Raw genomic sequence first — 56,532 nt, forward strand, 5'->3', positions numbered from 1 at the left:
AACAGGCAGGCGCCGATGACAGCATTGAGCTGTTGCGAGACGCCGACTCCGTTGAGGAGTGCGATGGAAATTCGCTGCATCACTTCACCTGTTTTGTTCTTTTTAAGTGTGAGTGCGTGTTACTGCTGGAGCCGACTATAAACCCGACCAGCAAATAATCTCAATATATAATTTTACATCCCATATTTTGGGATCTAACCCGCAAAACGCGTACAGAGCTTTCCTGCGACATCGACCCGCAACGACAGCACGGCGCCGTCCAACGGATGGTTGAGCGGGCTGTGGGCGCTGGTGATGTACAGGGTCTTCAGATCTTCGCCGCCGAATACGCAACTGGTGGGTCGGCTGATCGGCAAATCAATCTTGCGATCGACTTTGCCTTCAGGCGTCAGGCGCAACAGGCAACTGCCGTCCCAACGCGCGTTCCACACATAGCCTTCACTATCCATCGCCGAACCGTCCGGACCGCCCTGTTGATCGGGGCCGTACCAGATGTAAGCGGTGTCGAGATTGCCGTCGGTGTGAACGAAATAGCGATAAAGCGTGCTGTCGAGGCTGTCACCGAACAGCAGCGTGCTGCCGTCGTCGCTCCAAAGCAGCGTGTTGGGAATCCCCAAACCGCGCAGCAGCGGCGTGACGCGTTTATCCGGATCAATACGGAACAGTCCACCCGAGCGGCGGATGATCGGCAGGTCTTCGCCCTGCTCGCCGATGTTGTTTTGCATGGTGCTGAGCCATAACCGGCCCAGGGCATCACAGCGAGCTTCGTTGGCGCGGTTGCCGGGTTGCGGATCAGCAACGCAGAACAGGGTCAGGCGCGGGTCGAGTCCCGGAGAATCGAGATCGAGGCGATAGACGCCACTGCTCAGAGTCACCAGCGCATCACCGCTGGCACAAGGAATGAACGCCGACACATGCTCGGGCATTTGCCAGATCTGCACGTTCTGGCCGATCAGGCGCAGGGCTTGCTTGCCAGCAATATCGACCCAGTACAGCGCCTGCGTCGGTGCGTCCCAGAACGGGCCTTCGCCGAGTTTGGCGCGGTGTTGGGTCAGTGCGGTCCAGGTCATGGCGATCCTTCTTTGTTGTTTTTAGTGTGTGGGTATTTAGCCGGCTTTTTTGTCAGCCATGACTTTGGGGTAAAAGCGTTTGATCGCCAGGTCCGCATTGTCGATCAGCGTCATGCAGGCCCATACGCCCCGCGCGGAATCGCGAGCGGCGATGGCGTCGGCCATGTCTTTGTGGATCGGCAAGGTGCGACGCAGTTCATCGGGGTCGGCGGCGGAGACTTCGAACGACACCGCAAGCAGGGCGCCTAGGGCCGGGACCATTTGTTCGATGAACTGATTGTGGCTGGCAGCGAGAATGCATTCGTGGAACGTCTGGTCGGCGCGGTTGTAATCCTTGCTGCTGTCGACCGCCCGCTCCAGCGCGTTATAGGCCAGTTGCACCGCCTCGATCTGCTCGAGGGTCGCTCGCTCGCAAGCCCAGCGCACGGCCATGGGTTCGATGGTGCGGCGCAAATCAAGCAGGTCATCAACGAAGTTTTCCGGCAGGCCGTTGCGCGACAGCCAACCGACAACTTGCGGATCGAACAGATTCCAGCGCCGCACCGGCAAGACGCGAGTACCGACTTTCGGCCCGACTTCAAGCATGCCTTTGGCGACGAGGGTTTTGATGGCTTCACGGATGACCGTGCGGCTAACCCCGAGCTGTTCGCCCAGATCGGCCTCGACCTTGATGGTCTGCCCAGGTTTCACCTGGCCAGCGGCGATCCAACTGCCGAGCCAGTCGACCGTTGACGCATGAAAGCTGCTGGACATGAACACCTCAAAGCGGATCGCGATGGGTGTCCACGCTAATCATCATACGATTGGGTGTCAACGACAAAAAAGATCGCAGCCTTCGGCAGCTCCTACAGGAGATTGCATTCCAAATGTAGGAGCTGCCGAAGGCTGCGATCTTTTAGGGCTCCAAGCCGATGCGGAAGAACTCACCGCTGCTCCAAACCCCAAGCCAGCGCTGGCCATCGATTTCGCGACTGACCGCTAACTCCACCAATTGGTAGAACACATTGCGGTGGATCAGCGCTTCGAGGTTGGTGCGCACATGCACGTATGGCGCAGGCTCTTGCGTGGCGGGATCAATCTCGACGCGGATCGGATGCTCGGACCCCGCCTCGGCGGTTTCGTCGACGTTGGTGGTAAAACGCAGCACCTGCGCCTCGCCCTCGCCTTCAACCTCCACGGCAATCGCTACAAACGGCGCGTCGTCGACTTTGATCCCGACCTTTTCGACCGGGGTAATCAGGAAATAATCATCGCCGTCGCGGCGGATGATCGTGGAGAACAACTTGACCATCGGCTTGCGCCCGATCGGCGTGCCCAGGTAATACCAGGTGCCGTCTCGGGCGATGCGCATGTCGATGTCGCCGCAGAAGTCCGGATTCCACAAGTGCACCGGCGGCAGGCCTTTGGTTTTGGGGATCTGTCCCAACAGGTCATTGGCTTTTTGCGGGCCACTCATGGCGTACTCCTTGGCTTATTGGTCGCCGACCCCCAACAGGCTGCGTGCATATTGAGCAAGCGGAGGGCCGATCAGGTCTTCGGGTTTGTTGTCGTGGAACGTCAGTAAACCGCCACGACTCTTGATACGTGCAGTATCAATCAAATACTGGGTGCTGGTCTCGATCAACATGATCTGAATCACGCCGCCATCGATGCCCAGGCGATCCACGTACTCCTGATCGAGCCATTCATCGGAGTTACCAATGCGGTCGTCGGCCTTGGCGAAACGCGTGTACAGCAGGTAATGAGCACCCGCATCGCGGGCTTCACCCATTGCCTGATCAAGGCCTTCGGGCGCGCGCGCGCGACGGACCATCGGGAAATACTCGACAAAACCCTTGAAGGCTTCCTCTGCCACTACGTTCGGTCGCGGATACGAACCACCCGGTGGTGCAAAGGCGCCCTGAGCGATGTAGATGAACGAGTCCGGCTGAATGCGGAAGTTGTTCACGCGGCGGCTGTCGCTGTGATCCAGCAGCCCCGCGTCGCTCATGTGGTAGCGAGTGCCTTCGGCCATATCGCTGACATTCATGCAGCCGCCAAGCGCCAAAACGGCCAGCAGCAAAACCAGGCTACGCATCCTCATCCTCCAGAAGCCGGTGACGGAAAACCGGCGAATGGCCGTTGAATGCAGCTTTTGCGCCAGCTCGAGGGTATGGCGAATGCGGTTCTTCAGCCGCCGATGATTTTCATGACCGTCGCGCCGCCAGAGAACGCCACTTCCTGCTTGTCACCCAAGGCTTTGACCAGCAGCCTTTGCAGCGCCGGCAGCGCTTGATGACGTGGTTTATCCAGCAGATCGCCGACGTAATGGCGATTGCTCGACGACAGGCAACCGTGCAACCAACCGGTCGACGACAAGCGCAACCGCGAGCAAGTCCGGCAAAACGGCACGCTTTCGTTGGCAATCACGCCGAAGTTACCCAACCCGGGAATAGAGTAACGCACCGCCGTGGCGTCCACGGGCGCATCGGTTTGCGCGTACTCATAACGTTCGCCAATGAGCTCCAGCAACTGTTGCAGACTGACAAACTGTTGCAGGAAGGCATTGGAGTCTTTGGCCAGGTGGCCCATGCGCATCAGCTCGATGAAACGCAGTTCAAATCCACGCTCAAGACAGTAATCAAGCAGCGGCATCACCTGATCGAGATTCTGCCCGCGCAACGGCACCATGTTGACCTTGATCTTCATTCCGGCCGCTGCGGCCTGATCCATGCCGTCGAGCACTGTGGCCAGGTCGCCGCCACGGGCAATACTGCGAAACGCGCTGGCGTCGAGAGTATCGAGGGAAACATTGATCCGGCGCAGACCCGCGTCTACCAGCAGCGGGAGCTTTTTGGCGAGCAGTTGACCATTGGTGGTCAGGCTGATGTCGTCCAGCCCCATCTTGCCGACGGCGGTCATGAACGATTCGAGTTTGGGGCTGACCAGCGGCTCGCCACCGGTAATACGCAGGCGCTCGATGCCTGCGGCTTCGATCAGATAGGCCACGCCGCGTGCCATGGCTTCGGCCGACAGTTCATCCTGCGCAGCGACCAGCCGCTTGCCGTTGGGCACGCAGTAGGTACAGGCGTAATTGCAGGCTGAGGTCAGACTGATCCGCAAATTGCGAAAACGCCTGCCTTGACGGTCAACGATCATGATCACTCCGGCGATTGAAAATCGAGCCGCTAAAACTTGACTCACAAATCAAGTTTTAGCAAGCCCTATGCCTGAGTATATTCCTGCGGTACTGCGCCATGTAGCGAAATCATGGCGCAATAAGGGAAGTGAATGGCTCAGCTGCTCGGCGTTTCCGGGTCGCGCTTGCGCTTGTTGCCCATGCGCACACCGATATCCATCAGGAACTGGAAGAAACCTTCCTGATCTTCCAGCACATTGCTCCAGAACGGCGAGTGATACAGCGCCACTGCGCCGTGCACCAACGCCCAGGAAGCGCAATAGTGGAAATACGGCGGCACATCTTCCAGCTTGCCTTCGCTGATGCGGCCCTTGATCAGCAAGGTGAGGCGTTCGAAATTCGAGGCACGGATCTTGTGCAGCTCCTCGACCATCTCCGGCACCTGATTGCCCTTGACCACCTTTTCTTCGAGGCGATCAAACAGGCGATAACGCTGAGGGTCACGCATGCGGAATTCGAAGTAGGCGCGGGACAGCGCTTCCTTGTCCTTATCGACATCGGCGGAATGCAGCAGCTCGTTCAAATCGCGCTCGTAATCGAGCATCAGGCGCAAATAGATCTCGGCCTTGGACTTGAAGTGCTTGTAAATCGTGCCTTTGCCGATACCCACGGCATCAGCAATCATCTCCACGGTGACACTGTCTTCACCTTGGTCGAGGAACAGCTTGAGCGCGGTATCGAGAATTTCTTGCTCGCGGCGACGAAACTCACGGACCTTACGAGGTTCTTTGTGCATAAGAAAAGGTCTGAAGGGTCAAAATTCGAAGCCGCGTATTATGCCTAACTTGCGCAAAAATGCACGGATCATCCGACCATATCTGTGTTTCTTGTTCGTTTTGGGAACGTTTTGGGTGCAATGAGAACTCAACTGAAGCGAACGTATTCCAAATTTGTTTAAAAACCCCGACCGGCTAACTGGACTGCACGCCAGACTGATCAATACTTGAACTGTCGGGCGGCATCTCCCCCAAGTGCCGCGCCGATAAAGGTACCAAAGGACCGCGTGCCTTTGTTTTACTCCTAATGGTCTTAACCCGGATTCACCCCCCAGAACCCGGGTTTTTTTTGCCTGCGATTCAGCCTTTTACATGGGCCAACGGGAACAACCGCTTGAAGTTCTCGGTGGTCTGCTCGGCAAAACGCTCATAGTTTTCACCGCGCAGCATCGCCAGAAACTCGGCCACTTCGCGCACATACTGCGGCAGGTTCGGTTTGCCGCGATAAGGGATCGGCGCCAGATACGGCGAATCGGTCTCCACCAGCAGGCGATCCGCAGGGACTTTGCTCGCCACATCGCGCAAGGCGTCGGCATTGCGGAACGTGACAATGCCCGACAGCGAAATGTAATAACCCATGTCCAGCGCTGCTTTGGCCATGTCCCAGTCTTCGGTGAAGCAATGCAGTACGCCGGCCTGGGGCAACGCCGCTTCACGCAGCAGCTCAAGGGTATCGGCGCGGGCGCCACGGGTATGGATGATCACCGGTTTGCCGGTCTGCTGCGCCGCTTGCAGGTGCAGGCGGAACGACGCCTGTTGCAGCTCGGCGGCTTCCGGCTCGTAGTGATAGTCCAGACCGGTTTCGCCGATCGCCACCACTTTCGGGTGATTGAGTTCGTGCAGCAACCAGTCCAGCGCTGGCGCCGCGCCGGGCTGCACATCCAACGGATGCACGCCGACCGAACAGTCGACGTCTTCGTATCGGTCGGCCAGGGCTTTGACGTCAGCGGCGTTGTCGGCGCTGACGCCGATGCACAGGAAGTGCCCTACCCCGCGTTCGCGGGCGGCATCGAGTGCAGCATCCAGCGAGCCGTCATGGACGGCGAGGTCGAGGCGATCAAGGTGACAATGGGAATCTACGAGCATAAAAGAGACTGCAACTTACATCGTATGAGTGGGACGGTCGGACTTGAGGGCTCCGGCCAGATGGGTTTCGATGCGACTGCGCGCGGTGTTGTCGCCATCGTTGAACTGCACGCCGACACCCGCCGCGCGGTTGCCTTGCGCACCTTTGGGGGTAATCCAGGCGACTTTACCGGCCACCGGAATCTTCTCCGCCTCATCCATCAGGTTCAGCAACATGAACACCTCATCGCCCAACTTGTAGCTTTTGTTGGTCGGGATGAACAGACCACCGTTCTTGATGAACGGCATGTAGGCCGCGTAAAGCACTGACTTGTCCTTGATGGTCAGGGACAAAATGCCGTTGCGCGGCCCCGGGCTGACGGGTTCATTCATGTTGACCTCCACTGCTGATGTTCAGAGTCTAGGTACACATTCTTATCTTTGGCCAGGCAATCCTGCCCATTGCACCAACAACGCTTCCAGCAGCAACGCCGGATTAAGGTTGGCCTTGCTCATGACTTTCTGCCGTTGAGCGAGAATCCAGTCCTGAATATCGAGCACTTTACCCTGCGCACTTTTCTGCGCGAGATACTGCACCACCTTGCGCATGTCGGTCAGACCGAGCCCGGCTTCATCCTGAGTCAGTTGATAACGCAGGATCAAGCTCGACCAATCGCAGAACCAGTCGAACAGCCGCAGCATCGGAATGCTTTTCCACTCTTCGGCCAGTTGCGTCGGCGATTGCTGCTGCTTGAGCAGCTTCTTCACCCCTTCAACTACCTGCGCACGCTGTTCGCGAACGCCTTGGGACTGAAGGCTGACCGCCGCCAGTGGCGAACCGGCTGCCAACGTCAACAGCTCGACACGCTCCTCTGCCGAACATTCCGGCAGCGCCTGCGCCAGCCATTGCAGGCTCATGGCCTCGCCCGGCAGCGGACAGGCCTGCTGCACGCAACGGCTCTTGATCGTCGGCAACAAACGGCTCGGCTGGTGACTGACCAGCAACAGCACGGTATCGCCGGAAGGCTCTTCAAGACTTTTGAGCAAGGCGTTGGCGGCGTTGATGTTCATCGACTCCACCGGCTCGATCAATACGACCTTGCGACCGCCCAGTTGCGCGGTCTGCACCACGAAACTAACCAGATCGCGCACCTGATCGACCTTGATTGCCTTGTCGGCTTCTTCCGGCTCGAGGATGTAATTGTCCGGATGGCTCCCGGCCCTGAGCAACAGACAGGATTTGCATTCGCCGCACGCTTCGGGCGTGGGCCGCTGGCACAGCAGACTGGCCATCAACCGCTCCGCCAATGCCCGTTTGCCGATCCCGGCCGGGCCATGCATCAGATAGGCATGTGCGTGCTGCTTACGTCCGGCCAGTTGCTGCCAGAGGCTGTCTTGCCATGGGTAGGCCTCAGCCACGGGCCAGCTCCAGCAAGTTCGGGAGCAACGTATCCAGCGATTGCTGAACCTTGACCAATGGCTGACCGGCGTCGATCCGCACATAGCGCGCAGGATCGGCTTCAGCCCGCTTCAGGAATGCGCTACGCACCGCTTCAAAAAATGCCCGGCCTTCCAGCTCGAAACGATCGAGACGACCACGAGCGCTGGCGCGAGCCAGACCGATTTCTACCGGCAGGTCGAAAATCAGGGTCAGGTCCGGGCGCAGATCACCTTGTACAAAGGTTTCCAGCGCGGCGATCCGCTCCAGCGACAAACCGCGGCCGCCGCCCTGATAGGCGTAAGTGGAATCAGTGAAACGATCGCACAACACCACCGCACCGCGTGCCAGTGCCGGGCGGATCACTTCAGCCAGATGCTGAGCGCGCGCGGCGAATACCAGCAACAGCTCAGTGTCCGGGTTCATGACTTCGTCGGCCGGGGCCAGCAGCACGTCGCGAATCCGCTCGGCCAACGGTGTTCCGCCGGGCTCGCGGGTCAGCACCACTTCGATACCGGCGGCGCGCAGGCGCTCGGCGAGGTATTCGCGGTTGGTGCTTTTACCGGCGCCTTCCGGCCCTTCCAGGGTAATAAACAAGCCAGTCACAGGCAGTCCTTAATCAAAGTCATTGCGTGTTTTGTGGTGCTGCTGCTTCCGGTGCAGGTTCCTGGGGAGGAACCGATGGCAGCGACTCTGGCGCAGTATCCGGTGATGCCGCTGGAATCGCTTCCTCTGTGGCCGGAGCCGCTTCAGGCGTCGTCACTGGCGCCGGGCTTGAGCGGTAATCCGCACGTCGCTTGAGCTGGAACTCTCGCACCGCGCTGTTATGGGCATCGAGGTCGTCAGAGAACACATGGCTGCCGTCGCCACGAGCTACAAAATAGAGACTGCTACCTTCCACCGGGTTCAGTGCCGCATGAATCGCTTCGCGCCCGACCATCGCAATCGGCGTCGGCGGCAAGCCAGGAATCACATAGGTGTTATACGGCGTCGGCTCCTTGAGATGAGCGCGGGTCAACTTGCCGGTGTAGCGATCACCCAACCCGTAGATCACGGTGGGATCGGTCTGCAACTGCATACCAAGCGCCATCCGGCGCACGAAAACCCCGGCAATCTCACCGCGTTCTTGCGGCACACCGGTTTCTTTCTCGACCAGCGAGGCCATGATCAGCGCTTGATAGGGTTCCTTGTAAGGCGCATCGACGGAGCGCTTTTCCCACTCCTTGGCCAGCACTTCATCAAGACGATCAAAAGCCTTTTTCAGCAGTTCGGTATCAGAAACTCCGCGTACGAAGCGGTAGGTATCAGGGAAGAAACGACCTTCCGGGAACAAGCCCTTGTGGCCAATCTTCGCCATCACGTCACTGTCGCTCAAACCATTGAGGGTCTGCTCGATCTTTTCATCTTTCGCCAAAGCGGCGCGCACCTGATGAAAATTCCAGCCTTCGACCAAGGTCAGGCTGTACTGCACCACGTCGCCACGCTTCCACGAATCGATCAGTCCATTGACGGTCATGCCGGGTTGCATGCGGTATTCACCGGTGTGGATCGGCGTACCGGCAAGATTGAAACGCCAATAGACCCGAAGCCAGAAAGCGTCCTTGATGACGCCATCGGTTTCAAGTTCGAGGAAAGTACGGGTCGGTGTAGATCCTTTCGGCACATCCAGCAGTTCTTCCTGCGTGATGTTCAGAGGCTGTTCCAGTGCGGAGTGAATCTTCCAGGCGCTGGCGCCCAACAACAGCCCTGCCAGAACCAGTCCGGTTTCCAGCAGCAGCAAAAGTTTACGTCTCACGAATCAGGCATCCAGTAGGGCGCGGGAAATGGTTTGCAGTTTACGGGTGAGCGGGCCAACCGGCCAGCTCAGTGCAGCGTAGGCACGTACCGGCCAGACGCCATACACGCTGTTGCAGACAAACACTTCATCGGCCCATTGCAGTTGATCAAGGCTGATGTCGGCGATTTGAGTGGGGATGGCCAATGACTCGGCCTGAAACAATATTTCTGCGCGCATCACACCAGCGACACCGCAACGCTTCAGATCCGGCGTGACCAATACACCGTCACGCACCAGAAACAGATTGCTGAAAACACCTTCAATGACCCGACCAGCCTGATCGAGCATCAAGCCTTCGGCGTGTTCGCTGTCTTGCCATTCGGCGCGAGCGAGCACTTGTTCCAGTCGATTGAGGTGTTTGAGTCCAGCCAGCAAAGGTTGTTTGGACAATCGCGTGCTGCACGGAAACAGGCGAACGCCCTGTTCGGCATGGACGGCGGGATAAGCGGCGGGTGGGTTGCCTTGCAGAATGCGTCGGCCCGGCGCCGCGGGATCGGGCGCATAACCGCGCAAACCGTCGCCACGGGTGAGGATGAGCTTGAGCACGCCCTCGCTCATCGCTGCCGCGTAGCTCAGCAGCTCCTGGCGAATCAGTTCGATATCGGCCGCAATGGCCAGACGCGTGCAGCCGTCGGCCAATCGCATCAGGTGTCGATCCAGCAATAACGGTTGGCCGCCACGCACGGCGATGGTCTCGAACAGACCATCGCCGTAAGCCAGGCCGCGATCTTTCAGCGACAGAGCGTCAGCCGGTTGACCGTCGACCCAGCTGTCCATCAGCCCGCGAACCGACGGAACGCCAAGGTGCCGTTGGTGCCGCCAAAACCGAAGGAGTTGGAGAGCACGACATCGATGTCCATGTTGCGCGCGGTGTGCGGCACAAAATCGAGATCACAGCCCTCATCAGGCTCTTCGAGGTTGATGGTCGGTGGTGCCACCTGACTGTTGATCGCCAGTACGCTGAAGATCGCCTCGACTGCGCCCGCCGCACCCAACAGGTGACCGGTCATGGACTTGGTCGAACTGACCGCCAGCTTGTAGGCGTGATCGCCAAACACCGACTTGATCGCGTTGGCTTCGGCGAGGTCGCCGGCCGAGGTCGAAGTGCCGTGCGCGTTGATGTATTGCACTTGATCGGCGTTGATTTTTGCATCGCGCAGCGCATTGGTGATGCAGCGAGCCGCACCGGCGCCATCGGCGGGGGGCGAAGTCATGTGGAACGCATCGCCGCTGGTGCCAAAACCGATCAGCTCGGCGTAGATGGTCGCGCCGCGCGCCTTGGCGTGCTCGAGTTCTTCGAGCACCAGAGCACCGGCACCGTCGGACAACACAAAGCCGTCACGGCCCTTGTCCCACGGACGACTGGCGCGAGTTGGCTCGTCGTTGCGGGTCGACAGCGCACGGGACGCGCCGAAGCCACCCATACCCAGACCGCACGCGGCCATTTCGGCGCCGCCGGCGATCATCACGTCAGCTTCGTCGTACATGATGTTGCGCGCTGCCATGCCGATGCAGTGCGTACCAGTGGTACACGCTGTGGCGATGGCGTAGTTAGGCCCCTGTGCACCCAGATGGATGGACAGGAAACCGGAAATCATATTGATGATCGAGCCTGGCACGAAGAATGGAGAAATTCGACGCGGGCCCGTCTCATGCAGAGTACGGCTGGTTTCTTCGATGTTGGTCAGGCCGCCTATCCCCGAACCCATGGCCACGCCAATGCGTTCACGGTTGGCGTCAGTGACTTCCAGACCGGCATTGCGTACGGCTTGAAAGCCCGCCGCGAGACCGTACTGAATGAACAGATCGAGCTTGCGCGCTTCCTTGACCGACAGGTATTCCTCGACATTGAAGCCCTTCACCGAGCCGCCAAAGCGGGTGGAATAGGCAGAAAGGTCGGTGTGTTCGATCAGACCAATGCCACTGCGGCCAGCCAGAATGCCCTGCCAACTGCTCGGCACATCCGTGCCCAGTGGCGACAACATACCCATACCGGTGACTACGACGCGTCTACGCGACACAGCACTCTCCTTTTTCAAATGACGATTTTGCATCAGGCCTAAAGAAAAAACCGCACGCCATGATGGCAGTGCGGTTTTTCCATGACAGCAAGCAACGATTACAAGCTATTAAGCCTGGTGGTTAGTAACGTAATCGATTGCAGCTTGTACAGTAGTGATCTTCTCAGCTTCTTCGTCAGGGATTTCGGTCTCGAATTCCTCTTCCAGAGCCATCACCAGCTCAACGGTGTCAAGGGAGTCGGCACCCAGGTCTTCTACGAAGGAAGCGGTGTTGACCACTTCTTCTTCTTTAACACCCAGTTGCTCGGCAACGATTTTCTTGACGCGCTCTTCGATGGTGCTCATACCTTGTTTTCACTCCTAATGGACAAATTCAGGCAGCTGGCCAGTGGGTAAGTGTATAGAAAGACTTTTCAGCTTTTCAACTGAAAGCTTCACTCCTCAAACCCTGCGACCCTCTGCCTATAAATAGATTGCAGCTTTATAACGGATTTTAGACAGCTCGTATGACATTTTTTTGAAGCAATCCGTCACATTTTACTTACATGTACATCCCACCGTTCACCGGGATTGTAGCCCCAGTAACGTATGCCGCACCGTCGGATGCAAGAAAAGCGACCACAGACGCGATCTCTTGAGCTTGTCCCAGACGACCCAGCGGAATCTGCGTCTGCAAGGCTTCACGCTGTGCTTCAGGCAGCTCGCGGGTCATATCGGTGTCGATAAACCCTGGGGTTACCGAGTTGACCGTAATCGAACGCGAACCGACTTCACGCGCCATTGCACGGCTGAAACCTTCCAGACCGGCCTTGGCGGCTGCATAGTTTACTTGGCCTGCGTTGCCCATGGCACCCACCACCGAGCCAATACTGATAATTCGACCCCAACGCGCCTTGGTCATGCCGCGCAGAACGCCCTTGGACAGGCGATATAGACTGTTCAGGTTGGTATCGATCACGTCGTACCATTCATCGTCTTTCATGCGCATCATCAGGTTATCGCGGGTGATACCGGCATTATTGACCAGAATCGCCGGCGCACCGAACTGTTCCTGAATGCTCGCGATCACTTTGCTGACCGACTCGTCACTGGTCACGTTCAGTTCCAGACCGGTGCCCTGAATGCCGTGCTCTTTCAGAGTGGCGGCAATCGCCTCGGCACCCTTGGCAGAGGTCGCGGTGCCAACAACGATGGCGCCCTGACGACCCAGTTCCAGTGCGATAGCCTGGCCGATACCGCGGCTTGCACCGGTTACCAGTGCAACTTTACCTTGCAGACTCATGCAAGCTTCTCCTGATTCAGGCTTGCGCTGCGCGAGCGGCAGCGAAAGCGTCTGGGGTATTGAGGTTGGAAGTCGCAACGCCTTCGGCGCAACGTTTGTTCAGACCGGCCAGTACTTTGCCCGGACCGCATTCGACCAGATTGGTCGCGCCCTTCGCGGCCAGAGTCTGTACCGACTCGACCCAGCGAACCGGCTTGTACAGTTGTTCGAGCAGATCACGCTTGAGGGTTTCCAGATCGGCCGGCACTTGCGCGCTGACGTTCTGCACCACCGGGATCTGCGGCACCTGCCAGTCGATGGCGGCGATGGATTCGGCAAAGCGCTCGGCAGCCGGACGCATCAGTTCGCAGTGCGACGGCACGCTCACCGGCAGCGGCATGGCGCGCTTGGCGCCACGGGCCTTGCAACCTTCGATGGCACGCTCAACGGCAGCCTTGGCACCGGCAATCACGACCTGGCCAGGCGAGTTGAAGTTGACGGCACTGACCACTTCGCCTTGTGCCGCTTCGGTGCAGGCAGCCAGCACATCGGCATCTTCCAGACCGAGGATGGCAGCCATGCCGCCCTGCCCGGCCGGAACAGCTTCCTGCATCAGTTGACCACGGCGCTCGACGAGTTTCACCGCGTCAGCCAGTGTCAGACTGCCAGCAGCAACCAGGGCGCTGTATTCACCCAGGCTGTGACCGGCAACAAAGGCCGGACGCGCACCACCTTCAGCCAGCCACAGACGCCACAGGGCGATCGAGGCGGTCAGAATGGCCGGTTGGGTTTTATCGGTTTGATTGAGCAGCTCTTCCGGCCCCTGCTGGGTCAGTGCCCACAGGTCATAGCCCAGAGCATCGGATGCTTCTTTGAAAGTTTCGAGGATCAACGGATGTTGCGCGCCCAGCTCGGCCAGCATGCCGAGGGACTGCGAACCCTGTCCTGGAAAGACGAATGCGAGGGAAGCAGACATGTAACAAGCCCCTAATGATCTTGTCGTCGGAGAATGACGCCCCGCTTGGGGACGCAAGAAACTGACAGTTGGATGGCCCTTTGAACCGGGCGGTCACATTTAAGCATTGTCCGACGAAAACGCCTAAGACAACAAATCCTCCAGACGACCGTGGAGGCGCTCGGGAAGATTCTCCTGAATCTCGATCAGGGCACGGGAAATCGCACTCTGAAAGCCCTGAACCCCAGCCGAACCGTGACTTTTCACCACGATACCCTGCAAGCCGAGGAAGCTTGCGCCATTATGTCGCGCCGGCGCCAGATCAGCCTGCAACCGCTTCATCAGCGGCAACGCCAGGGCACCGACAGCGCGGGAGGCAAGATTCTTTTTGAACAGCGCCTCGATGCGCGCAGCAATCATCGTCGCCAGGCCTTCACTGGACTTGAGCAGGATATTCCCGACAAATCCATCGCAGACCACGACGTCCGCTTCGCCACGATACAACCCGTCACCTTCGACGAAACCGATGTAATTGATGCCTCGGGCAGCCTGCAGCAGAGTAGCAGCCAGCTTGACCTGCTGATTGCCTTTGATGTCCTCGGTGCCGATATTCAGCAACGCCACGCGTGGACGGGCAATGCCGAGCGTCTGCGCGGCCACCGAACCCATCACCGCAAACTGCAAAAGGTGCTCTGCACTGCAATCTACGTTGGCGCCCAGGTCGAGTAACTGGCAATAACCTTTCTGCGTGGGGATAGCAGCAACCATCGCCGGCCGGTCGATGCCGGGCAACGTCTTGAGTACAAATCGCGACAGAGCCATCAGCGCACCGGTATTGCCGGCACTGACGCAGGCCTGAGCCTTGCCATCACGCACCAGCTCAAGGGCGACACGCATCGACGAATCGGGCTTGCCACGCAAGGCCTGAGTCGGCTTTTCGTCCATGGTGATGACCTCGGACGCCGGAAAAATCGTCAGGCGCGCGCGATCGGCAGCCGATTGGCCGTTGATCAATTCTTCAAGAAGGGAGGGTTGACCGACGAGGGTCAGGTGCAGCGAGGGCGTAGCAGACAGGCAAGCAAGGCTGGCCTGAACAATGCTGCGGGGACCGAAGTCCCCGCCCATTGCGTCAATCGCGATGACTTGAGCGGACAAGTGATTACTCGTCAGCGCCCTTGTCGATCACTTTACGGCCACGGTATACGCCTTCTGGCGATACGTGGTGACGCAGGTGAACTTCACCAGTGGTTTTTTCTACAGACAGGGTGCTAGCCTCGAGAGCGTCGTGCGAACGGCGCATGTCACGGGCAGAGCGGGATTTTTTGTTCTGCTGAACAGCCATAATTGATTAACTCCTAAACGTTTGGGTCACGCTTTAACTGCGCCAATACACTGAACGGGTTGGACCGCGTTACCTCGTCCTCGCTCGGTTCGGGCTCATCTGCTCCCGCCGGCTGCTGGCATTCTTCCGGATGATGAGCAGGCACAATGGGCAAAGCGAGCAAAAGCTCTTCCTCGACCAGTGACTGCAGATCCAATGGATCTTCGCCCAGTTCCAGCACGTCATAACCTTTCGGTAACGACTGGGTATTCGCACCCTCCTTCACTACAGCGTAACTGCATTCGCTGTGGATCGGCAGGGTGACCAGCTCAAGACAACGCTGGCAAACCATTTTGACTTCGGTGTCGATAAAGCTGTGGATTACCACAGATTTACGTTCATCTCGTTCAAAAACGAATTTCGCCTGCACCGTACCGACATTGTCGGAAAGCGGGTCGCAGAGTCTCTTCAAATCGGCCAGCAGCAGTTCACCTTGAAGGGTGGTGCCACGGTCAGCCAATTTGCGCGGGTCAACGTGAGGTGGAATCGGGTCATTCAACATAGGCGCAGCATTATAGGGATGCACCCACCCATGTCAAAGGAAATTGTGCCCTGTCCGTCACTTGCGTGCCTCCGCTAGAATCCGCACCTGCCTCAGGAGACGCGAATGCTGCCTTTATTACTCGCTTCAAGCTCGACTTATCGCCGCGAATTACTCGCCCGCCTGCACCTGCCGTTCGTCTGCAGTTCGCCAGACATTGATGAAAGTCACCACCCCGGCGAATCGGCAATCGACCTGGTCAAACGCCTCGCCGAACAAAAAGCCCGCGCACTTGCCGACAGCCATCCCGCTCATCTGATTATCGGCTCAGACCAGGTGGCCGTCCTCGGCGCTCAGATCATCGGCAAGCCGCACACCTTCGAGAAGGCCCGCGAACAGCTGTTGGCTGCCAGCGGCGCCAGCGTGACCTTCTTGACCAGCCTGGCCCTTCTCAATAGCCAGACCGGCCAATGTCAGGTCGATTGCGTGCCATTCACCGTACACATGCGCCAACTCGACATGGCTCGCATCGAGCGCTACCTGCGCATCGAACAGCCTTACGACTGCGCAGGCAGCTTCAAGGCCGAAGGCCTCGGCGTGAGCCTGTTCCAGTCCACTGAAGGCCCGGACGCCACCAGCCTGATCGGCCTGCCGCTGATTCGCCTGATCGACATGCTGCTGGTCGAGGGCGTGCAAATCCCATGACCACAAAAAACCGGCCATCAAGGCCGGTTTTTTTATGCATCGACAACTCAGCGCAACGAAGGCCCCTGGAAACCCATCCACATCGCCAACTGCTCAGCCACGCTGGCACCAAGCTTCTTCGAGAAACGGTCGAACGGTGATTCCTGAACAGTGAAATCCACCAGTTCTTTCTCGCCGATCACGTCACGCGCCACGGAACTGGCATTACCCAAGCCATCAATCAGCCCAAGCGGCAGTGCTTGCTCGCCCGACCAGACCAGCCCTGAGAATAGCTCCGGATGCTCTTTGTCCTTCAGACGGTCGCCACGCCCTTGCTTGACGCTATTGATGAACTGCTTGTGCGTAGTGTCCAGCACGCTTTGCCAGAACGCAGTTTCTTCAGGCTTCTGTGGCTGGAACGGATCAAGGAACGACTTGTGCTCGCCGGACGTATACGTACGACGCTCGACACCGAGCTTCTCCATGGTCCCGACAAAGCCATAACCCGCCGCCGTCACACCAATGGAGCCAACCAGACTCGCTTTGTCGGCATAGATCTGATCCGCCGCGCTGGCGATGTAATACGCACCCGACGCGCCGAGATCGGAGATCACCGCATACAACTTGGTATCCGGATGCAGCGCTCGCAGGCGTTTGATCTCGTCATACACATAACCCGACTGCACCGGACTGCCGCCCGGGCTGTTGATCCGCAGGATGACACCCTTGACCTTCTTGTCTTCGAATGCAGCACGCAGGCTACCGACAATATTGTCGGCACTGGCCGGCTCCTTGTCGGCGATCACGCCAGTGACATCGATCAAAGCGATGTAGTTGGTGCCGCGTGTGGCGCTCTTTTCCATGTCCATCAGCGGCGTGAACAGGATCAACGCAACAAACAGATAAACAAACGTCAGCAGCTTGAAGAAAATCCCCCAACGCCGCGAGCGCCGCTGCTCCTGCACACCTGCCAGAAGGGTCTTCTCCAACAGCTTCCAGCTTTTCTCGTCACCGCCGTCGGCACTTGCCTTGGCCGGTGCTTTCCATTCGTCGGTCATGCCATCCACCCCAGCAAAAACGTATTAAGCCTGCTGCGCCAGCCAGGCATGCAATTCAGAAAAACGGTCGATCGACAGGCGCGGCTCGAACTGTTGCAACGATTCGATCGATTGCGCGCCATAACTGACAGCCACCGAATCCATCCCCGCGTTACGCGCCATCAGCAGATCGAAGGACGAATCCCCGACCATCAGCGCCTGGTCCGCACGCACACCGCAATGAGCAAGTATCTGCTCCAGCATCAGAGGGTGCGGCTTGCTCGCAGTTTCATCGGCCGCGCGGGTAATGTCGAAATACTCTTCCCAGCCATTGGCCTTGAGCACCCGATCCAGTCCGCGCCGATTCTTGCCGGTCGCGACAGCCAGGTGATAACCCTGCTCACGAAAGGACGTCATCGATTCGACGACCCCCTCAAACAACGGCGAAGGCACGGCTTCCGCTGCAATGTAGTGATCAGCGTAATACTCGCGAAACAAGGTCATTTCGGCGTCGCTGATCTCGGGGTACAAGGTGCGGATCGCCTCGGGCAGACCAAGACCGATGATGCCTTTGACGGCAAAATCATCACGCAACTCGAAACCGGAGCGCCCGGACGCCGAATGCATCGCCTCGACGATCCGATGAATGGAATCGGCCAGCGTGCCGTCCCAATCGAAAATCAGCAGCTTGTAATCAGATGGGCGCACTCAATCGCTCCACGGTCTTGGCCCACATTTCATCGACCGGCGCCTGCAAGGTCAGCTTGCCGCCATCGGGCAGCGGCACGGTCAGCATGTAAGCATGCAGAAACAGGCGCTTGCCGCCCAGATCGCGGATTTCCTTGGTGAAATCCTCGTCGCCATACTTGCTGTCGCCAGCAATGCAATGGCCGGCATGCAAAGTGTGCACGCGAATCTGATGGGTGCGACCGGTAACCGGCTTGGCCTCGACCATGGTCGCGAAATCACCGAAGCGGCGCAGCACCTTGAACATCGTCAGGGCTTCTTTGCCTTCTTCATTGACTTCAACCATGCGCTCGCCGGAACGCAAGTTGCTCTTGAGCAATGGCGCGCTGACTTTCTTGATCGAGGTCGCCCAGTTGCCACGAACCAGCGCCATGTAGCGCTTGTCGATGCCATCACCGCGTAACTGCTCGTGCAAATGACGAAGCATGCTGCGCTTCTTGGCGATCATCAGCAGGCCGGAGGTGTCGCGATCGAGACGGTGAACCAGTTCCAGCTCCTTGGCATCCGGACGCAACTGACGAAAGGCTTCGATTACGCCGAAATTCAATCCGCTGCCGCCGTGAACCGCAATGCCGGCGGGCTTGTTGATCACGATCAGCGCTTTGTCTTCGTAGACAATCGAGGCTTCCAGGCGCTGCAAAAGGCCTTGGGCCAGAGGCACCGGCTCGTCACGCTCCGGCACACGAACTGGCGGCACACGCACGATATCGCCGGCCTGCAGCTTGTATTCGGGCTTGATCCGACCTTTGTTCACACGCACTTCGCCCTTGCGCAAAATGCGGTAAATCAAGGTCTTGGGCACGCCTTTGAGCCGGGCGAGGAGGAAATTGTCGATTCGTTGGCCGGCATACTCCGGCGAGACTTCAAGCAGTTGAACGCCTGGAGTCGAAGGGGCAGTAGTTGTCATGGCGCGGATGATAACAATTTTTATGGAATTGAAGCACTTAATCATTGCTGCTATAGTCGCGAACGCCGCCAAAAGCGGCCTGGACAGCGGCACCACGGTCAAAAACCGGCCCTGACCAACGCAATTCACCAGGACGCGAGGCCGTCCTACGGGGCTTTCGCTACGTAACGGTGGAGTTTGCAGTTGTAACAAGCGCAGGTGACATGAGGCCTGAATCACACCGCCGAGCAGAGTTTTAACTCGCCTGGCAGGCAAACATTCAAGGCCAGTTCACAAAGTGCAGTCAACTGCGAATGACCTCGAGCGAACGCTTCGGAAACACTGCCTAAATTAGCCATGATGCGTGACCTCCCCTTTCGGAGCTCACGGTAAATGCCAACCCGCTGCGGATTCTGCGCGCGGCAGCACCCGAATTATCAGGGATACGTGTAGGGTGGAGATGCACAACCGCTGGACTGTGTAGCAATAGGCTTTATCAAGACGCTTCATCTCGTCCACAGCCGCTGGTTGATTCCTCCTCCTGACTGAGTGCTTAAGTAGCCACAGCAAGCAGGACGCGTACGTCGCGGTATCGGCCCAATTGGTCGCACATCGCTGGACACGGGAATGGCCAACCACTCCCGACGCACCTGACACCGACCGTGAGAAGTCGTGTGTGCCGAACGCCGTTTCCGGCAGCCCGGAAACCGACGGTACTACATGAAAAGAATGCTGATTAACGCAACTCAACCCGAAGAGTTGCGTGTTGCACTGGTAGATGGCCAGCGCCTCTACGACCTGGACATCGAATCCGGTGCACGCGAGCAGAAGAAGGCCAACATCTATAAAGGCCGCATCACTCGCATCGAACCAAGCCTTGAGGCTGCCTTTGTCGATTTCGGCTCCGAGCGCCACGGCTTCCTGCCACTCAAAGAAATCTCCCGCGAATACTTCAAGAAAGCTCCTGAAGGCCGCGTCAACATCAAGGACGTCCTGAGCGAAGGCCAGGAAGTCATCGTTCAGGTCGAAAAAGAAGAACGTGGCAACAAGGGCGCAGCCCTGACCACCTTCATCAGCCTGGCCGGTCGCTACCTCGTACTGATGCCGAACAACCCGCGTGCCGGCGGTATCTCCCGTCGCATCGAAGGCGAAGAGCGCAACGAACTGCGTGAAGCGCTGAACGGCCTGGTTGCACCAGCCGACATGGGTCTGATCGTGCGTACTGCCGGCCTGGGCCGCAGCAGCGAAGAAATGCAGTGGGACCTCGACTACCTGCTGCAACTGTGGACCGCCATCAAAGAAGCCTCGCTGGATCGCTCCGCGCCATTCCTGATCTATCAGGAAAGCAACGTGATCATCCGCGCCATCCGTGATTACCTGCGCCAGGACATCGGCGAAGTGCTGATCGACAGCGTTGAAGCCCAGGACGAAGCCCTGACGTTCATCCGCCAGGTGATGCCGCAGTACGCCAGCAAGATCAAGCTGTACGAAGACAGCGTTCCGCTGTTCAACCGCTTCCAGATCGAAAGCCAGATCGAGACCGCTTTCCAGCGCGTCGTTGAACTGCCTTCCGGCGGCTCCATCGTTATCGATCCGACCGAAGCCCTGGTGTCCATCGACATCAACTCGGCGCGCGCCACCAAAGGCAGCGACATCGAAGAAACCGCCCTGCAGACCAACCTTGAAGCCGCCGAAGAAATCGCCCGTCAGTTGCGCCTGCGCGACATCGGCGGCCTGATCGTCATCGACTTCATCGACATGACCCCTGCCAAGAACCAGCGCGCCGTGGAAGAGAAAGTCCGCGAATGCCTGGAAGCCGACCGCGCTCGCGTGCAGATCGGCCGCATCTCGCGCTTCGGCCTGCTGGAAATGTCCCGTCAGCGCCTGCGTCCATCGCTGGGCGAAAGCAGCGGCATCGTCTGCCCGCGTTGCAACGGCACCGGCATCATCCGTGACGTCGAATCGCTGTCGCTGGCGATCCTGCGCCTGATCGAAGAAGAAGCCCTGAAAGACCGCACCGCTGAAGTTCGCGCACAAGTGCCGATCCCGGTGGCCGCGTTCCTGCTCAACGAAAAACGCAACTCGATCACCAAGATCGAACTGCGCACCCGTGCCCGTATCATCATCCTGCCGAACGATCACCTCGAAACGCCGCACTTCGAAGTTCAGCGCCTGCGTGACGACAGCCCGGAAGCCGCGACCAACCAGTCCAGCTACGAAATCGCTGCTGCCGCTGCCGAAGTCGAAGAAGTCCAGCCAGCCGCTGCGACCCGCACCCTGGTTCGCCAGGAAGCCGCGGTCAAGACTGCTCCGGCACGCGCCAATGCTCCGGTTCCGACCGAAGCTGCCGCCCCTGCCGCACCAGCGCCTGCGCCAGTTGCCGTACCAGAGCCTAGCCTGTTCAAAGGCCTGGTGAAGTCGCTGGTCAGCCTGTTCGCTACTAAAGAAGAGCCTGCCGCTCCGGTTGTGGTTGAAAAACCGGCTACCGAACGTCCGGCCCGCAACGAAGAGCGTCGCAACGGTCGTCAGCAGAGCCGCAACCGTAACGGTCGCCGCGATGAAGAACGCAAGCCGCGCGAAGAACGTGCACCGCGTGAAGAGCGCGCCCCACGCGAGCCGCGTGAAGAGCGTCAGCCACGTGAAGCCCGTGAAGTCCGCGAGCCGCGTGAAGCCCGCACTGAAGCCCCAGCCGCCCGCGAAGAACGCGCACCACGCGCCCCTCGTGAAGAACGTGCACCGCGCGCTCCACGCGAAGACCGCAAGCCACGTGGCGAGCGTGAAGAACGCGTGCGTGAACTGCGCGAGCCTCTGGACGCCGCTCCCGTTGCTGCGGCCGCTGCCGACGTGACCGCTGAAGAGCGTCCGGCCCGTCAGCCACGTGAAGAACGCGCTCCGCGCCCACCGCGTGAAGAGCGTCAACCGCGCGCCGAACAGGCCGCTGCTGCCGTCGCTGAAGAAGAAGTGATCAGCAACGAAGAGCAACTGCCGGAAGACGGTTCGGAGAACGCCGAAGGCGATCGCCCACGTCGTCGCTCCCGCGGCCAGCGTCGTCGCAGCAACCGTCGTGAGCGTCAGCGTGATGCCAACGGCAACGTGATCGAAGGTTCGGAAGAGTCCGAGTCCGGCGAAAACGCTGAAGCGCCGGACACTGCCGATCTGGCTGCCGGCCTGGTTGTAACCGCCGCTGTCGCCAGCACTGTGATCAGCGCTCCGGCCGAAGCACAGGCTCACGAGCAAGCCGAACGCGCCACCGCCGCTACTCTGGAAACCGCTCCAGTCGAAGCACCGGTTGTTGAAGTAACGACTCCGGTAGAAGTGACTGTTGCTCCGGAAGTCGAAGTAGCACCGGTTCGCGAAGCTCAGCCGCAGTTCGAAGCTTTTGCTGAACCTGCTGCTGAACCTGCAGTAGTCGCCGAAGCGCCAGTCGTTGTTGCAGAGCCGGTTGTCGAAACCGTCGCTGAAACCGTGACCGAAACCGTGCGTGAAGTTCGCGAAGAGCAGACCGCATTCAACTGGGTTGCCGAGCCTGCCGCCGCTGAAACACCAGCGCCTGCATTCGAAGCGCCAGTGGTTGAAGAAGCCAAGGCTACCGAACCTGCTCCAGCGCCAGTCGTTGAAGCACCGGTCGTCGAAGCGCCAGTGGTTGCCGAAGCACCTGCTCCGGTCGTTGAAGCGGCTCCGGTCAGCGCTCTGGCGCCAAACGGTCGCGCGCCAAACGACCCACGTGAAGTGCGTCGTCGCAAGCGTGAAGAAGAGCGTCTGGCGAAGGAAGCCGAACTGGCCGCCGCTGCTGCTCCGGTTGTTGCCGAGCCAGTGGTTGCTGAAGTGGTCGAGGCAGCGCCTGCACTGGCTGCTGAAGAAGCCGTGGTTGAATCGGTGATCGCTGAAGCACCACGCTCCGTTCAGGACGCGGTCGAGCACAACGAAGAGGCCCAGGAAAAAGAACACGAGCCTAAACCTCTCGTCTGATTCCTTAAGCCAATAAAAAGCCCCGCCTGATGATTCAGGCGGGGCTTTTTTATGCCTTTTGATCTTGCTGTTACTTGAACACCAACGCCTCAGGCACATCGATATCCCACAACACCCCTGGATCATCCACCGCCACTTCCACCACCCTTCCCTGCTTCAACAAAGGCCTGGCCCCGCGATCACCGGACAACGCCAACAACTCCAGACCAAACGAACGACCAAACCCCACTGGATGCCCAAATTCGCCATCCTGCACCGGCACGCTCACCGCATCGTCAGCCATCGCCGCGACCACCCGCTCGATGCTCGACGGCAAGATAAACGGCATATCTCCCAACACGATCAACCAGCCATCCACATCCGGGCAAGCCGCCACACCCGCAGCAATACTGTCGCCCATGCCAGTCGATTCAATCGAAACCACATCACAGCCATAGGCCTGCGCCATGCGCATTGCCTGCGGTCGAGCCTCAGTGGTCACCAGCACGCGCTTGTCGAGGCTAGCTGGCAGGTTCACCAACACCTGCTCGATCACCGAGCGCACAGCGCCATCACGCCCGGTGCAACCGGCCAGCAATTTGTCCTTGTCCGCACCCGCCACTTGGCGAAAGCGACTGCCCTCGCCCGCCGCCAGCACAATCACACCGATGGATCGACTCATGCGCCCTCCAGTGACTTCTTCTGCTTCAATTCAACGCCGTTCTTGATCGCGACAATTTCCGCCAAAAGGGACAAAGCGATTTCCGCCGGCGAATGACTGCCGATATGCAAACCGATCGGCCCGTGCAACCGAGCGATGGCCTGTTCCGACAAACCTAGCTGAGCCAGATTCTCCCGACGCTTCTGACTATTGACCCGCGAACCCAGCGCGCCGACATAAAAGGCCGGCGAATCGAGGGCGGTCAGCAAGGCCATGTCATCCAGGCGCGGATCGTGAGTCAGCGCGACAATTGCCGTGCGCTCATCGGTCTGAATGCTCAATACCGCGTCATCCGGCATCCCTGGGACGAAACGACCGTGATGCTCTTCCCAACCGTAGACGAATTCGGTGCGCGGATCACAAATCAGCACTTCGAAATCCAGCAACCGCGCCATGTCCGCCACGTACCGCGACAGCTGTCCGGCGCCGATCAACAGCAGACGCCAGCGCGGGCCATAAATGGCGCGCAGGACCTTGCCGTCGAACACCAAAGAATCTGACTTGCTGGCACCAGTCAAAACCACTTCACCGGTTTCAATGTCCAGCTCACGGGCAACAATTTCATGGGCTTCGCAACGCGCGAGCAGTTCGGCAACCCATGATGGATCACCGACACGCTCCTCGGTCAGACGCAGCGTACCGCCGCAAGGCAGGCCAAACCGCGCCGCCTCTTCGCGGGTGACGCCGTAGGTGATCAATTGCACCGGTGGCCCATCGGTAGCGATGCGCCCGTCGTGCAGGCGGGCGATCAAGTCATCCTCGACACACCCGCCCGACACCGAGCCGATCACCACGCCATCCTCGCGCAATGCCAGCATGGCGCCGGGTGACCGGGGCGCGGTGCCCCAGGTCTGCACCACGCTGAACAGCACCACCCGCTGCCCGGCGCGGCGCCATTCGAGCACGCTGCGCAGGACGTTGAGGTCGACGCTGTCCATTACGCCTGCGCCTTCTGCCAGCCCTGCAACTGATAACGCACTGGCAGGTTGCGGATGCGTTGGCCGGTGGCCGCGAAAATCGCATTGCACAGCGCCGGCGCAATCGGCGGCACACCCGGTTCACCGACACCACCCAACGGTACGTCGCCCGGTGGCGTCACCAGATGCACCGCGACTTCCTTCGGCGCCAGCGACATGCGCGCGACCTCGTACATATGGAAGTTGTCCTGCTGCACCTTGCCGTCCTTGAAGCTGATCTCACCCAGCACCGCGTTACCAAGGCCCATGACGCAGGCGCCCTCGAACTGCGAACGGATGCGCTCAGGGTTGATCTGCGGCCCGCAATCGACGGCGATGTCAGCCTTGTGCACGATCAGCGTGCCATCGTCCTTGACCTCGACTTCGATTACCGCCGCCACATAGGTGACGAAGCTGTAGTGCACCGCCAGCCCCAGGCCACGACCCTTGGGTAACTTGCGACCCCAACCGGCAGCCTTGGCCGCGGTTTCCAGTACGGTGCGCATGCGCCCGGTGTCGATCGGATAGCGCTCAGGGGATTCGCCGTAGTTCCACTCTTCGCTCAAGGTGCGCGGATCGATCTGTCGATCCGGGCCAAGCAACTTGACCTGGTACTTGAGCGGATCAACACCGGCCTTGTGCGCCAGTTCATCGACAAAGCTCTGGATCGCGAACCCGTGGGGAATGTTCGACACCGAGCGATACCAGCCGACCCGCGTATGCACCGTGGCTTCGGGGTTTTCCAGGCGCACGTTGGGAATGGCATAGGCCATGTTGGTGAAACCCATGCCCAGTTCGAACGCCGCTTCATGGTTCATACCGGGAGCGAACAGCGCAGTGATGCTCGGCGCCACGGTGCGATGCAGCCAGCCGGACGGCATGCCGTCCTTGCCAACACCGGCCTTCAGATATTCGGCGGACACGGTGTGTAAATACGAGTTGTGGATATCGTCCTCGCGCGTCCATTGCACCCGCACAGCTTTGCCAGGGAATTCTTTGGCGAGAATCGCGGCTTCAACGACGAAGTCCGGTTTTGACTTACGACCAAAACCACCGCCCAGCAGCGTCACATTGAACGTGACGTTATCGAACGGCAGGCCGAGGCGCTCTGCGATTCGCTCGCGAGTCACCTGCGGCGCCTGACTCGGTGCCCAGGCTTCGCAGACACCGTCCTTGAAACGGGCGATGGCAACCATCGGCTCCATCGGCGCCTGCGCCAGGTGCGGCAAATAATAAGAAGCTTCGAGGGTGCTGGCGGCGCCGCTTAGAGCTTTGTCGATATCACCGGTATTGCGCACCACTTTACCGGGCTTCAGCGAAGCGGCTTCCAGCTCTTTACGATAGGCAATCGAGTCGTAACTGGCGTTCGGGCCATCGTCCCACTCGATTTTCAGCGCTTCGCGGCCCTTGATGGCCGCCCAGGTGTTACTGGCGATAACTGCCACACCGCCCAATGGCTGAAACTCTGAAGGTAGCGGGCGGCTTTCGATCTGAATGACTTTAAGCACACCGGGGACTTTCAGCGCAGCGCTGTCATCGACCGATTTGACCTTGCCGCCGTAAACCGCCGGACGGGCGATGGTCGCATACAGCATGCCGTCGAAATGCACGTCGGCGCCGTAAACCGCGCGGCCATTGACGATGTCGTCGCCGTCGATGGCTTTGGTGCCTTCCTTGCCGATGTAGCGAAACTCCGACGGCTGCTTGAGGCGCAAGCTGTCGCGCGCCGGTACTGCCAAGGCACTGGCGGCGGCGGCAAGTTCGCCATAGCCCAGCTCGCGGCCGGACGGTTTGTGCAGAACTTTGTGCAACTGTGCGTGGCACTCGCCGACCGGCACTTTCCACTGCTCAGCCGCCGCTTGCTCAAGCATGGTCCGGGCAGCGGCGCCACAGCGACGCATCGGCTCGTACCAGTGACGCATACTGCGCGAACCGTCGGTGTCCTGGTTGCCGAAGCGCACTTCATCGCCCGGCGCCTGCTGCACTTTGACCTTGGCCCAATCGGCTTCCAGCTCATCAGCGACGACCATGGTCAGGCTGGTACGCACGCCCTGGCCCATCTCGGAACGGTTGCACACCACGGTTACCGTGCCGTCAGCAGCGATGCTGACGTAGACCTTAGGATCATCGATCCAGCCGTTGGGCATGCCATCGGCGCCAAATTTCTTCGGTTTGTCTTCGGCCAACGCATCCTGCCAGCCCCAACTTGCCGCCAGCACCAGCGCGCCGGTGGCGCTGACGCCTTTGAGAAACCCACGGCGGCTGAGGTTGCTCAGGGCGAAATCATTCGGTAGGCGACTCATGCCTTGGCCTCCTTCAGATGAGTGGAAGCCTGACGGATCGCGGTTTTGATCCGGTTGTAGGTGCCGCAGCGGCAAATGTTGCCGACCATCGCTTCTTCGATCTGCTCGTCGCTAGGGTTCGGATTGGTTTTCAGTAGCGCGGTGGCAGACATGATCTGGCCACCCTGACAGAAACCGCACTGGGCCACGGCGCTGTCGAGCCAGGCCTGCTGGACGACTTGCCCGACCGGGTCAGCATGAAGGTTGTCGATGGTGGTCACGTTCTGCCCGACCACCGAGCCGATCGGCGTGATGCAGCTGCGCGCGGGCAAGCCGTCGATATGAATGGTGCAGGCGCCGCACAGGCCCATGCCGCAACCGAACTTGGTGCCGTTGTAACCGGCGACGTCACGAATTGCCCAGAGCAGCGGCATGTCTTCAGTGACATCGAGGGGATGGTCTTGACCGTTGAGTTTTAGGGTAATCATGGGCACGCCCGCATATTTTTGGAGGTTATGGGGTCGAGCAATCTGCCGCCGGAAACATCAGCGGTGGGTTCGCAGATCGACTCAGGCTAGTCAGGCTCTCTTGCGCCGACGAAAACGTCTGCACCGGGCCTTTGGTGGAGCAAATGGCTGGTATCGTTAGCTCGCTAAGTTAACCCAGCATTAACAAAAAAGCCCTGCACTTTTTATCAGTGCAGGGCTTTGGATGGCGCCTTGAAAGCTTAGCCTCAATAACGATTGGGCTCCATTTCCAGTTCGACATTGAAACGCTCGGAAATATCTTTCTGGATACGCTGCGCCAGATCGAGCAATTGCAGCCCCGTCGCCGCGCCGTAATTGACCAGCACCAGCGCCTGCAATTTATGCACGCCGGCATCGGCCTCACGGAAACCTTTCCAGCCTGCGCGCTCGATCAGCCAACCGGCGGCCAATTTCATCTGCCCATCCGGCTGCGCATAGGCCACCAGATCCGGGTGTTGAGCCTTGATCTGCTCAACCAGCGCCGCCGACACCAGCGGGTTCTTGAAGAAGCTGCCGGCATTACCGAGCACCGCCGGGTCCGGGAGTTTTTCGCTGCGGATGCTGCAAATTGCGCGGCTGACGTCAGTAGGCGTCGGTTGTTCGATGCCCTGCTCGTTCAGACGCTGACGCACCGGACCGTATTCCAGATGCAGATGTGCAGCGCGGTCGAGCTTGAAGCGCACCCGCAGAATCAACCAACGTCCCGGCTCCTGCTTGAACAGGCTGTCGCGGTAGGCGAAGTTGCATTCCTCCAGGCTGAAATCGCGCAGCTCGCCGGTCTGGCGATCCAGCGCCGTGAGCCCGGCGAATACATCCTTGATCTCGACACCGTAGGCACCGATGTTCTGCATCGGCGCAGCGCCGACGGTGCCGGGAATCAGACTGAGGTTTTCCAGCCCGGACAACCCCTGCGCCAGGGTGTGTTGCACGAACGGATGCCACGGTTCGCCGGCTTCGGCTTCGATCACCACGCGGTTGCCGTCATCACTGATCACGCGAATACCGCGAGTGGCCATGCGCAGTACCAGCGCCGGGATATCAGCGGTCAGCAGCAAGTTGCTGCCACCACCGATCACCAGCAATGGCACATCGCGGGACTCGGCATACGCCAAGGCTTCGCGTACATCATCATCGCTGTGGGCTTCGGCAAACAGTTGCGCGCGAACCTCCACACCAAAACTGTTGAACGGTTTCAGGGAAACCTGCGGTTGTACCAACAAACTCATAACCGCCCCTTCACTTCGATCAACAGTTGGTCACAGGCCGCTTCGATCAGGTCAAGGACCTGCTCGAACCCCTGATCGCCGTCGTAATACGGATCAGGTACTTCATCGACCAACCCGGCATAACGGCGCAGGAACAGATCCAGTTCGGCCTTGCCGGTGGACGGTTGCAACGCCTTGAGATTGCGCAGATTGCTGTTGTCCATGGCCAGGATCAGGTCATAACTGGCGAAGTCGGCACGGCTGACCTGCTGCGCGCGTTGCGCCGACAGGTCATAACCGCGCACTTTGGCTGCGGCCTGGCTGCGTTTGTCCGGCGGATTGCCGACGTGCCAGTCACCCGTGCCGGCGGAGGCCACTTCGACCTGATCCGCCAGCCCCGCTTCACGCAGTTTTTGGCGCAACACGCCTTCCGCTGTGGGTGACCGGCAGATGTTGCCCAGGCACACAAACAAAACGCGCATCAGGCCTCCAGCAGGCGACGAACGCGTTCGAGGTCTTCGACGGTGTCGACACCGGTTGGCGGTGCGATCAGCGCGTCGGCGACATGAATCCGCACGCCGTGCCACAGGGCACGCAGTTGCTCCAGGGATTCAGTGTTTTCCAGCCAGCAAGGGCCCCAGCTCACGAAATCCTGGAGGAAACCGGCGCGGTAGGCATAAATGCCGATGTGGCGACGATAAGGCACGCCTTCTGGCAATTGCTCGCGATTCTTGGCGAACGCATCGCGCGCCCACGGCAAGGTTGCACGGCTGAAGGTCAGCGCCAGACCATTAACGTCGCTGACAACTTTGACCACGTTCGGATTGAACAGGGTTTCCACGTCTTCGATCGGCTCGGCCAGGGTGGCCATGCGCGCTTCGGTGTGGGCGGCAAGGTTGGCGGCGACCTGATCGATCACGCTCGGCGGGATCAACGGCTCGTCGCCCTGCACGTTGACCACGATCGCGTTGGCCTCAAGGCCCAGTTTCGCCGCGACTTCGGCCAGACGGTCGGTGCCGGAATTGTGGTCTTCACGGGTCAGCACCACTTCGGCACCAAAGCCCTTGCAGGCCTCGACGATACGCGCATCGTCGGTCGCGACGACTACACGGCTGGCGCTGCTTTTGCTCGCCTGTTCCCAGACGTGCTGGATCATCGGCTTGCCGGCAATCAACAGCAGCGGTTTACCCGGCAGCCGAGTGGAGGCGTACCGCGACGGGATGACAACGGTGAAGGCTGTGGTCATTTATCCAGGCGCTCGTCGGTGGTCAGGGTGCGGGCTTCAGTTTCGAGCATCACCGGGATGCCGTCGCGGATCGGATATGCCAGACCGGCGCCCTTACTGATCAGCTCGGTCTTGTCGGCGCTGAGCTTGAGCGGGCCTTTGCAGATAGGGCACGCGAGGATATCGAGCAATTTGGTGTCCATGAACATTCCCTGGAATAAAGAGTTAAGGCAAAAGCCGATCCGGTAACAGACGCATCAGTTGGATGTCGAACCAAGCCACAAAGGCCGGCGACGGCACCGCATCGACCGCCATATACCACCAATCGGCAGCAGCGAAGGCACGGCACTTCACCGCGTCCTTTTCAGTCATCACCAACGGCAATGGCGGCGTGAAATTCAAGGCCTGCACGCTGTACTCGGCGTGGTCGGCAAACGCATGGGGGACTGGGCGCCAGTCTAGCGCTTCGAGGGTATTGAAGAAACGTTGCGGATTGCCAATCCCGGCGACCGCATGCACGCTTTGACCGGCAGAAAAATGATCGAGCGGCTTATGCTCGCCACTGCGCAGATTGACCAGCGCGGTGGGTTGCAGGCGGAAGGCGAACCCGTCCTCGCGATCGTCCGTCGCGCCGTTGAACAGCACGCCGTCGACGCTTTGCAAACGTTCGATCGGCTCGCGCAAAGGCCCGGCGGGCAGGCAACGCTTATTGCCCAGACCCCGGGCGGCGTCAATCAACACCAGTTCCAGATCCCGGCCCAGACGGTAATGCTGCATACCGTCGTCGGACAGGATCAGGTCCAGCGGTTCGCTGGCGAGCAAGGCTTTGACCGCCGCACTGCGATCAGGATCGATCATCAGCGGCACGCCGGTGCGCTGGACGATCAGCAATGGCTCGTCGCCTGCGATGTCAGCGCTTTGCTCCGCTTCGACCCGCCACGGCAGTTGCGGCGGTTTGGCGCCATAACCACGGCTGACCACACCCACGCGCAAACCGCGGCGTCGGCAATGTTCGATCAGCCAGAGGATCATTGGCGTCTTGCCGGTGCCGCCGACAGTGATATTGCCCACCACGATCAACGGCACTGGCGGCTGATAGATTTCGCCCTCGCCATCGAGAAAGCGCTGACGCTTGCCGACGACGACGCGGCGATAGAGCATTTCCAGCGGCCGCAACAGCGTCAGGGCCGGGTGCCCCTGATACCACGCGGCGAGCAAACGATCAGACAGGCTCATCAGGATTTGGGCGCCGCCTCGACCGTGGTCATGCGCAGATGGCTGAAACCGAGCTTGCCGGCCGCGTCCATGGCGGTGATCACCGATTGATGCTGAGTCTTGCCATCAGCGCTGATCGACAACGGCATATTGGTGTCACCGTTGGATTCCTTCTGCATGGCTTCCATCAAAGTCGGCAGATCGTTTTTCGGCAGAATCTTGTTGTTCACCGAAAACACGCCCTCGGCGCTGATGGCGACGTCGATCTGCTTGACCTGCTGATCTTCGGCCGGCGAACCACTGACCGCTTCCGGCAGATCGACACGCAACTGGGTCTCGCGGGTAAACGTGGTGGTCACGACGAAAAACAGCAGCAGGATGAACACCACGTCGATCAGTGACGCGAGGTTGATGTCCACGGTTTCCCGGGGCTTGCGACGGAATTTCACGCGCGGCCCTCGGCCAGGTCGACGTCACGGTCGCCCTGCACCACTTCAACCAGTTTGATTGCTTCCTGCTCCATGCCCACCACCAACTCATCGATGCGACGCTGCAGGAAACGGTGGAAGAACACCGCCGGAATACCCACCATCAGGCCTGCCGCAGTGGTGATCAGCGCTTTGGAAATACCGCCGGCCAGCACTGACGCATTAGTGGTCATGCCTGAACCGGTAAAAGCACTGAAAATATCGATCATGCCCAACACTGTACCCAACAGCCCCAACAACGGCGCCATGGCAGCGATGGTGCCGAGTGCATTGACGTAGCGCTCGAGTTCGTGGATCACCCGGCCTGCGGCTTCTTCGATGCACTCTTTCATGATCTCGCGACCATGCTTGGAGTTGGCCAGGCCCGCCGCGAGGATTTCACCCAGCGGCGAATTGGCGCGCAATTCCTTGAGTTTTTCTTTATTGAGCTGTTTGTCCTTGATCCAGACCCAGACCTGGCCCAGCAAATGCTCGGGGGTAACGCGGCTGGCGCGCAGGGTCCACAGGCGCTCGGCGACAATCGCCATGGCCGCGATGGAACTCAGAATGATCGGCAACATCATCCAGCCGCCGGATTTGACCAATTCCCACACAGTGACAGTCCCCTCGAAAAAGTGCGCCACTTTACCATACCGGTTCGCGATTAAGACCCGCCGCTCCGACGACCGTGATGCCGCATTCGTGCGCCCCCCGATCAACGGGCAAAAGCGGGCGGATCACGCCAGAAGCGTCGGTGTTGGCGCATTGTCCTGGGCGGTTTGAAGGTACCGAGTTGCAGATGGATGGCGCCATGCACGGCGCTGTCGTAGATGCGCAGACCCTGTTTGCGATAGCGGGCGAGCACGGTGGGGTGCGGATGCCCGAAGGAATTGCTGTGGCCTCGAGAAATCAGCACAGCGTCGGGGTTCAAGGCTTTGAGCAAGGCCATTGAAGAGGAACTACGACTGCCGTGGTGCGGCGCTTGCAGCCATTGCGTAGGCACCGCCAATGGACTTTCCAGCAAGACGCGCTCGGCATGGGTGTCGATATCACCGGTCAACAGCAGGCGCTCACCATTAGCCTCGATCTGCAATACGCAGGAGCGCTGATTACTGTCGTGGGCATCCGACCATTGCCAGGGCTGAAAACTGACGCCATCCCAGTGCCACTGGCGTGCGCTTTCGCAGGCTTCGGCATTCAATTCGGCGGGCAATCCCGGTGGGTCACCACTGATGACTCGATCCACCTTCAAGCTGCGCGCCACTGCCAGGGCCCCACCGGCATGATCCGCATCGGCGTGGCTGAGCAGCATCAAATCAAGTTTCTCGACCCTCAATTTGCGCAAGGCCGGCAGCACAACACGCTCACCGAGATCGAAATCACCGAAACGCGGCCCGGCGTCGTAGAGCAAGGTGTGATGCCGGGTGCGGATCAGAATCGCCAGCCCCTGACCAACATCGAGCTGCCAGATATCGGCCAATCCTGCGTCCAGCCGCTCTCTTGGCGGTACCACAAGGACCAGCAGCAAGGGCCAACCCAGCGGACGCAGCGGTACCCCACGGGGCAATAGCAGCAGCACGGCACCGAGACTGCCGATGGCCAACGCCCACATGGGAATCGACGGCGCAATCCACGCGGGCCAGTGCCCGGCGATTACCGCCAGACCTTGAAATAGCCAGTCGATCAAACCGCCGGACAGCCACAACAGCCCCTCACCGACATACGGCACCGGCAGCAACAACGTTCCGAGCAGTGCCGGTGGCAACACCACCAGGCTGACCCAGGGCACTGCGAGCAAATTCGCCAACGGCCCACTGAGACTGATCGGCAGGTTCAGCGCCATCAGCACCGGGCACAAACCGATCGCAATCAGCCATTGCGCCAGCGTCCACGTCTGCCACCAGCGCCACGCCCCGAGGCGACCGCCAAAAGTGAAGACAAGCACCGCCACCGCCGCGAAGGACAGCCAAAAACCGGGCCGTAAACTGGCTAGCGGATCGAGCAACAGCACGCAGTTGAACGCCAACAACAGCGGCCACCACGCGCCGAGATGGCGAAAACGCAGGCGCCATAACAGCACCAGCCCGACCATCACGCAGGCCCGGCGCACTGGCACATCAAATCCGGCGAGCAGCCCGTAACCGAGCGCGGCAGCGAATGCCAGACCACAGGCCCACGACAGCCAAGGCCAACGCAACGGCCACAGCCCATATCGGGCCAACCCGGCGACCAGCAAGTACATCACCGCCGCCAACATGCCGATGTGCTGGCCGGAGATCACCAGCAAATGCACGGTGCCGGTGTCCTGCAGGATCTGCCAATCCTCGCGACTGAGCCCGGAGCCATCGCCCAGTACCAAGGCCGCCAACGCGCCTGCCCGCCCCTGGGCGTCCACCTCAAGCAAACGCTGACGAATGCTGTCGCGCCACGCCCATCGCGCTTCGCTCAGGCGCTGGCCATCCTTGATCGTGCCGGTTGCGCCGATGCGTTGCGCCAGCAACCAGGCTTCGTAATCGAAGGCATCAGCATTGAGTAAACCGCCAGGACGCTTGAGCTTGACCGCCAGGCGCCAGCGTTCGCCACTGTTGACCGGCGGCCCGGCGTACCACGCCAGACGCATCAGCGGCGGCAGTTTGCCGTGACGCGAGCGCGCATCAGCCAATTCAAAACGCACCACACCTTCGCTGATTTGCGGCAAGCCGACCACCCGCCCTTCAAGCCAGCGGGTCTCACCGTCGAGTTTGACCGGCAATCGATCATTCAATGCCCATTGCGCGCCGACACAGGCCCAAGTGAACCCAAACAGCAAAAAAGCCAATGGATAGCTGCGAAACGGCAGCAACATCAAACCGGCGATCGGCAACAACAGCAACAACCAGACCGGCGGTAACGCCGGCATAAAAACAGAGGCAAGCAGACCGACTGCCAGCGCCATCATCCCTGTGCGCATAAGCCCGTCCTTGAGAGTCCCGCTCTTAGGCATAGCGGCTCTTTCGCACGACCGTCGTCAACAATTGTCACAAAGTCTGAATGGGGGCTTCGTAGAATCCAGACATACTTGCCGCCTTAACCGACCGAGAAGCCTTATGCCCCGGCGCTTATTCAAACGTTACATGCCCGACCCGACGAGCATCAGGGAACACAAATCCTTACGCTTTCTCGGCAAGTTGCTGCATGACCCGAACCTCTGGCACCTCAATCGTCACTCGGTGGCTCGCGCGATGGCGGTCGGGCTGTTTGCTGCGTTTCTGCCGATTCCGGCGCAGATGCTGGTTGCAGCAGCGCTGGCCATCATCGTGCGTGGCAACATGCCAATCGCCGTCAGCCTGGTCTGGCTGACTAATCCGATCACCATGCCCGCGGTGTTTTTCTGCACCTATCAGGCCGGTGCGTGGTTGATGGATGTGCCGGCACGGCATCTGCCGGATGAGCTGACGTGGGAATGGATCAGCGGCGAGCTGTCGACGTTGTGGCAACCGTTTTTGCTGGGTTCGGTGGTAGTAGGGCTGGTGCTTGGTGCCCTCGCCTATTGCGCGGTGATGATGTATTGGCGCTGGTGGGTAGCGCGGCAATGGGCACGGCGCAAAAAGAAACGAATGTCGTGAATGCAAAACGGCCTCCGCAATGGGAGGCCGTTTTTTTGTGCTGCCTGGACTGACGCCATCAATCCTACAGGGATATTGTGCGCTCTTAAGTACGCATCCCGCGCCCACTCACCAGCAACCGCGCGCAACCGAAATACAGCACCACGGTCGCTACCAGCATGAAGGTGATCGCAATGCCGATGCGGATATCCGACACCCCAAGAATGCCGTAGCGAAAGGCGTTGACCATGTGCAACACCGGGTTGGCCAGCGATACGGTCTGCCAGAACGGCGGCAGCAGAGTGATCGAGTAGAACACGCCCCCCAGATAGGTCAGCGGCGTCAGCACGAACGTCGGGATGATCGAAATGTCATCGAAGTTGCGTGCAAACACGGCGTTGATGAAACCCAGCAACGAGAAGATTGTTGCCGTCAGTACCACCACCAGAATGGTCACACCCAGGTGATGCACCTGCAAATGGGTGAAGAACAGCGACAGGATGGTCACGATGACGCCGACCATCAACCCGCGCAACACGCCACCACAGGTGTAGCCGATAAGGATCGTGTGCGGCGACACCGGCGAGACCATCAACTCTTCGATGGAACGCTGGAATTTGCTGCCGAAGAAACTCGACACCACGTTGCCGTAGGAGTTGGTGATCACCGACATCATGATCAGCCCCGGCACGATGTACTCCATGTAAGTGAAGCCACCCATGTCGCCGATCTGCCGGCCGATCAGGTTGCCGAAGATCACGAAGTACAGAACCATGGTGATCGCCGGCGGCAGCAATGTCTGCGGCCAGATCCGGGTAAAGCGTTTGACCTCGCGGTAAACGATGGTTTGGAGTGCGACGAGGTTGGGACGGAATTCGGAACTCATACCGCCACCTTCGACAGATTTTTCTCCACCAGGGACACGAACAGTTCCTCGAGGCGATTGGTTTTATTACGCAGGCTCAGCACCTCGATGCTCTGCAGGGCCAGTTGGCCGAACAGCGCGGTGATGCCCATGGACTTGTCGACCTGGACTTCCAGGGTATGGCTGTCGATCAACCGGGCGGGATAGCCGATCAATTGCGGCGCGGCATTCAAGTCGTTTTTCAGGTCCAGCAGGAAGGTTTCAACGTGCAACTGGCCCAGCAGTTGTTTCATGCTGGTATTTTCGACGATCGTGCCGTGGTCGATGATGCCGATGTTGCGGCATAACTGCTCAGCCTCTTCCAGATAGTGCGTGGTGAGGATGATGGTGATGCCTTTCTGATTCAGTTCGGTGAGGAACGTCCACATCGAACGGCGCAGCTCGATGTCGACCCCGGCAGTCGGTTCGTCGAGGATCAGCAGGCGCGGTTCATGCACCAGCGCACGGGCAATCATCAAGCGACGCTTCATGCCGCCGGACAGCGAACGCGACGGCACATCACGCTTGTCCCACAGGCCGAGCTGGGTCAGGTACTGCTCGGCGCGTTCCTTGGCGATCTTCGCCGGAATGCCGTAGTAACCGGCCTGGGTCACGACGATATCGAACGTTTTTTCGAACTGGTTGAAGTTGAATTCCTGGGGCACCACGCCGATCGAGCGCTTGAGCGCTGCCGGGTTCTTGTCCAGGTCATTGCCAAAGATATTCACCGTGCCGCTGGTCTTGTTCACCAGGGTCGAGAGAATGCCGATGGTCGTGGATTTGCCGGCACCGTTGGGGCCGAGCAAGGCGAAGAAGTCACCTTCGGCGACGTCCAGATCGATACCACTCAAGGCCTGGAACCCGTTGCCGTAGGTTTTGGTTAGCTGCCGGATGGACAGAGCGGAACTCATATCTGATTTACGCACCATGGTGAAGGGAAGAAAGACATAAATAAGGGCGGGCGGCGAGGGATACAACCGCGGCGCACGAGCGCAATGGTGCTTGCCGTCGCCACACAAGTACAGTCAAGTGTGTCGATAGTAGGTATTAAGTCAACGCGGTCATGACTGCTTTCTGATACGCCGGACGCTGTTTCAGGCGCTCGTACCAGGCTTGCAGATTCGGTTGTGCCGCGCGTTCGACAGGCATCTCGAACCAGGCATAAATGAAACTGCCGAGCGGAATATCGCCCATGCCGATTTCGTTGCCGGACAAGTACGGTTGGCTGGCAAGTGCCTGATCGGCCATGCTCAGCAACTCATTACATTCTTTAATCGCCGCGTTGATGGCGGGCCAATCCTGTTTGTCCACCGGGGTACGCAACACGCCCCAGAACACTGTGCGGAACGGCCCGGCAAAACTCGAGGTGGTCCAGTCCATCCACTTGTCGGCGGTGGCCCGGGCCTGCGCATCCGCCGGATACCACGCGCTATCGGGCGCATGTTTGGCCAGCAGATAGCGGACGATGGCGTTGGATTCCCACAGCACGAAGCCGTCATCCTCAATCACCGGCACCCGACCGTTCGGGTTCATCGCGCGGTACTCGGGCGTGTCGACCACGCCGAACGCACCACCGGCATCAATCGCCTCGTAAGCCAGGCCCAATTCCTCGGCAGCCCACAGTGGCTTCCTGACATTCGATGAGTTTTTCCGTCCCCAGATCTTCAGCATGACCGCCTCTTTGCAAATGAGTGGGCAGGCAGCATACGCCGGATCAGACGAGCCTGACATCACTGTGCATGTCACCCAACAGTTGCGGCTGATGATCACCGAACAGGTGTGGATAGCACTTCTCCAGGTGTTCAAAGAAGAAGGTTTCCGGCACATCGGCGAACTGGCCGTGATCGACCAGATACTCCATCAGTTGCGCACCGTCACGGTTGAACGGGTGGAAAACGCTGTCGTTGATGCCGTCGAACTCCAGCGGTGCCACATTGAACAATTCGCAGAGTTTCTGGTTGAACGCCGGTGTTGCCTTGACCCAGCGACCATTGAGAAACAACTCGGTATAGCCATGCATGGCGAACATATCGCTTTTCAGAAGCTCAAGCAGACGCGGGGTCGACAGATGATTGCGGACATCGGCCAGACCGATGCGCGCCGGGATTCCACAATGTCGAGCACACCCGGCGAGCAGCGTGGCTTTCGGCACGCAGTAGCTTTCCCCTGTCGCCAGCGCATAGCTGCCGCGCAACGTTTGCGGATCGCGACTGAAGGTGTAAGGGTTGTAGCGCACCGCCTCACGCACCGCGTAATACAGACTGACCGCCTGCGCGAGTGGATCGCGGCTGGCACCACGATGCATTTCGGCGAACTCCACCACCGCCGGGTGGTCACTATCGATGAAGCGGCCGGGACTCAGATACTCGTGCATGACGACAGATCTCCTGGGTGAGCCCCGAGTCTAGCGACAGCTCAAGCACAGAGATAACGACGTTTCGGCCAAACTTGGACGCAAAGACGCGGGACTGGCGAACGATTTCCCACACGCGTTGCCCACCGAACCTACGAAAACCGTCCGGGGTTTCCCACGATTTCAATCACCTTGCTCTGACCACCCGCTTTTGCAGATGCCGTCTAAGCTCTGGAGGGTCGATTTGCCTTGGTTCACGGAGGACTGAAATATGCTGTTGTTGTGGATACTGGTTTTGATCGTTGGCGTGGCGTATCTCGCCCACCGGCGCATCGCCCCGCTGCCCGCGTTGGGCATCGTTGCCGTCTACCTGCTGGCAATGGGGATTTTCAGTCACGCGCCGGGCTGGCTGCTGCTGGTGTTCTGGGTCGTCCTGGCGGTGGTTGCCGCGCCGCTGCTGCTGCCCGACCTGCGTCGCAAACACTTCACTGCGCCGCTGTTCAACTGGTTCCAGAAAACCCTGCCACCGATGTCGCAGACCGAACGCGACGCGATCGATGCCGGCACGGTCTGGTGGGACGGTGAACTGTTCAGCGGCCGTCCGGACTGGGACAAACTGCTGTCCTATCCCAAGGTGCAATTGAGCGAAGAAGAGCAGGCCTTTATCGACGGCCCGACCGAAGAACTCTGTGCGATGGTCACTGACTGGCAGATCGGCCAGTCGATGGATCTGCCCCCAGAAGCGTGGACGCACATCAAGGAACACGGCTTCTTCGCCCTGATCATTCCCAAGGAATTCGGCGGTAAAGGCTTCTCCGCCTACGCTCACTCCCAAGTAGCGATGAAACTCGCCACCCGCAGCGGCGATCTCGCGTCCACGGTCATGGTGCCCAACTCGCTAGGCCCAGCCGAATTGCTGCTGCATTACGGCACTGACGAGCAACGCAATCACTATCTGCCGCGGCTCGCCCGTGGCGATGACATCCCGTGCTTCGCCCTCACCGGCCCGCTCGCTGGTTCGGACGCCGGCGCAATGCCCGACACCGGGATCATCTGCAAAGGTCAGTGGGAGGGTCAGGAAGTCCTTGGCCTGCGCCTGAACTGGGAAAAGCGCTACATCACCCTCGGCCCGGTGGCCACTCTGCTCGGCCTGGCCTTCAAAGCGTATGACCCGGATCACCTGCTGGGTGACAAGGAAGACCTCGGCATCAGCCTGGCGCTGATTCCGACCGATACTGCGGGCGTAGAAATCGGCCGTCGGCACCTGCCGCTGGGCGCTGCGTTCATGAACGGCCCGAACTCGGGCAAAGACGTGTTCATCCCGCTGGACTTCCTCATCGGTGGTCAGGAGATGCTCGGCAAAGGCTGGATGATGCTGATGAACTGCCTGTCGGTCGGGCGTTCGATCTCGCTCCCGGCCGTCGGCACCGGCGCGGCCAAGTTCACCAGTCTGGTGACCGGGCAATATGCGCAGATTCGCGAGCAGTTCAATGTGCCGCTGTCGGCCTTCGAAGGTATTCAAGAGGCGATGGCGCGTATCGGCGGCAACGCCTGGATGATGGACGCCGCACGCATGCTCACCGCCAACGCGGTGGATCTGGGCGAGAAACCGTCGGTGCTGTCGGCGATCCTCAAGTACCACCTCACCGAACGCGGTCGCGAGTGCATCAGCCACGCCATGGATGTGCACGGTGGCAAGGCGATCATCATGGGCCCGAACAACTACCTTGGGCGCAGCTGGAACGGTGCGCCGATTTTCATCACCGTGGAAGGTGCGAACATTCTGTCGCGCAACCTGATGATCTTCGGTCAGGGCGCGATTCGCTGCCATCCGTTCGTGCTCAAGGAAATGGCCCTCGCCGGTCGCGAGGACAAGGATCAGGCGCTGAAAGAGTTCGACGGCCTGCTGCTCAAACACATCGGGTTCGCCGTGAGCAATGCCGCCAGCACGCTGGTGCTGAACCTGGGTATCGGCCACTTCGAACACGCGCCGGGGGACAAAATCAGCCAAGGCTACTTCCGCGCACTCAATCGTCAGGCCGCGGCATTCGCCATGCTGGCCGACTTCAGCATGATGTTGCTGGGTGGCGAACTGAAACGTCGCGAACGCTTGTCGGCACGTCTGGGCGATGTATTGAGCAACCTGTATCTGGCCTCCGCCGCGCTCAAGCGATATCACGATCTGGATTCGCCGGCTTACATGGAGCCGCTGTTCCGCTGGGCGATGGAAGAAAGCCTCGGCCAGTCGGAACGCGCACTGGATGAACTGCTGAGAAACTTCCCGAACAAAGTCTTCGGCTGTGTATTGCGGGTCATCGTGTTCCCGTTCGGTCGTCGTCACAAAGGTCCGTCGGACAAACTCGGCGCCGAGGTCGCGGGTGTCATTGGCCGTGCCAAGGGTGATCCGGCACTGGAAGAACTGCTTGCCGGCTGCTATCGCCCGCAATCGGCAGACGATGCGGTGGGTGCGCTGCAACACGCCAGCGACTTGCTGCACACCGCGCAACCGCTGCATAAAAAACTGCACACGTCGCTGAAAAGCGGTCAGGTCAAACCGGCCGCAGGCGAACACGCTATCGATGCGGCTTTGGAGGCCGGCGTGTTGCAACCGGTGGAAGCGCAGAGCTTGCGCGATGCCGAAGCGGCGCGGCGCAAGGTGATCGACGTCGATGACTTCGACAAAGAGGAGCTGACGCTGGCTGAGGGGAAAGTCCGCTGATCCCTTCCAGCGTATAGCTGTTTATTTGTGAAAAATGGGCGCGGGCGCTTTATACTCCCGCGCCCGTTTTGCTCTTGAGGACTTATCTCGTGTCCAACGTCGTTGCCGATCATCTTGTTTTGCTCGACCACCTGCGCAGTATCCTGGTCGCCGTAGGTGAGGCCGAACAGGTTCCCGAAGAAAGCCATGCCTTGTTCCTGGAGCGCTTCGACGAACTGCTGGCGTCATTGCCGATCGATCCGATCGAAAGCCAATACCTGGGCCAGGACATCCTGACTCAAGTGATTACCCGTTACCCGCAAATTGCCCACTTGATCCCGCGGGATCTGCTGTGGTTCTTCGCCGGCGACTGCCTGCACTACCTGGCCGATGAAGAAATCGACATGTATCAGGCGCTGGAAGAACGTCGATTTGAAGCTGAACAGAACGATGAGCCGTTCGACTGGAACCAGGAAAAGCAGCTGTTGGCGATGTCCGCTCAGGACAGCAAACACTGATACTCATCGAGTAATGAAAAGGCCCGCATGACCATTCATGCGGGCCTTTTTTTGATCTTCAGCTTTTAAAGCAATCCCTCGCTCTCCGGCAGCTCGTAGGCCATCGCTGCATTACTGGTATTGCCTGCCTTTCCCGGTTTGCTCAAGGTCGGCTCTTTGTCCAGACACTCCACCAGATAATCGATAAACACCCGCAGTTTTGGCGGCAAGTAGCGCGTAGGCGAATGCAGCAGCCACAGACCACCGTGGTAGGAAGCCAGGAACGTCCAGTCCGGCAGCACCTGCACCACCAACTTTTGCTCCAGCGCATAACGCGCAGTGAAATACGGCAGGCTGCCAATGCCGATGTGCTGTAACACCGCCCCCAGGCGCACGCCGGTGTGGTTGGCGGCATATCGACCACGCACACCAACCGTCACCGCTTTGCTGCCTTTCTTGAATTTCCAGCGCGCATCACTCGGGGTTTCGCCCAGATAAATGCAGCTGTGATTGAGCAAATCTTGAGGGTGCGTCGGCGTGCCGTGTTCGGCCAGATATTGCGGAGTGGCGCAGAGCAAATGATCAATGGTCAGCAACTGCCGCCCGACCAACCCGGCTGGCGGCCGATCAGTAATTCGAATCGCCAGATCGACATGGTCGTCAATCAGATCGACTTGCCTATCCTCCAGCAGCAACTCCACATCAACCTTGGGATAACGCCGCAAAAACTCGGGCATGTGTGGATGAATGACAAAACGCCCCACCGCCTTCGGCACGCTGACCCGCACCAGGCCCTCGGCTTCATGAGTGAATTGCCCGCTGATTTCCATCACTGACTTGGCAGCGCTGACCATCTCCTGACAGCGTTTGAACACCTCTTCCCCGCCATCACTCAAGCGCAACTTGCGCGTAGTGCGCTGCAACAAGCGAGTGGCCAAGGCCTTTTCCAGTCGCGAAATACTGCGACTGATCGCCGACGGCGACGAACCCAGTTGGCGAGCCGCTTCAGAAAAGCTGCCGGTCTCCACGACCTTGACGAAAATCGCCATTTCGCCGAGCAACGGCAAGGGAAGATTGATGCTCACAGCGCACAAGTCCTTTGATGTTTGAACGGATTATCACGTTATTGCACGATTCATATAATAAAAATAGAAACTTTAATAAGGGCATGGAATATGACGCTTCGCCTCTTTTTCCATAGTGATGACCTCAAGGCCAATGTGGAAGTCCTCGACTGCACGCCCTACGAGAACGAATTTGCCGTAGTGCTGCGCGCCACTCTGTTTCACCCGCAAGGTGGCGGCCAACCCTGCGACACCGGCTGGATTGGCGAAAGCCAGGTGCTGCGCGTCGTACAGGAACCGGACCGGATCATTCATTTTGTCGACCGACCGGTAAAACTCGGCATGACCTGTATCCGGGTCGATGAACAACGCCGCTGCTTCAACACGCGCATGCATTCGGCCGGGCACCTGATCGGGCATTTCGTCCAGGCCATGGGCTGGATGCCAATCAAGGCGCACCACTGGCCGGATGAGGGCCGGGTGCAATTCAAGCCGGGCGATGCGGCTCAAGAAGTTGATGCACAAACCGTTCAACACGGCATCGGCCAATGGATCGAAGATGATCTGCCGCGCCTGACCTCGCTGCGCGAAGGCGCGCGGGAAATCGGTTTTGGTGAACTGCCGGCCTATGGCTGCGGTGGCACCCATGTACGCAGCCTGAAGGATCTGGGCACAGTCACGATCGCGTCCCTTTCGCAGAAGAAAGGCACGTTGTCCGTCCACTACAGCGTGGATTGAGCATTTCGGACGCTGCCCTGCGCAGCGTCCGGCGCCGGGGAACCGCACTCGCCGGTTCCGTTGAATATCGATAGATGGACCTAAAAAAATGATGCTAGACGTCGAGCGTCTCGATGAGACGTGCATAAAAAAACTGGCCAACGAAGAAGTCCTCGCCATCCGCGTCAAAGGCTTTTTGCCCGAGCCGCTGGCGATCCAGATTGGCGACAAGATTCTCGCTCCAGGCTTTGAGGGCTACATCAACGCACCGAGTATCGGCCGCATCGGCATGGCGTTTTACGAGGCAGAAAACCAACCGCTGTTGATCGAGGATTACTTCGAACGCGCCACCAGCAACATCGCTGAATTGCGTAATCGCTGTGCGCCCTATTCCTCGCCGGTCGACACCTTGCGCTGCATGCTCGACGAATCCTGGCCGGCCGGTGCCCATCTGGAAAACCTCTACGGTCGCAAGATGTATGTCGGCCTGTCGCGGGTGGTGAAGCCGGGCGTGTGCTTCCTTGCCCATCACGACATTTTCGCCAAGGACGCACCGGAGAGCTTTCAGGCCCGCAGCCTCGAAGCGCAATTTGCCTGCAACGTTTACTTGAACATGCCGACCGAGGGCGGCGCATTGCAAATGTGGGACGACGACATTTCTCCCGATCAGTTCGACGAAATGCGCGGCGACAGTTACGGCATCGACCCCGCACTGCTTGGCCCGCCGACCCTTGAAGTGCGGCCCGAGCCCGGCGATTTCATCATGTTCAATTCGCGCTGCATGCACTCGGTGACGCCAGGTGTGGCGGATCCGCGCTTGAGCCTTTCCTTCTTTGTCGGCTATCGCGGCAATGCTTCACCCCTGACCTTCTGGAGCTGAGATGTTATCGAATTACCTGGGCGAGTTTCTGGCGCTGGCCACCATTCACTTTTTGGCTGTGGTCGCTCCTGGCCCTGACTTCGCCGTGACCATTCGCCAGAGTGTGCGTTTTGGACGAATTGTGGGTATTTGCACGGCGCTGGGCATCGGCGCGGGCATTTCCGTGCACGTGCTCTACACCCTGCTTGGCGTCGGCGCCTTGATGCATACAACGCCGTGGTTGTTGACTGTCGCCAAGGTGATTGGTGGCGCTTACATCTTGTACCTGGGTGTCAGCCTGCTGCGCAGCAAACCGAAATCGACACTTGAAGGGGATAAAAACAAAGACGAACCGATCGTCGAGCAAACCCTGTTCAAGGCCTTCAGTACCGGTTTTCTGACCAATGCCACCAACCCCAAAGCCACACTGTTTTTCCTGGCTATCTTCACCACGATCATCAGCGCCAATACGCCGCTGCAAATCCAGGCGCTCTATGGCTTGTGGATGTGTTTTGTAAACGCGTTGTGGTTCGTGATCGTTGCGCTGTTTTTCTCCAGCAACAAAGTGCGCTTGCTGTTCATGCGCATGGGCCATTGGTTCGAGCGCACCATGGGCGTCGTGCTGATTCTGTTTGCCGGTCGATTGATGATGTCCTGGTAATTTTCCCCACAAAGCAAAAGGCCCGCCGATTTTCATCGGCGGGCCTTTTTTTTCAACTGACAGCCACGAACCTGAGCCGACTGCTATGGATGAAACGGGCAGGGAAAATACAAAAAACGCACAAACAAAAACGCCGCTCATGAATGAGCGGCGTTTTTGTGAAATTGGAGCGGGAAACGAGACTCGAACTCGCGACCCCGACCTTGGCAAGGTCGTGCTCTACCAACTGAGCTATTCCCGCAAATGGCGTCCCCTAGGGGACTCGAACCCCTGTTACCGCCGTGAAAGGGCGGTGTCCTAGGCCACTAGACGAAGGGGACACGCTACCCGGAACACATGGTGTGTGTTTCGGTGTCCAGATCCGCGTCCGAAGACTTGGTTCTGGTTTCACTCAGCCCCGCCCGAAAGCAGTGCTGTTTAAAAATGGAGCGGGAAACGAGACTCGAACTCGCGACCCCGACCTTGGCAAGGTCGTGCTCTACCAACTGAGCTATTCCCGCATTGGCGTCCCCTAGGGGACTCGAACCCCTGTTACCGCCGTGAAAGGGCGGTGTCCTAGGCCACTAGACGAAGGGGACACGCTACAACATTCACTCCCTACCGCGTTTCGCTGTGTGCTTTACGCTGTAAGTGGCGCGCATTCTATGGATGGATTGGGAGGTCGTCAACCCCCTGATATAAATTTATTTAAATCAATGACTTCGACCTGCTTTAAGGGCCCCCGCAAGCTTTTCCGTCGCTTGAGGTTTGACGCCTATATTCCGACACTCGCCAAGACGCTATAGTCCGCAACACAGTGATGGCAATTTGAACATTAAGCGCCAGCATTCATATAAGCAGTGCGCGGCCGATACAGATTGAACCAACCGATCCAACTCGTCGAGCGGCGCTAGGCGCACAAATGCCCAGCCACTACACTCGCATGCGAATCCTATAAAGAGGTCTTACCGGTGACACCACTCATGATCACCCTGCTTGTCATAGCCGGGATCGCAATTCTGATCGCCATTGGCTACATGAACCATGTGGTGGAAAACAACAAGGTAGAGAAGATCCGTACCAAGGTCGAACTCAACGACCGCCTGAGCCGCTGCGGCGAACTGACCGAGACCTTCCCCGGCCAGTTCATGACCCCGGCACTCAAGCTGCTGCTGACCCGACTGGAACTGAACGTCTGCCAGCGTCTGCTGAACCTGGAAAAAACCAGCGCTACAACCAAAGCACGCATCACCGAACTCAACGCGCTGGTGGCCCAGGGCGAATCGATCCCGGTCAACAATCCGCCGGCGCCGATCCTGACCGAAGCCAAAGCCAAAGATGTACGCTTCCTGCTCGAAGCCCTCCACGGCCAGATCACCCGCGCCGCGCACGACGGCTTCCTGCCGCCGAACGAAGCCAAACACTGGGTGCGTGAAGTCCGCCACATTCTGGTCCTGCTGCACATCGAGTTCTTCAACAACCTCGGCCAGCAGTCCCTGCAACAAAACCAGCCCGGCCAGGCCCGCCTCGCCTTCGAACGCGGCGTGCAATACCTGCGCAAACAGCAGGACCCGCAAATCTACTCCGAACAACTTCAATACCTGGAAAAACTGCTGGCCCGCGCCAACGCCCAGGTCATGGACAAAATTGCACCGGTTGAAGGCGAAGAAAACCAACTGACTGCAGGGCTCAAAGATGTTGAAGCCGATGCAGACTGGAAGAAGAAAGCGATCTACGACTGATCAAAGATGCTGAAAGAGAAGCCACCGAGAGGTGGCTTTTTTGTGGCTCTTGATTGGGGAAGACTGAAAGAGATGGGTTGTTTGATAAACCGCGTTCGCGAGCAGGCTGGCTCCTACAGTTTCAATTTGTGTGCGCCCCATGCGGCAAAGCCGCCCCACTCAACACAATGAGCGTTAGCTCGAGTGCAGCTTTTGATCTTAAAGCCCGTCGGAAGGCTGAGTGGAGGGATTGATCCGGGGGGTGGGAGCGCAGCGACCGTTTGGCGAAGCCAAACACATCGAGAGGAGGTGCAGCGCAGCAAACCGGAGGCGATGCGCCCGGATCAATCCCGTAGCGAAGGAACCCGAGCCACAGCGAGGGCCGAACGTCAGGGTAAAGCCTTTTGGGTTACCTTTTCGGCGTTTGGAAAAGGTGACCCGCCGTAAGGGCGGAACCGTAATCCGCAACACCACAAAAAACGGATATTCACAAAAAACCATGAACCTGGTCGGCCCTAAGGCCGCCAAGGCTCAAAGCCGAAAATGCCCAACCATCCCCCGCAACTCCCCCCCCAACTGCGCCAGCTCAATACTCGAAGCCGCATTCCCGCGCATCGCAATCGAAGACTGATCCGCACTCGCGCGAATACTCGTCACACTGCGATTAATCTCCTCGGCCACCGAACTCTGCTCCTCGGCAGCCGCCGCAATCTGCTGATTCATCTGCTGAATCAACGAAACCGCCGCCGCAATACTCCCCAACGCACTTTCCGTCTGCAACGCATCACTCACCGCCAACTTCACCAACTCACCACTGCTCTGAATCTGCTGCACCGACGAATGCGCCGCGGAGCGCAACGCACTGACCAACCGCTCGATCTCCTCGGTCGATTGCTGCGTGCGTCTGGCCAGCGCACGAACCTCATCCGCCACCACCGCAAAGCCCCTGCCCTGCTCCCCTGCCCGCGCCGCCTCGATCGCCGCATTCAACGCCAACAGATTGGTCTGCTCTGCCACGCTTTTGATCACCTCCAGCACCGTACCGATATTCTGGATTTCAGCACTGAGGCTCTCGATGCTGGAACTGGCCGACGTCGCCGAATCCGCCAGCTGTTCGATCCGTGCCATGCTCTGGCGCACCACCTGCTGACCGCTCTCGACCTTGTCGTCCGCAGTCTGCGCCGCCAACGCCGCCTCTTCAGCGTTGCGCGCAACATCGTGGACGGTGGCGGTCATCTGATTCATCGCCGTGGCCACCTGCTCGGTTTCCTCCTTCTGACTGCTGACCTCAAGATTGGTCTGTTCGGTCACTGCCGACAGTGATTGCGCAGAACTGGCCAGTTGCTCGATACCGGCCTGCAAGCCGCTGACAATAGTGCTGAGGCCTGCGCCCATCTGCTGCATCGCCAACATCAACTGGCCAATCTCGTCACGCCGGGTCACCTCGACAGTCGCGCTCAGATCCCCGGCCGCAATCCGCTGCGCAACAGTGATCACACTGCGTAACGGTGCGACGATCAGTCGAGTAATCACCCACGCCGCAATCAACCCGACCAGCAGTGCCAGCGCCGAAGAGCCCACAATCAACACCGAATTCTTTTTCAGTTCCGCCTGCATGGCTGCGTCTTCGGCAACGTAAGCCTGATCCACCCTTTTCACCACTTGCGCAGCACGCTGGTGCAATTGTTCGTACACCGTCTTTTCCTGATCCAGCAACCCGGTGTACTCGGCCAGTTTGTCGTTGAAGCCGGCGATATGCCCGGAGACCTCATTAAGCACCGTCAGATAACCCTCATCCTTGACCATGGATTTCAACTCTTCGGCTTGAGTCTGTGCCTGGGCGGCCTGTTCGATATTGCCCTTGCCCGCACTGTCGGTATCGCCCTTGCGGCTTTGATCCAGACGAATCCGCGCCTCATTCATCGCTTGCAGCATCAGCCTCGACACCTGACTGACCTGATTGGCCTGCTCGATAAACTGCGCACCGTCCTTACCCTCGCTGTCCTTCAAGGTATACGCACCGTCATCGGCCAATCCGGCCTGCAACACATCAAGGTTGTTGGCCACACTGGAGACCGACCAACTGGCCATTTCCAAAGCCAGATCCTTGGCCTGGGTCAACGAGACGAACTCATCGAACGACTTGCGATAGGCACCCAGCGATTGCTCGACATCGGTCATTACCGGCACGTTGGCCGGCGATTGCGCCTTGAGCGCGTTGGCCTGAGCCATCAAACCATCCACGCCTTCGCGCAAGGCATCGGCCGTTTTCGGGTTACCGCGCAAGGCGTATTCCTGCTCAAGCAGGCGAACCTTGAGCAGGCTGCTATTGAGCGAGGACATCTGTTTCAGCCCGTCGAAGCGCAGACTGATGGTTTGCAGGGACCAGACGCCAATGGCCGCCACCAGCGCGGTCAGCAGCAAAACCAGCACAAACCCGATACCCAGTTTTTTCGCCATACCGAGGTTGGCAAAACGTCCTTGCACGGCTGAAATCATTGCGCGTAGTCCCCTGCCAAAGTCTGTTGACGAAGAGTCGCAATGGCCATGAACCAGCACAAGTCTCTGGCGTCGGAATAATGGCAAAAAGCTACGCCTGCGTCGTTTTCAGAACACTTGAGGTCGATCCGAACGGGTATTGCGAAAAAACTGTCGGGCACGCGGATCGCAGGCGTAAGCCACGTTGATGCGCAGCCAATCGCCGGCCTCGCCATTGGGACTGAAGGCATCAGGGGTCGACAGCAATACGCCGCAACGTTGAGCCAGCTGATACACCTGTGCCTGATCGGTCATTCGTGAACGAGCCCAGATGAACAACCCGCCAGTCGGCTTGCCGAATACTTCCCAGTCGGCGTCCTCCAGCGCCTGCAGCGCGGCGGCGCGATCGGCATTCAGGCGCTGCCGCTGACGATTTACGAGTTTGCGGTAAGCACCCGTCGCCAACAGGCTGGTCAACACCGCCTCGCAAAACCTCGAGCCTCCCAGGCCACTGATCATCTTCACCTGAGCCAGCCGCTCAATCAGCTTACTGTCGGCCTTCACAAAACCGACCCGCAACGAACTACTCAGTGTCTTGGAAAAACTGCCCACATAGATGACACGCCCATCGTCATCCAGTGCGGCCAGACGCGCACCGTTACCCGTGTGCAAGTCAGCGTAGACATCGTCTTCGATCAGGCGCACATCGTAGAGTTTGCTCAGTTGCATGACCCGCTGAGCCACCGCCGGCGTCAGGCAACTGCCGGTGGGATTGTGATGATGGCTGTTGATGAAGAATGCGCCGGGCTGAAACTGTTGCAGCAAAACCTCGAGCGCCTCGAGATCCGGCCCGCTGGGCGTACGACGCACTTCGAGCATGCGCACGCCATGCAGGCGCAAAAGGTCGAACAGCGGCGCATAACCGGGCGTCTCGACCACCACGCAGTCGCCGGCCTTGAACAACGTACGGACGATCAGATCCAGCGCGTGGCTGGCACCACATGTGCTCAACAACTGCGTGCTGCGGGCCTCGATACTGAATAGTTTGAGGCGTTTGACGATCTGCTCGCGCAACGCCGCGAGGCCCAGTGGCGTGCTGTAGTTGAACAGACTGGCCATGTCGGTACGCGCCACTTCACGCAATGCGTAGCTGAGATCGTCGGGCTCGCGCCAGCTCTCCGGCAAACCACCACCGCCGAGTTTCAATCCGCTTGTTGCGCCGCACACCGCATCGCACCAGGCATGTCGCCCCTCGATTGACAGCAACTCGTCCTCCGCGCCCTCCCTGGAAGGCGACGCTGCCACGATAAAACCAGCACCCTGACGCGTGCTCAGAACGCCCTGCGACACCAACCGCTCACAAGCCTCGACAACACACGACTGGCTGAGCAGATTGCCCCGGGCGATCTGCCGAACGGAGGGCAAACGGGTGGCCGGTGGTACTCCGCTTTGCAGTATCCAGTCAGTCAGTCCGTCAACAATCTGCTGCACGACCGGCACCATTGCCTGTCGATCAATTCTCAATTCCATGAGCAAGCAAACTCCTGTCCGTTTTGCTGGCGGCAGTAAATCACAGCCACGTCGCACAGGCTGTGCGACAACGCCGCCAAAAGCGACCGATCTAATCCTTTGATACACATTGTTTAGCCGTTTAAGGGAACTGAAAGCGGCGCAAAAAAAAGCCCGCACGAATGCGGGCTTTGTTCAGCAGCAACCTTTCAGAACGCGGTCACGCCGCCATCCACGGCCAGCGAATGTCCGGTGGTGAATGCCGCGCCGTCGCTGCACAGGTACAACACTGCACTGGCAATTTCCTCGACCTTGCCGATGCGGCCTACCGGGTGCATCGCGTTGGCGAACTCGCCCTTCTTCGGATCGGCCTCGTAGGCACGGCGGAACATGTCAGTGTCGATTACCGCCGGGCACACCGCATTGACGCGGATTTTCTTTTTCGCGTACTCGATGGCGGCCGACTTGGTCAGACCGATCACCGCGTGTTTCGACGCCGCGTAAATACTCATCTTCGGCGCCGCCCCGAGCCCCGCCACCGATGCGGTGTTGACGATCGCCCCGCCGCCCTGCGCCAGCAACAGCGGCAATTGATACTTCATGCACAGCCAGACGCCTTTGACGTTGACGCCCATGATGGCGTCGAACTCATCCATCGAGCTTTCGGCCAGTTTGCCCTTCTCGATTTCGATCCCGGCATTATTGAAGGCATAGTCGAGACGGCCGTAGGTATTGATCACCTCGTCCATCAGATTTTTTACTTCGCTTTCGACGGTAACGTTGCAACGCACGAAAGTCGCTTCGCCACCGGCTGTACGAATCAGCGCCACCGTGCCCTCGCCCCCGGCCGCGTCCAGATCGGCCACCACCACTTTCAAGCCTTCGGCGGCGAATGCCTGGGCGGTTGCTCGGCCGATGCCGTTGGCGGCTCCGGTGACTACAGCAACCTGACCGGAAAACGTCATGCTCATTGTTATGTCCTCGAAGGGAATGATGCAGGGAGAGAGTTGGAGATTTGCAGCATAGCCATTGGGGGTGGACGGACGTCAGCACTATCAGAAGGCTGTTTATGCCCCCATGCGCCGCAGTGATAGAACCCCACCAATAACTATCACTGCACTGGATTGGAATGCATTCGCCGCATCAGCCAACCTTGCGACATCGCCGCTGAAGGTCTATCAACAAGGCTTCATTCAGCTCGAGTGCCTGCCATGACCAACCAGACCAATCGCCAGTTCCTGCTCGCCAAACGCCCGGTGGGCGCAGCGACTCGCGAGACTTTCACTTATCAGGAAGTACCGGTGGGCGAACCGGCGGCGGGACAGATACTGGTGAAGAACGAATACCTGTCCCTCGACCCGGCCATGCGTGGCTGGATGAATGAAGGCAAGTCCTATATCCCGCCGGTCGGCATCGGTGAAGTCATGCGCGCCTTGGGCGTCGGCAAAGTCATCGCTTCGAACAATCCGGGGTTCGCGGTCGGGGACTACGTCAACGGCGCGATCGGCGTGCAGGATTATTTCCTCGGCGAGCCGCGAGGTTTCTACAAGGTCGATCCGAAACTGGCGCCGTTGCCGGTGTATTTGTCCGCGCTGGGCATGACCGGCATGACCGCGTACTTCGCCTTACTCGACGTCGGTGCACCGAAGGCTGGTGACACCGTGGTGCTTTCCGGCGCGGCCGGTGCGGTGGGCAGCATCGCCGGGCAGATCGCCAAGATCAAAGGCTGCCGGGTGATCGGTATTGCCGGCGGTGCCGACAAGAGCAAATACCTGATAGATGAACTGGGCTTTGACGGCGCCATCGACTACAAAAACGAAGACGTGCTGGCCGGGCTCAAGCGTGAATGTCCGAAAGGTGTGGACGTGTATTTCGATAACGTCGGCGGCGACATTCTCGATGCGGTGCTGAGTCGCCTGGCCCCGAAAGCGCGGGTGGTGATCTGCGGCGCCATCAGCCAGTACAACAATAAAGAGGCGGTAAAAGGCCCGGCCAACTATTTGTCGTTGTTGGTCAATCGTGCGCGCATGGAAGGTTTTGTGGTGATGGACTATGCGGCGCAGTACGCGAGTGCCGCGCAGGAAATGGCCGGGTGGATGGCCAAGGGGCAGCTCAAGAGCAAGGAAGACATCGTCGAAGGACTGGAGACATTCCCGGAGACGCTGATGAAACTGTTCAGCGGTGAGAACTTTGGCAAGTTGGTGTTGAAGGTTTAAATCCACCACAAAACAAATGTGGGAGCGAACTTGCTCGCGAATGCAGTGGATCAGCCAACATCTTCGGTGACTGAAACGCCCTCTTCGCGAGCAAGCTCGCTCCCACAGAATTTGCGGTGTTTTCTTACGCGATTTCGGCCACTACGGAGGCCAACGCCTTGGCCGGATCCGCCGCCTGGCTAATCGGGCGGCCGATCACCAGGTAATCGGAACCGGCATCCAGCGCCTGACGCGGGGTCAGAATGCGACGCTGGTCGTCCTGCGCGCTGCCCGCCGGACGAATCCCCGGGGTCACCAGTTGCAGCGACGGATGTGCGGTTTTCAGGGCCTGGGCTTCCAGTGCCGAGCACACCAGTCCGTCCATCCCGGCCTTCTCGGCCAGTGCCGCCAGACGCAATACCTGCTCCTGCGGTTCGATATCCAGACCGATACCGGCCAGATCCTCGCGCTCCATGCTGGTCAGCACCGTCACGCCGATCAACAGCGGTTGTGGGCCACTGCGCTTGTCCAGCTCTTCACGGCAGGCTGCCATCATGCGCATGCCACCGGAGCAATGCACGTTGACCATCCACACACCCATCTCGGCAGCGGCTTTGACGGCCATCGCCGTGGTGTTCGGGATGTCGTGGAATTTCAGGTCAAGAAACACTTCAAAACCCTTGTCACGCAGGGTGCCGACGATTTCCGCGGCGCAACTGGTGAACAATTCCTTGCCCACTTTGACCCGGCACAGTTTCGGGTCCAACTGGTCGGCCAGCTTCAGTGCGGCGTCACGGGTGGGGAAATCCAGGGCGACGATGATAGGAGTCTGGCAGACGGACATGGATGGGCTCTCAGGCAGGTCGAAATCGGCGCGCATTGTAGCGGAACCGGCGGCGGCGCGGCACCCGATGATCGGTAATTCGTCGCGCCAACCGTGATCAGCATAGCGCTCGCTGCTATTGTGTCGACTCCGATACACAACCGACACGCCACCAACAAGCACCCGCGCTAGCCTCGCCAGCCGCAACACGTCCTTACATCAGCACTTCCCGCCCCACGGCCGGACGCCTATGCTGAAACCACCACCTCGCAGCCCATCTTTGTGGTTGGCGGCCTACTGGCAGATAAACAGCCCCATGCACAACAACCAAACCACCGTGAATGATGAGCAAAAAGACGACAAGCGCTGGAGCATCCGGGCCCTGATCGTCGACGATGACGTGCCGATCCGCGAGTTAATGATCGACTACCTCGCCCGTTTCAACATTCACGCCAGCGGCGTCACCGACGGCGCGGCGATGCGCCAGGCGATGCAGGCCGAACATTTTGATGTGGTGGTGCTGGATCTGATGCTGCCAGGCGAAGACGGCTTGTCGCTGTGCCGCTGGCTGCGCGCCGAATCGGACATCCCGATCCTGATGCTCACCGCCCGCTGCGAGCCCACTGACCGCATCATCGGCCTGGAACTGGGCGCTGATGACTACATGGCCAAACCGTTTGAACCGCGCGAACTGGTGGCGCGGATCCAGACCATTCTGCGCCGCGTACGCGATGATCGCACCGAACAGCGGGCGAACATTCGCTTCGACAACTGGCGCCTGAACAGCGTCCTGCGCCAACTGATCGCCGACAACGGCCTTGTGGTGCCCCTGTCCAACGCCGAATTCCGTTTGCTTTGGGTTTTCATCGAACGCCCGCGCCGAGTGCTCAGCCGCGAACAATTGCTCGACGCCGCCCGCGGGCGCTCGATCGAAGCGTTCGACCGCAGTATCGACCTGCTGGTCTCGCGCCTGCGGCAAAAACTCGGCGACGATCCAAAAGCCCCGCAGTTGATCAAGACCGTTCGCGGTGAGGGCTACCTGTTCGACGCCAGGGACATCGGCTGATGCGGGCGCGCTTCGACACGCTGTTCGGCCGCCTGTTTGGCATGCTGTTCGCGGCGATCGTCCTGGCGCACCTGTTGGCGTTTACCTGGTTTCGCCTCTACGGCCCGCCACCGCCTCCGCCGCCACCGGAGTTTTCCCAGAACGCCGAGGGGCAACGTCCGCCCCAGGATCCGCGATACCCGCCACGCCCGCCTCGCCCGTGGTTTGGTGGGCCGATCGTGCCGCTGACGTTTCAGTTTGTCTCGCTGATAATTGCCGCGTGGTACGGCGCCAAACTGCTGAGTCGGCCGATCCAGCGCCTGAGCGACGCGGCCGAACGCCTCAGCGAAGACCTCGACAGCCCACCGCTCGACGAATCCGGCCCGCGCGAAGCCAGGCAAGCGGCGCACACCTTCAACCTGATGCAGCATCGCATTCGCGAACAGGTTCAACAGCGCGCACGCATGCTCGGCGCCGTCTCCCACGATCTGCGCACACCGCTGTCACGCCTGAAACTGCGTCTGGAAAACATCAGCGACGACAAGTTGCAAAGCCAGATGCGTCAGGATCTGAACGACATGATCGGCATGCTCGACGCCACCCTCACCTACCTGCACGAACAACGTACCAGCGAAGCGCTGCAACTGATGGACGTGCAGGCGCTGGTCGAATCGTTGTGCGAAAACGCTCAGGATCAAGGCGCTGACGTGCAAGTCAGCGGCCATTGCCCACCGATGCAGGTGCAGCCGATGGCGCTGCGTTCGTGTATCAACAACCTGATGGACAATGCCCTGCGCTATGCCGGGCAGGCGCGCATCGAATTGCAGGATCAGCGCGAGCAACTGCTGATCCGCGTGATCGACCACGGGCCGGGGATTGCCGAGGACAAGCGCGAGGCGGTGTTCGAACCGTTCTATCGCCTGGAAGGTTCGCGCAACCGCAATTCCGGTGGCGTGGGCTTGGGCATGACCATCGCCCGCGAGGCAGCACAGCGTTTGGGCGGGCAATTGAACCTGGAAGAAACACCGGGTGGCGGCCTGACGGCAATCATCCGTTTGCCCCGCACCTGAGAACACATCTGTGTACCAATCGGTACAAACCCCACATACCCACGACAACTTACGCCTTGAGGCTGCATAAGCCGGTACACCCACCGGCTTTCCATTCCAGGGAGTGAGTCCGATGATCGGTAGCGTCAGCAACTACACGAGCTATACCAGCACCAGCAGCAGCACCACTACGCAAAACGCCCGCAGCCAGCAACTGCAAAAAGAACTGTTCGCCAAACTCGACAGCAACGGCGACGGCGCGGTGGATCAGGACGAACTGAACAGCGCCCTGTCTCAAAAATCCGATGACGGCCTGCTGGTCAACCTGAGCAAACAGTTCGGTGATCTGGACAGCGACGGCAGCGGTAGCCTGAGTGCCGAAGAAATGACCGCCATGGCGCCCCCACCGCCACGCGATCAAGCGCCCAACACCGACCTGGCCGACGCCCTGATCAGCGCACTCGACATCGACGGCGACGGTGCCATCAGCAGCGACGAACTGAGCACCGGCCTGACCAGCGCCGGCAGCACCGCCGACAGCAACGAAATCTTCTCGGCACTGGACAAGAACGAAGACGGCGTCGTCAGCCAAGACGAACTCACCGCCAGCCTGACCCCGCCGCCACCGCCTCCGCCACAAGTGAACAGCGATGAACTGTTCAGCCAGCTTGATGCCGACGGTGACGGCAGCGTAACCGCGACCGAACTGAGCAGCGTGTTGCAGGCCAGCGACAGCACCTCGACAGCCAGCACCGACACCAGCGCCGAGCTGCTCAAGGTTCTGGATAGCGACAGTAGCGGTGGCGTCAGCAGCGATGAGTTGAAGGCAGCTTTGCAGTTTGGACGTGAACGTCTGGATGAGGAGCAGACCGCCAGCGCTCAGACCAGCGCAGAAGCGCTGAACCGCATGATTGCGAACTTGAGCAAGCAGTACTCGTTGGATAATGCGGCGCCGGTGGGTAAGTACCTCAACGTCGCTACGTAACCCGCCTACTGTAGGAGCTGTCGAGTGGAACGAGGCTGCGATCTTTTG

General features: G+C 59.4%; 56 protein-coding genes, 4 tRNA genes and 1 pseudogene. 13 read left to right on the forward strand and 48 right to left on the reverse strand.

Annotation, left to right across the window (positions count from 1 at the left end; genetic code table 11):
- Positions 1-194: 194 nt before the first annotated feature.
- The 19 genes from ACA074_RS19905 to ACA074_RS19995 form a co-directional block, all read right to left on the reverse strand.
- Entirely contained in the window at positions 195-1,070 is an 876-nt protein-coding gene (locus tag ACA074_RS19905; RefSeq protein WP_497677647.1) for an SMP-30/gluconolactonase/LRE family protein, read from the reverse strand.
- Positions 1,071-1,106: 36 nt separating this feature from the next.
- The gene (locus tag ACA074_RS19910) at positions 1,107-1,823 is read right to left on the reverse strand and encodes a FadR/GntR family transcriptional regulator (RefSeq protein ID WP_187677784.1); all 717 of its coding nucleotides are present in this window, start codon (positions 1,821-1,823) and stop codon (positions 1,107-1,109) included.
- Positions 1,824-1,965: 142 nt separating this feature from the next.
- Complete coding sequence (locus ACA074_RS19915) at positions 1,966-2,526, reverse strand: DUF1285 domain-containing protein (protein ID WP_497677648.1); 561 nt, start codon at positions 2,524-2,526, stop codon at positions 1,966-1,968.
- A 15-nt stretch (positions 2,527-2,541) separates the two neighbouring features.
- Positions 2,542-3,147 carry a DUF4823 domain-containing protein gene (locus ACA074_RS19920; protein WP_187677786.1) on the reverse strand — a complete coding sequence of 202 codons (606 nt, stop codon included), beginning with the start codon at positions 3,145-3,147 and terminating at the stop codon, positions 2,542-2,544.
- 92 nt (positions 3,148-3,239) lie between these two features.
- Positions 3,240-4,208 (reverse strand): GTP 3',8-cyclase MoaA, encoded by a 969-nt coding sequence (locus ACA074_RS19925; RefSeq protein ID WP_401270856.1) that lies wholly within the window; start codon positions 4,206-4,208, stop codon positions 3,240-3,242.
- Positions 4,209-4,345: 137 nt separating this feature from the next.
- The gene (locus ACA074_RS19930; RefSeq protein WP_007908276.1) at positions 4,346-4,984 is read right to left on the reverse strand and encodes a TetR/AcrR family transcriptional regulator; all 639 of its coding nucleotides are present in this window, start codon (positions 4,982-4,984) and stop codon (positions 4,346-4,348) included.
- Between the two features lie 340 nt (positions 4,985-5,324).
- On the reverse strand, positions 5,325-6,110 hold the full coding sequence (locus tag ACA074_RS19935; RefSeq protein ID WP_401270858.1) for a TatD family hydrolase: 786 nt from the start codon (positions 6,108-6,110) through the stop codon (positions 5,325-5,327).
- Between the two features lie 15 nt (positions 6,111-6,125).
- Positions 6,126-6,482 carry a PilZ domain-containing protein gene (locus ACA074_RS19940; protein WP_007950801.1) on the reverse strand — a complete coding sequence of 119 codons (357 nt, stop codon included), beginning with the start codon at positions 6,480-6,482 and terminating at the stop codon, positions 6,126-6,128.
- Positions 6,483-6,524: 42 nt separating this feature from the next.
- Positions 6,525-7,508 (reverse strand): DNA polymerase III subunit delta', encoded by a 984-nt coding sequence (locus tag ACA074_RS19945; RefSeq protein WP_187677789.1) that lies wholly within the window; start codon positions 7,506-7,508, stop codon positions 6,525-6,527.
- On the reverse strand, positions 7,501-8,133 hold the full coding sequence (tmk, locus tag ACA074_RS19950) for a dTMP kinase (protein WP_187677790.1): 633 nt from the start codon (positions 8,131-8,133) through the stop codon (positions 7,501-7,503). The genes ACA074_RS19945 and tmk overlap by 8 nt, the downstream gene beginning before the upstream one ends.
- A 19-nt stretch (positions 8,134-8,152) precedes the next feature.
- Positions 8,153-9,322 (reverse strand): endolytic transglycosylase MltG, encoded by a 1,170-nt coding sequence (mltG, locus tag ACA074_RS19955; protein ID WP_489879006.1) that lies wholly within the window; start codon positions 9,320-9,322, stop codon positions 8,153-8,155.
- Between the two features lie 3 nt (positions 9,323-9,325).
- Positions 9,326-10,141: an aminodeoxychorismate lyase gene (pabC, locus tag ACA074_RS19960; protein ID WP_489879005.1), complete on the reverse strand. Its 816-nt coding sequence runs from the start codon at positions 10,139-10,141 to the stop codon at positions 9,326-9,328.
- On the reverse strand, positions 10,141-11,385 hold the full coding sequence (gene fabF, locus ACA074_RS19965) for a beta-ketoacyl-ACP synthase II (RefSeq protein ID WP_187677793.1): 1,245 nt from the start codon (positions 11,383-11,385) through the stop codon (positions 10,141-10,143). The genes pabC and fabF overlap by 1 nt, the downstream gene beginning before the upstream one ends.
- Positions 11,386-11,493: 108 nt before the next feature.
- Entirely contained in the window at positions 11,494-11,730 is a 237-nt protein-coding gene (acpP, locus tag ACA074_RS19970; RefSeq protein ID WP_003442511.1) for an acyl carrier protein, read from the reverse strand.
- Positions 11,731-11,926: 196 nt separating this feature from the next.
- Positions 11,927-12,667 (reverse strand): 3-oxoacyl-ACP reductase FabG, encoded by a 741-nt coding sequence (gene fabG / locus ACA074_RS19975; RefSeq protein ID WP_025113014.1) that lies wholly within the window; start codon positions 12,665-12,667, stop codon positions 11,927-11,929.
- 16 nt (positions 12,668-12,683) lie between these two features.
- Positions 12,684-13,622, reverse strand: coding sequence for an ACP S-malonyltransferase (fabD, locus tag ACA074_RS19980; protein WP_497677649.1), 939 nt, complete (start codon positions 13,620-13,622; stop codon positions 12,684-12,686).
- A gap of 123 nt (positions 13,623-13,745) precedes the next feature.
- On the reverse strand, positions 13,746-14,756 hold the full coding sequence (plsX, locus tag ACA074_RS19985; protein WP_187677795.1) for a phosphate acyltransferase PlsX: 1,011 nt from the start codon (positions 14,754-14,756) through the stop codon (positions 13,746-13,748).
- A gap of 4 nt (positions 14,757-14,760) precedes the next feature.
- Entirely contained in the window at positions 14,761-14,943 is a 183-nt protein-coding gene (gene rpmF, locus ACA074_RS19990) for a 50S ribosomal protein L32 (protein ID WP_003179396.1), read from the reverse strand.
- 13 nt (positions 14,944-14,956) lie between these two features.
- Positions 14,957-15,484, reverse strand: a complete 528-nt coding sequence (locus ACA074_RS19995) for a YceD family protein (RefSeq protein WP_095188591.1) — start codon at positions 15,482-15,484, stop codon at positions 14,957-14,959.
- A gap of 105 nt (positions 15,485-15,589) precedes the next feature.
- Here ACA074_RS19995 and ACA074_RS20000 point away from each other — a divergent pair, with 105 nt between their 5' ends.
- Positions 15,590-16,168 (forward strand): Maf family protein, encoded by a 579-nt coding sequence (locus ACA074_RS20000; RefSeq protein WP_497677650.1) that lies wholly within the window; start codon positions 15,590-15,592, stop codon positions 16,166-16,168.
- A gap of 47 nt (positions 16,169-16,215) precedes the next feature.
- On the opposite strand, the gene sppA is transcribed toward ACA074_RS20000, so the two are convergent.
- Genes sppA through rluC form a run of 3 tightly spaced genes read right to left on the reverse strand, consistent with a single transcriptional unit; the run spans position 16,216 to position 18,838 of the window.
- The gene (sppA, locus tag ACA074_RS20005) at positions 16,216-17,205 is read right to left on the reverse strand and encodes a signal peptide peptidase SppA (RefSeq protein ID WP_497677651.1); all 990 of its coding nucleotides are present in this window, start codon (positions 17,203-17,205) and stop codon (positions 16,216-16,218) included.
- A gap of 24 nt (positions 17,206-17,229) precedes the next feature.
- Entirely contained in the window at positions 17,230-17,892 is a 663-nt protein-coding gene (locus ACA074_RS20010; protein ID WP_497677652.1) for an HAD-IA family hydrolase, read from the reverse strand.
- A complete protein-coding gene (gene rluC / locus ACA074_RS20015; RefSeq protein WP_497677653.1) occupies positions 17,879-18,838 on the reverse strand; it encodes a 23S rRNA pseudouridine(955/2504/2580) synthase RluC in 960 nt (319 codons plus the stop codon). Before rluC ends, ACA074_RS20010 begins: the two co-directional genes overlap by 14 nt.
- Positions 18,839-19,537: 699 nt before the next feature.
- Between rluC and rne the strand changes: the two genes are divergently transcribed.
- Positions 19,538-22,786: a ribonuclease E gene (gene rne / locus ACA074_RS20020; protein ID WP_497677654.1), complete on the forward strand. Its 3,249-nt coding sequence runs from the start codon at positions 19,538-19,540 to the stop codon at positions 22,784-22,786.
- Positions 22,787-22,856: 70 nt separating this feature from the next.
- Here the strand turns inward: rne and ACA074_RS20025 are convergent, their stop codons facing one another.
- The 12 genes from ACA074_RS20025 to ACA074_RS20080 all read right to left on the reverse strand — a co-directional run bounded on the left by ACA074_RS20025 (position 22,857) and on the right by ACA074_RS20080 (position 34,313).
- Positions 22,857-23,447, reverse strand: a complete 591-nt coding sequence (locus ACA074_RS20025; RefSeq protein ID WP_497677655.1) for a nucleotidyltransferase family protein — start codon at positions 23,445-23,447, stop codon at positions 22,857-22,859.
- Positions 23,444-24,424, reverse strand: a complete 981-nt coding sequence (locus ACA074_RS20030) for an XdhC family protein (protein WP_497615124.1) — start codon at positions 24,422-24,424, stop codon at positions 23,444-23,446. The genes ACA074_RS20025 and ACA074_RS20030 overlap by 4 nt, the downstream gene beginning before the upstream one ends.
- Complete coding sequence (locus tag ACA074_RS20035) at positions 24,424-26,745, reverse strand: xanthine dehydrogenase family protein molybdopterin-binding subunit (RefSeq protein WP_497677656.1); 2,322 nt, start codon at positions 26,743-26,745, stop codon at positions 24,424-24,426. Before ACA074_RS20035 ends, ACA074_RS20030 begins: the two co-directional genes overlap by 1 nt.
- Positions 26,742-27,212, reverse strand: coding sequence for a (2Fe-2S)-binding protein (locus tag ACA074_RS20040; protein ID WP_123466814.1), 471 nt, complete (start codon positions 27,210-27,212; stop codon positions 26,742-26,744). The genes ACA074_RS20035 and ACA074_RS20040 overlap by 4 nt, the downstream gene beginning before the upstream one ends.
- A gap of 245 nt (positions 27,213-27,457) precedes the next feature.
- Entirely contained in the window at positions 27,458-28,477 is a 1,020-nt protein-coding gene (gene murB / locus ACA074_RS20045) for a UDP-N-acetylmuramate dehydrogenase (protein WP_401270134.1), read from the reverse strand.
- On the reverse strand, positions 28,474-28,938 hold the full coding sequence (locus ACA074_RS20050; RefSeq protein WP_305439152.1) for a low molecular weight protein-tyrosine-phosphatase: 465 nt from the start codon (positions 28,936-28,938) through the stop codon (positions 28,474-28,476). Before ACA074_RS20050 ends, murB begins: the two co-directional genes overlap by 4 nt.
- Positions 28,938-29,702, reverse strand: coding sequence for a 3-deoxy-manno-octulosonate cytidylyltransferase (gene kdsB / locus ACA074_RS20055; RefSeq protein WP_497677657.1), 765 nt, complete (start codon positions 29,700-29,702; stop codon positions 28,938-28,940). Before kdsB ends, ACA074_RS20050 begins: the two co-directional genes overlap by 1 nt.
- The gene (locus tag ACA074_RS20060) at positions 29,699-29,884 is read right to left on the reverse strand and encodes a Trm112 family protein (protein ID WP_187677807.1); all 186 of its coding nucleotides are present in this window, start codon (positions 29,882-29,884) and stop codon (positions 29,699-29,701) included. Before ACA074_RS20060 ends, kdsB begins: the two co-directional genes overlap by 4 nt.
- A gap of 22 nt (positions 29,885-29,906) precedes the next feature.
- Positions 29,907-30,917, reverse strand: coding sequence for a tetraacyldisaccharide 4'-kinase (lpxK, locus tag ACA074_RS20065; RefSeq protein WP_497677658.1), 1,011 nt, complete (start codon positions 30,915-30,917; stop codon positions 29,907-29,909).
- A complete protein-coding gene (pocB, locus tag ACA074_RS20070; protein ID WP_489878993.1) occupies positions 30,917-31,345 on the reverse strand; it encodes a flagellar polar localization protein PocB in 429 nt (142 codons plus the stop codon). The genes lpxK and pocB overlap by 1 nt, the downstream gene beginning before the upstream one ends.
- Entirely contained in the window at positions 31,342-31,977 is a 636-nt protein-coding gene (pocA, locus tag ACA074_RS20075; protein WP_167394894.1) for a flagellar polar localization protein PocA, read from the reverse strand. The genes pocB and pocA overlap by 4 nt, the downstream gene beginning before the upstream one ends.
- 101 nt (positions 31,978-32,078) lie before the next feature.
- Positions 32,079-34,313: a DNA internalization-related competence protein ComEC/Rec2 gene (locus ACA074_RS20080; RefSeq protein ID WP_497677659.1), complete on the reverse strand. Its 2,235-nt coding sequence runs from the start codon at positions 34,311-34,313 to the stop codon at positions 32,079-32,081.
- Positions 34,314-34,449: 136 nt separating this feature from the next.
- On the opposite strand from ACA074_RS20080, the gene ACA074_RS20085 reads away from it, so the two are divergent.
- Positions 34,450-34,968 (forward strand): DUF2062 domain-containing protein, encoded by a 519-nt coding sequence (locus ACA074_RS20085; RefSeq protein ID WP_187677811.1) that lies wholly within the window; start codon positions 34,450-34,452, stop codon positions 34,966-34,968.
- Between the two features lie 85 nt (positions 34,969-35,053).
- Here ACA074_RS20085 and ACA074_RS20090 read toward each other — a convergent pair whose 3' ends face one another.
- The 4 genes from ACA074_RS20090 to ACA074_RS20105 all read right to left on the reverse strand — a co-directional run bounded on the left by ACA074_RS20090 (position 35,054) and on the right by ACA074_RS20105 (position 38,225).
- Positions 35,054-35,833: an ABC transporter permease gene (locus ACA074_RS20090; protein ID WP_187677812.1), complete on the reverse strand. Its 780-nt coding sequence runs from the start codon at positions 35,831-35,833 to the stop codon at positions 35,054-35,056.
- Complete coding sequence (locus tag ACA074_RS20095; protein WP_489878991.1) at positions 35,830-36,762, reverse strand: ABC transporter ATP-binding protein; 933 nt, start codon at positions 36,760-36,762, stop codon at positions 35,830-35,832. Before ACA074_RS20095 ends, ACA074_RS20090 begins: the two co-directional genes overlap by 4 nt.
- 136 nt (positions 36,763-36,898) lie before the next feature.
- Complete coding sequence (locus ACA074_RS20100; protein ID WP_401270148.1) at positions 36,899-37,522, reverse strand: glutathione S-transferase family protein; 624 nt, start codon at positions 37,520-37,522, stop codon at positions 36,899-36,901.
- Positions 37,523-37,565: 43 nt separating this feature from the next.
- Positions 37,566-38,225, reverse strand: coding sequence for a transglutaminase-like domain-containing protein (locus ACA074_RS20105; RefSeq protein ID WP_187677815.1), 660 nt, complete (start codon positions 38,223-38,225; stop codon positions 37,566-37,568).
- Between the two features lie 250 nt (positions 38,226-38,475).
- Between ACA074_RS20105 and ACA074_RS20110 the strand changes: the two genes are divergently transcribed.
- Together ACA074_RS20110 and ACA074_RS20115 are read left to right on the forward strand one after the other, a co-directional pair.
- Positions 38,476-40,923, forward strand: a complete 2,448-nt coding sequence (locus ACA074_RS20110; RefSeq protein WP_497615128.1) for an acyl-CoA dehydrogenase — start codon at positions 38,476-38,478, stop codon at positions 40,921-40,923.
- 89 nt (positions 40,924-41,012) lie between these two features.
- Complete coding sequence (locus tag ACA074_RS20115) at positions 41,013-41,420, forward strand: PA2817 family protein (protein WP_305439164.1); 408 nt, start codon at positions 41,013-41,015, stop codon at positions 41,418-41,420.
- Positions 41,421-41,485: 65 nt separating this feature from the next.
- Here the strand turns inward: ACA074_RS20115 and ACA074_RS20120 are convergent, their stop codons facing one another.
- Entirely contained in the window at positions 41,486-42,484 is a 999-nt protein-coding gene (locus tag ACA074_RS20120) for a LysR family transcriptional regulator (RefSeq protein ID WP_489878988.1), read from the reverse strand.
- Between the two features lie 90 nt (positions 42,485-42,574).
- Between ACA074_RS20120 and ACA074_RS20125 the strand changes: the two genes are divergently transcribed.
- The 3 genes from ACA074_RS20125 to ACA074_RS20135 all read left to right on the forward strand — a co-directional run bounded on the left by ACA074_RS20125 (position 42,575) and on the right by ACA074_RS20135 (position 44,700).
- Entirely contained in the window at positions 42,575-43,201 is a 627-nt protein-coding gene (locus ACA074_RS20125; RefSeq protein ID WP_489878987.1) for an alanyl-tRNA editing protein, read from the forward strand.
- 88 nt (positions 43,202-43,289) lie between these two features.
- Positions 43,290-44,060, forward strand: coding sequence for a 2OG-Fe(II) oxygenase (locus ACA074_RS20130; protein WP_401270162.1), 771 nt, complete (start codon positions 43,290-43,292; stop codon positions 44,058-44,060).
- A 1-nt stretch (position 44,061) separates the two neighbouring features.
- Entirely contained in the window at positions 44,062-44,700 is a 639-nt protein-coding gene (locus ACA074_RS20135) for a LysE family translocator (protein WP_401270164.1), read from the forward strand.
- Between the two features lie 165 nt (positions 44,701-44,865).
- Here ACA074_RS20135 and ACA074_RS20140 read toward each other — a convergent pair.
- The 4 genes from ACA074_RS20140 to ACA074_RS20155 all read right to left on the reverse strand — a co-directional run bounded on the left by ACA074_RS20140 (position 44,866) and on the right by ACA074_RS20155 (position 45,278).
- Positions 44,866-44,941, reverse strand: a tRNA-Gly gene (locus tag ACA074_RS20140).
- Between the two features lie 3 nt (positions 44,942-44,944).
- Positions 44,945-45,020: transfer RNA gene (locus ACA074_RS20145), tRNA-Glu, on the reverse strand.
- A gap of 104 nt (positions 45,021-45,124) precedes the next feature.
- A tRNA-Gly gene (locus ACA074_RS20150) sits at positions 45,125-45,200 on the reverse strand.
- Between the two features lie 2 nt (positions 45,201-45,202).
- A tRNA-Glu gene (locus tag ACA074_RS20155) sits at positions 45,203-45,278 on the reverse strand.
- Positions 45,279-45,662: 384 nt separating this feature from the next.
- Between ACA074_RS20155 and ACA074_RS20160 the strand changes: the two genes are divergently transcribed.
- Positions 45,663-46,421 (forward strand): hypothetical protein, encoded by a 759-nt coding sequence (locus tag ACA074_RS20160; RefSeq protein ID WP_497677660.1) that lies wholly within the window; start codon positions 45,663-45,665, stop codon positions 46,419-46,421.
- A 510-nt stretch (positions 46,422-46,931) separates the two neighbouring features.
- Here the strand turns inward: ACA074_RS20160 and ACA074_RS20165 are convergent.
- The 4 genes and pseudogenes from ACA074_RS20165 to ACA074_RS20180 form a co-directional block, all read right to left on the reverse strand.
- Entirely contained in the window at positions 46,932-47,813 is an 882-nt protein-coding gene (locus tag ACA074_RS20165; RefSeq protein ID WP_401270200.1) for a methyl-accepting chemotaxis protein, read from the reverse strand.
- Positions 47,793-48,899 (reverse strand): annotated as a pseudogene (locus tag ACA074_RS20170) (HAMP domain-containing protein); the annotation flags it as partial. The pseudogene ACA074_RS20170 and the gene ACA074_RS20165, both read right to left, overlap by 21 nt.
- A 108-nt stretch (positions 48,900-49,007) precedes the next feature.
- Positions 49,008-50,408, reverse strand: a complete 1,401-nt coding sequence (locus ACA074_RS20175; protein ID WP_497615129.1) for an aminotransferase-like domain-containing protein — start codon at positions 50,406-50,408, stop codon at positions 49,008-49,010.
- Positions 50,409-50,596: 188 nt separating this feature from the next.
- Positions 50,597-51,358 (reverse strand): SDR family oxidoreductase, encoded by a 762-nt coding sequence (locus tag ACA074_RS20180; RefSeq protein WP_401270170.1) that lies wholly within the window; start codon positions 51,356-51,358, stop codon positions 50,597-50,599.
- A 240-nt stretch (positions 51,359-51,598) separates the two neighbouring features.
- Here ACA074_RS20180 and ACA074_RS20185 point away from each other — a divergent pair, with 240 nt between their 5' ends.
- Complete coding sequence (locus tag ACA074_RS20185; protein ID WP_187677827.1) at positions 51,599-52,603, forward strand: NADP-dependent oxidoreductase; 1,005 nt, start codon at positions 51,599-51,601, stop codon at positions 52,601-52,603.
- Between the two features lie 124 nt (positions 52,604-52,727).
- Here the strand turns inward: ACA074_RS20185 and pyrF are convergent, their stop codons facing one another.
- The gene (pyrF, locus tag ACA074_RS20190; protein ID WP_187677828.1) at positions 52,728-53,426 is read right to left on the reverse strand and encodes an orotidine-5'-phosphate decarboxylase; all 699 of its coding nucleotides are present in this window, start codon (positions 53,424-53,426) and stop codon (positions 52,728-52,730) included.
- Positions 53,427-53,721: 295 nt separating this feature from the next.
- On the opposite strand from pyrF, the gene ACA074_RS20195 reads away from it, so the two are divergent.
- From ACA074_RS20195 to xopAW, 3 genes are all read left to right on the forward strand, one after another.
- Positions 53,722-54,471, forward strand: coding sequence for a response regulator (locus tag ACA074_RS20195; protein WP_187677829.1), 750 nt, complete (start codon positions 53,722-53,724; stop codon positions 54,469-54,471).
- Positions 54,471-55,520 carry a sensor histidine kinase gene (locus ACA074_RS20200; protein ID WP_497615132.1) on the forward strand — a complete coding sequence of 350 codons (1,050 nt, stop codon included), beginning with the start codon at positions 54,471-54,473 and terminating at the stop codon, positions 55,518-55,520. The genes ACA074_RS20195 and ACA074_RS20200 overlap by 1 nt, the downstream gene beginning before the upstream one ends.
- A gap of 112 nt (positions 55,521-55,632) precedes the next feature.
- The gene (gene xopAW, locus ACA074_RS20205) at positions 55,633-56,484 is read left to right on the forward strand and encodes a XopAW family type III secretion system calcium-binding effector (RefSeq protein WP_497677661.1); all 852 of its coding nucleotides are present in this window, start codon (positions 55,633-55,635) and stop codon (positions 56,482-56,484) included.
- Positions 56,485-56,532 lie beyond the last annotated feature (48 nt).

The organism is Pseudomonas sp. LBUM1655, assembly GCF_059716085.1.

What these genes read in the sequence shown, in the direction of transcription:
- ACA074_RS20095 (WP_489878991.1), bottom strand. Translation starts at nt 36,762, where the DNA reads ATGAGTTCCGCTCTGTCCATCCGGCAGCTAACCAAAACCTACGGCAAC.
- ACA074_RS20200 (WP_497615132.1), top strand. Translation starts at nt 54,471, where the DNA reads ATGCGGGCGCGCTTCGACACGCTGTTCGGCCGCCTGTTTGGCATGCTG.
- ACA074_RS20100 (WP_401270148.1), bottom strand. Translation starts at nt 37,522, where the DNA reads ATGCTGAAGATCTGGGGACGGAAAAACTCATCGAATGTCAGGAAGCCA.
- lpxK (WP_497677658.1), bottom strand. Translation starts at nt 30,917, where the DNA reads ATGAGCCTGTCTGATCGTTTGCTCGCCGCGTGGTATCAGGGGCACCCG.
- ACA074_RS20025 (WP_497677655.1), bottom strand. Translation starts at nt 23,447, where the DNA reads ATGAGTCGATCCATCGGTGTGATTGTGCTGGCGGCGGGCGAGGGCAGT.
- murB (WP_401270134.1), bottom strand. Translation starts at nt 28,477, where the DNA reads ATGAGTTTGTTGGTACAACCGCAGGTTTCCCTGAAACCGTTCAACAGT.
- ACA074_RS19930 (WP_007908276.1), bottom strand. Translation starts at nt 4,984, where the DNA reads ATGCACAAAGAACCTCGTAAGGTCCGTGAGTTTCGTCGCCGCGAGCAA.
- ACA074_RS19915 (WP_497677648.1), bottom strand. Translation starts at nt 2,526, where the DNA reads ATGAGTGGCCCGCAAAAAGCCAATGACCTGTTGGGACAGATCCCCAAA.
- kdsB (WP_497677657.1), bottom strand. Translation starts at nt 29,702, where the DNA reads ATGACCACAGCCTTCACCGTTGTCATCCCGTCGCGGTACGCCTCCACT.
- rpmF (WP_003179396.1), bottom strand. Translation starts at nt 14,943, where the DNA reads ATGGCTGTTCAGCAGAACAAAAAATCCCGCTCTGCCCGTGACATGCGC.
- sppA (WP_497677651.1), bottom strand. Translation starts at nt 17,205, where the DNA reads ATGACCGACGAATGGAAAGCACCGGCCAAGGCAAGTGCCGACGGCGGT.
- ACA074_RS20035 (WP_497677656.1), bottom strand. Translation starts at nt 26,745, where the DNA reads ATGAGTCGCCTACCGAATGATTTCGCCCTGAGCAACCTCAGCCGCCGT.
- ACA074_RS20040 (WP_123466814.1), bottom strand. Translation starts at nt 27,212, where the DNA reads ATGATTACCCTAAAACTCAACGGTCAAGACCATCCCCTCGATGTCACT.
- ACA074_RS20165 (WP_401270200.1), bottom strand. Translation starts at nt 47,813, where the DNA reads ATGTTGGCGATGCAGCAGATGGGCGCAGGCCTCAGCACTATTGTCAGC.
- ACA074_RS20110 (WP_497615128.1), top strand. Translation starts at nt 38,476, where the DNA reads ATGCTGTTGTTGTGGATACTGGTTTTGATCGTTGGCGTGGCGTATCTC.
- ACA074_RS19935 (WP_401270858.1), bottom strand. Translation starts at nt 6,110, where the DNA reads ATGCTCGTAGATTCCCATTGTCACCTTGATCGCCTCGACCTCGCCGTC.
- xopAW (WP_497677661.1), top strand. Translation starts at nt 55,633, where the DNA reads ATGATCGGTAGCGTCAGCAACTACACGAGCTATACCAGCACCAGCAGC.
- ACA074_RS20105 (WP_187677815.1), bottom strand. Translation starts at nt 38,225, where the DNA reads ATGCACGAGTATCTGAGTCCCGGCCGCTTCATCGATAGTGACCACCCG.
- ACA074_RS20080 (WP_497677659.1), bottom strand. Translation starts at nt 34,313, where the DNA reads ATGCGCACAGGGATGATGGCGCTGGCAGTCGGTCTGCTTGCCTCTGTT.
- ACA074_RS19925 (WP_401270856.1), bottom strand. Translation starts at nt 4,208, where the DNA reads ATGATCGTTGACCGTCAAGGCAGGCGTTTTCGCAATTTGCGGATCAGT.
- ACA074_RS20050 (WP_305439152.1), bottom strand. Translation starts at nt 28,938, where the DNA reads ATGCGCGTTTTGTTTGTGTGCCTGGGCAACATCTGCCGGTCACCCACA.
- ACA074_RS20185 (WP_187677827.1), top strand. Translation starts at nt 51,599, where the DNA reads ATGACCAACCAGACCAATCGCCAGTTCCTGCTCGCCAAACGCCCGGTG.
- ACA074_RS20000 (WP_497677650.1), top strand. Translation starts at nt 15,590, where the DNA reads ATGCTGCCTTTATTACTCGCTTCAAGCTCGACTTATCGCCGCGAATTA.
- ACA074_RS20195 (WP_187677829.1), top strand. Translation starts at nt 53,722, where the DNA reads ATGCACAACAACCAAACCACCGTGAATGATGAGCAAAAAGACGACAAG.
- ACA074_RS20175 (WP_497615129.1), bottom strand. Translation starts at nt 50,408, where the DNA reads ATGGAATTGAGAATTGATCGACAGGCAATGGTGCCGGTCGTGCAGCAG.
- ACA074_RS20090 (WP_187677812.1), bottom strand. Translation starts at nt 35,833, where the DNA reads ATGAGTTCCGAATTCCGTCCCAACCTCGTCGCACTCCAAACCATCGTT.
- ACA074_RS20135 (WP_401270164.1), top strand. Translation starts at nt 44,062, where the DNA reads ATGTTATCGAATTACCTGGGCGAGTTTCTGGCGCTGGCCACCATTCAC.
- ACA074_RS20085 (WP_187677811.1), top strand. Translation starts at nt 34,450, where the DNA reads ATGCCCCGGCGCTTATTCAAACGTTACATGCCCGACCCGACGAGCATC.
- rne (WP_497677654.1), top strand. Translation starts at nt 19,538, where the DNA reads ATGAAAAGAATGCTGATTAACGCAACTCAACCCGAAGAGTTGCGTGTT.
- ACA074_RS20180 (WP_401270170.1), bottom strand. Translation starts at nt 51,358, where the DNA reads ATGAGCATGACGTTTTCCGGTCAGGTTGCTGTAGTCACCGGAGCCGCC.
- ACA074_RS20130 (WP_401270162.1), top strand. Translation starts at nt 43,290, where the DNA reads ATGATGCTAGACGTCGAGCGTCTCGATGAGACGTGCATAAAAAAACTG.
- ACA074_RS20160 (WP_497677660.1), top strand. Translation starts at nt 45,663, where the DNA reads ATGATCACCCTGCTTGTCATAGCCGGGATCGCAATTCTGATCGCCATT.
- ACA074_RS19920 (WP_187677786.1), bottom strand. Translation starts at nt 3,147, where the DNA reads ATGCGTAGCCTGGTTTTGCTGCTGGCCGTTTTGGCGCTTGGCGGCTGC.
- pyrF (WP_187677828.1), bottom strand. Translation starts at nt 53,426, where the DNA reads ATGTCCGTCTGCCAGACTCCTATCATCGTCGCCCTGGATTTCCCCACC.
- fabD (WP_497677649.1), bottom strand. Translation starts at nt 13,622, where the DNA reads ATGTCTGCTTCCCTCGCATTCGTCTTTCCAGGACAGGGTTCGCAGTCC.
- ACA074_RS20060 (WP_187677807.1), bottom strand. Translation starts at nt 29,884, where the DNA reads ATGGACACCAAATTGCTCGATATCCTCGCGTGCCCTATCTGCAAAGGC.
- ACA074_RS19910 (WP_187677784.1), bottom strand. Translation starts at nt 1,823, where the DNA reads ATGTCCAGCAGCTTTCATGCGTCAACGGTCGACTGGCTCGGCAGTTGG.
- pabC (WP_489879005.1), bottom strand. Translation starts at nt 10,141, where the DNA reads ATGGACAGCTGGGTCGACGGTCAACCGGCTGACGCTCTGTCGCTGAAA.
- ACA074_RS20125 (WP_489878987.1), top strand. Translation starts at nt 42,575, where the DNA reads ATGACGCTTCGCCTCTTTTTCCATAGTGATGACCTCAAGGCCAATGTG.
- acpP (WP_003442511.1), bottom strand. Translation starts at nt 11,730, where the DNA reads ATGAGCACCATCGAAGAGCGCGTCAAGAAAATCGTTGCCGAGCAACTG.
- ACA074_RS19905 (WP_497677647.1), bottom strand. Translation starts at nt 1,070, where the DNA reads ATGACCTGGACCGCACTGACCCAACACCGCGCCAAACTCGGCGAAGGC.
- ACA074_RS20030 (WP_497615124.1), bottom strand. Translation starts at nt 24,424, where the DNA reads ATGGACAGCGTCGACCTCAACGTCCTGCGCAGCGTGCTCGAATGGCGC.
- fabG (WP_025113014.1), bottom strand. Translation starts at nt 12,667, where the DNA reads ATGAGTCTGCAAGGTAAAGTTGCACTGGTAACCGGTGCAAGCCGCGGT.
- rluC (WP_497677653.1), bottom strand. Translation starts at nt 18,838, where the DNA reads ATGACAACTACTGCCCCTTCGACTCCAGGCGTTCAACTGCTTGAAGTC.
- ACA074_RS19995 (WP_095188591.1), bottom strand. Translation starts at nt 15,484, where the DNA reads ATGTTGAATGACCCGATTCCACCTCACGTTGACCCGCGCAAATTGGCT.
- ACA074_RS19940 (WP_007950801.1), bottom strand. Translation starts at nt 6,482, where the DNA reads ATGAATGAACCCGTCAGCCCGGGGCCGCGCAACGGCATTTTGTCCCTG.